This window comes from Amycolatopsis iheyensis, assembly GCF_024703995.1.
GTDB classification, from domain to species: Bacteria; Actinomycetota; Actinomycetes; order Mycobacteriales; family Pseudonocardiaceae; genus Amycolatopsis; species Amycolatopsis iheyensis.
On sequence record NZ_JAMXQV010000024.1, the window covers coordinates 114,157 to 169,591 of the forward strand.

Below are 55,435 nucleotides of genomic sequence, written 5' to 3' on the forward strand. Positions count from 1 at the left end.
GGCAGCGCCTCGGCCGCGGCTTGGGGTTCGACGCGGCTCACCGAAACATCCTGCGCGAGCTGCAGACGCAGCAGGCGGAACGTCGCAACCGGCCGGGGGGATACTGGATCGCCGAGGCAGAGCCTGCTGCAGCCCGGAACGCCGTCGTCCATCGCTTCCGAACCACGGAAATTCCGTGGGTCGGCTTGGCTACCGATGGCGCCTACAAGCCGATGCAGCACCTTCATCTGGACGACTGGCCACAGCTTGCATCCGTTGGACCCGGAGTTCTCGAACAGATCCTGCGCCGATGCGAGGACTGGGAAGCTCGGGACGACCCCGCGGGGGTGAATCTGCCGCGTGCCAAACGCCACGACGACAAGAGCATCGCGATCGCGATGCCTACGGCGCACCTTCAGATAGCCGACGCGATCACTCCGTGACCCTTCGGTCGTCCGATGTTGTCGCCGGCGGCAAGGCGCGCCACCAGGTTTCCCGCGAATTGTGAACTCGGGTGCGTCCGGGTCGCCGGAACCTGGAGATGATGGCGTGTGCGGTGCCCGTTCGCTCCGGTGACCCTCGTAGGCAAACAACGCTGACTGATCATTGAGGCGGCTCGGGTTGGTGCGCGGCTACCAGAACAGGTGAGTGCGCTCGCCGGCGTGGTAGCGGTGGGCGGCCAGGAACAGTCGGAGGTAGATCTGGTCGGTGCCCAGGAAGTTGCGGACCAGGTTGGCGGTGTCGAGGGTGCCTTCGGTGACCAGCAGGCCGTCCGCGGCACGGTGGCCCCACAGCGCCGGAACGCTGGTGTCGGAGCCGTCGGCGAGGCGGATCGCCTCGTCGATACCGACCTCGACGAGCCCGACGACTTCGTCATCTTCGATCCGGATGGCGGCCAGGTCGTCCTCGATCGGCAGCAGGTGCCAGTACTGGAACTCGCGCTCGATATAGGTGTCGCTGAGCGTGGCGACGGTCTGGCGGATCCCGATCGGGTGCAGGTCGGTGTAGGCGATCTTGCGCCCGAACTCTTCGTCGACCTCGCGCACGGAGGTGGTGGGCTCGCCGGCGCGGTAGTGGCCGCCGACGGTGAAGTCGGCGATCGGCTGGGCCGGTGGGCCGCCCGGGATCCGGTTAGGAGACTTGATCTGCAGCAGCACGCTGCGGCGGGGTAGGGCGAGAGCCAGGGCGGAGAACGTGCGATGCCACAGTCCCTGCCGATGCGCCTCCCGTTTGTCGGCGGTGGTGCCGGTGGGCTGGTTGAGGTCGGTGACGATGTCGATCTGTTCGCTCATCGGGTGGTTCCTGTCTGTGTGGTGAGAAGCGCCTGTGAGGTGAGGGGCGGTAGCGCGGTGAGGGCGGGGCTGGTGGTGTGCAGGTTCCAGAAGGCGGTGTTGGCGGCGTGGTAGCTGCGGGCGTCGCCGACGGTGACCCAGGTTGCGGTCAGCCGGTGCAGGCCGACCTCGCCGGTGTGGGCGAGCTGGCCGACAGCGATGCCGAGGTCGATCTCGCCGCGGGCGTGGGCGGTCGGGACGAGGCGGTCGAGGATGGTCGGGCGCAGCACGAGGCGGGACACTACGGCCAGCGGTTCGCCGACCGTGTCGGCCGGTGGGCGCTGCCGGATCTGCGCGACGAGGGATGCGTTGTCTGGGCGGGGGTCGATGATGCCGACGGCGGGGATGCGGTCGCGGGGCACGAGCTGGGCGGCGATCGCGGCGTCCGCGCCGGCGCGGACTTGGCGGGCCATGGCGGCGAGGTTGTGCCCGGGGCTGGGCTCGCCGAGCAGGACGTCGTCGCCGAAGGCGACCAGGAATGTCGTCGCCTCGGCGAGCCGCTCGCGCAGGGTCAGCAGTGGGACCGCGTTGCCGTAGCCGGGTTCGACGTCTTCGGGCACGGTGGTGACGGGCCAGCCGTGTTCGCGGTGCAGCCGCTGGGCCAGGGCGGGGATCGCGGTGTCGCCGGGGCGGGTCACCACAATGGCCTCGGTCGCTCCGGCGCCCAGGCATTCGGCGATCACCCAGGTGATTGCGGGGCGGCCTCCGACCGGCAGGACTTCTTTGGGCAGGATCTGGGTGAACTCGGCGAAGCGGGTTCCGGCGCCGCCGGCGGTGATGACGGCGGGCAGGGTGTGGGTCATCGGCAGGCCTCCACGTGCTCGCGCAGGAGCTGGATCATCCGGTGCCGGTCGGCGTGCACACCGCTGCGCAGCTGCAGCACTGGCACCGTGGCACTGAGCTCACGTACGAACGCGAGCGCGCCGCGGGCCAGCTCGACGCCGCGGCGGCGGCGAGGCAGGAACCACGGCTCGATCCAGAACTCGTCGCGCGGGGTGAAACAGTTGCGGGACAGGACTTGCTGCGCGTCCGATTCGGACAGACGCCGGATCTGCGGGGGAGTGTCGGTGTCGTCGAGCCCGGCCAGGACGACGACCTGCAGGCTGGACGCCGCGCGCATGGTGGTGTGCAGCGCGCGGGTGTACTCGTCGGGGCTAAACATGGCCTTGACCGGGGTGCCGAACTCCGCGGGCAGGTCCTCGGGGGCCGGGCGGGCGAGCAGCGGCACCGCGCGGGCCAGCAGCGGGGTGGCCTCCAGGGTGCCGCGGGCGATCGGGACCGGCAGCGGCACGGCGACCATCCGCGGCGCCCCGGCTGTGCTCGGGGTGAGGATCACGCGGTCGTTGGACAGGGCCGCGGCGCCGCACGAGCCGCACAGCAGGGTGAGCAGGCTGGTCTTGCCGGCGTTGCGGGGCCCGCACACCAGAACGCCGAGCCCGTTCAGGTCGGCGCCCGCGGCGTGGAACACGACCCCGGCGTGGTCTTCGTAGGTGCGCAGCATGGCCTCGCGGATCAGCCGCAGCGGCCGGCCGTAGCCCGGCTGCAGCGGGTCGCGCTCGAACACGGTGACCGTGCCGTTGACGGCGCGGACGGCGAACGCGGCCGGCCGGTGCTCGATGGTGTCGGCGGCGACGGTGTACCAGCGGGCGCCGCGGCGCGAGCGAGCCTCCAGCAGCACCACGCCGGGGATGTGCTCGATCGTGCGGTGTTCGCCCGCGGCGAGAACGGCGGTGGCCTCGGCCAGCCCAGCCTGTCCGGCCGCGCCGTGCTCCACGGTCAGCTCGAGACCGGGCAGGCGCTGGTCGCCGGCCCGCCCGGGCAGGTAGTGCGCGAGGTAGTCGCGCTGCTGGGCCAGGACGCCGGGCGCGGCGTGGACGGTGACCGCGACGTCGCCGGCCCAGTCGCTGATGGCTTGGTCGCTCAGGGCGGCGGGATTCATGCGGCGCAGGCCTCGACCGCGGCCTGCGTGTCGTGTACGCGCCGCCGCTGCTCGCCGGGGCGCAGCCGGCTCAGCGCGAGCACGGAGGTGCGTTCGAACAGCTGCAGCATCGCCTGCAGGGGAACCCGGTCCTCGGTGGCGGCCCGGGCGAGGGTGAGGCGGGCCCCGAACCACGCGGCGGGGAAGGCGGTCCCGGCGGTCGCCGGGGCCAGCCGCAGCACGTTGGCCGCGGCCGCGGTGTGCCCAGCCTGCAGCAGCGCGCGGGCGGCGTAGCCGAGCATCGCTGCCCGGGTGAGGGTGGTGTCGAAGCACAACGCGTCGAACAGCGTCTCGAACGGTGTCCGCGCGGCCGGGCGGGCGGACGGGATCAACGGCGGCAGCAGGTCGATCAGGACTGGGGCGCCGTCGTCGGGCAGGCAGAAGTTGGCCAGGTTGGTGTCGATCCGGGCGTCGGTGTTCTCCAGCGCGGTGAGCCACCCGAGCACGGTCCGGATCGCGGTGACCGCGCGGGCCGGGTCAGTGGTGATGATCTCGGGCAGCAGCCGCCCGTCGATCCAGCGGTGCCGCACGCCGAGCCGCGCGGGCCGCCCCTCGGCGGTGTTCGCGCCGTCGACGAGCTCGAGCCGGTCAGGCAGCCGCACCCCGGCCGCGCGCAGCGTCGCGAGGTAGCCGGTGATCGCCGGGAGGCCGTCGCGGCACAGCGCGTCGGTGAACGCCGCGAACACCGCGGCCGGGGCGAGCTGCTTGTGCACGGTGTCGCCGTCACGGGTGCAGCGGGTGAAGGTGCTCATCGGGGCACTCCCTGTAGGTCGAGGAATCGGCTTGCGTCGCAGACCATGGCCGCGAACGCCGCGCCCAGGTCCAGGCCGCGGTGGGCGGCGAAGGCATCACAGCCGGCCAGCACCGCGCCGGCGGCCGCGGCGATGCCGGGCAGGGTCCCGGTCGGGGTGTGCCGGGCCCCGGTGTGGCACAGGGCGGCCTCCGCCAGGTCCCCGCAGTCCAGCTGCAGCCGCAACAGCACGACTGCGGCGTTGCGCACGGGCTCGGCGCAGGCTGGGGGCTCGGGGGTGGTGTCGGCGAGCACCGCGACGCTGACGGCTGAGAGCACGATGTCCGCTAGTTCGTCGCCGATGTCGGCGATCACGCGCTGCGGGTCGTCGGCCGAGGCCGGCAGGGCGCCGTCCTCGCGCAGCAGGCACACCGCCAGGTGCCCGAGCTGGCGCAGCAGCTCGGCGGCCGCAGTGACCGGATCCCACGCCACCGGCGCGGTCGCGGCGAAGCGGCGCCGCAGTACCGTGGTCGCGGCCACGGCGGCGGGCAGCTGGTCGGTGATCCGGCTCATCCGATGATCACCGGCCCGGCTCCGGCGGTGCCGGAGTTCCAGTACCGGTCGCCGGCCTCGCGCACGACCTCGATCCGCACGCCGAGGTCCTGGGTCAGCGCGGCCACGGCCGCGGTCGGCACCGGCGCGTGGATCAGCAGCTCGCGGCCGCCGGGCTGGAGCGTGAACTCGACCTCGGCCAGGCCCCGGGCGGCCAGCGCGGTCGACACCGTCACCCTCGTCGGTACGACGCGGTCGCCGGCGGCAGCCGCGCAACAGGCGCGCTGCCCGGCGGGGCAGTGGCTGCGGCGGCACAGGCCGGTGCCGTGGACGCCGTGGGCGTCGGGGCGGCCCAGCGCGTAGGCCAGGGCGCAGCTGTTGCTGTGGAAGACCGGGTAGTCCGGATGCAGCTCGGCTGTGCGGTGGGTGAAGTCCCAGAAGGCGCGCGGGTAGACGCATTCGGCGTCGGCGACCCCGTCGGTGGTAGCCAGCTCCGGCCACAGCGCGGCGAGGTCGGCGAGCATCTGCTCGCCTTCGACTTTCAGCCCGGCCACCATCGACGCGGACGCGTAGGCGGCGGCATGGTCAAGGACGCCGCGCATCACGGGTTCGGTCGCCGACTCCGGCAGCGCCGGGCGCCAGTAGTGCACGATCGGGATCCCGGCGGCGTGCAGCCGCGGGAAGTTCGCGATCAGGTCCTGGTGCCGGACCCCGCGCTCGACGCGGCGGTCCAGGCCCGAGTAGCTCAGGTACACCAGCACCTGAAGGCCCGCGTCCCGCGCCTGGACCAACGCGGCGATCGTCTCGTCCGGGACGCCGCACTTGGTGATCAGCACGATCGGGTTGGTGACCTCACGGGCGATCAGCTCCCGCAGCGTGGCGTGCAGGTGCCGGCGGGCCACGACGGTGTCCATCACGTCGGTCCAGGTGTAGAGGGCCACCGGCCGCCGCGGCGCGTACAGCGGCGAGGCCAGCAGCTGCGTGACGGCGCTCGAGGCGTCGGCCACCACCACCGGCGGCACCCGGGTCTGGCCGCGCTGCGTGAGGAAGCAATAGGCGCAGCGTTTGAAGCAGCCCTGGACTGGATTGAGCGCGAGCCATGTGGCGTGCTGGTCGACCACCGACGCGAAGACTCGTGACTTGACCGCAGTACCCATCTTGTCCCTCCCATCTGGGATAACCATCGGCGCAACAATACTACTATTCCGGAATAGTGTTATAGCCCAATTGAGGGTTGCGGGATGCCGCGCCGTACTGCTCTACCGGTACTGTGCGAGCAGGACCGCGAAGGGAGAAAGCCGGTGAACGACCTGCCATGGGCCAGTAAGTCCATGTCCTATCTGGACGCCGACCCGGTCGCGCAGTGGGCGGCCGAGGCGGCCGAGCACGGCCGCGCCGGAAGCAGCCGCCTGCTCGAGGTCGCGGTTCCTGGGGCCGTGCCCGCCCCCGTGATCGCCGCCCTGCGCGTGCCCGCGGACGCCGCGGTCATCCGGCGCCGGCGGCTGGTGCTCGCCGACGACCGGCCGGTCGAGCTCATGGACTCCTACTACCCGGCCGCGCTCGCCGGTGGCACCCCGCTGGCGCTGGCCAAGCCAATCCGCGGCGGCGCGACCGCCCAGCTCGCCCTGCTCGGCTACCGCCCTGATCGGTGCCGTGAGTACGTCACTGCCGAGCAACCGACCGCCGACGAACGCCGGCTGCTGCAGCTCGGCGAGCACCAGTGGGTGCTCAAGCTCCTGCGCCAGCTCCTGCACGAGGGCCACCCCGTCGAGGTCGACGTGATCGCCCGCACCGCGCCCGGACGTGGCCTGGCCTACGACCTCGCCCTGCCCGCGCCGACCCCGCCCGCGAAGGACCACACGTGACCAGACCGAATCCGGACCCGCGTCCGCAGCACGAGCGCGTCGCCGCCGAGCTGCGCGCACGCATCCTCGACGGCTCCCTGGCCCCCAGAGCCCGGCTGCCTTCGGTCACCCAGCTCGTCGCCGAGTTCGAGACCGCCAACGCCACCGTCCAGCGCGCGCTGGACCTGCTCAAGGCCGAAGGTCTCGTGCGCAGCCGCCCGGGCGCCGGCGTCTTCGTCCACGACGAGCCCCCGTTCGTCGTCGACGCCGCGGCTTACCTTCCCGTCACCCCCGACGGCTTCGAGTACCGGTTGCTCGACGTCGCCGCGGCCACCCCGCCGCCCGACGTCGCCGAGCTCCTGCAGGCCGAGCAGGCGATCCTGCGACGCCGCCTGATGCTCCACAACGGACACCCGGTGGAGCTCTCGGCCAGCTACTACCCGCACGACATCGCCGCTGGCACGCCGCTGGCCCGCAAGCGACGCATCCCCGGCGGCGCCCCGCGGCTGCTCACCGAGCTCGGCCACCCGCAGGACGTCGCCTTCGTCGACCGCATCGCGGTCCGGCCGCCCACAACCGCCGAGGTCGAGAAACTGCAGCTGCCCCACGGCGCCAGCGTCATCCGCCAGCTGCGGCTGATCCGCGACACCGGCGGATCCCCGGTGGAAGTCACGGTGATGCTGAAGGGGTCACACCGCCACCAACTGCGCTACACCATTGCCGGCGGCAGCTAAGCGGCGCCAGGCTTCCATTCGCGGGAACCTGCAACTCGCCGGGTTACCTGCAGTCGCACCGACACAGTCCCGGCCTGACTGACGTCGCACTCGGAGCGACGCCAGCCGGATCGGGGTACCCACCCACCCATCCCGAGCTGGTCTCGGGCGCCGCGATCATGCCCTATCGATGATGAAGCCGCCGAGATCATCCACGAACGCGACTTCAAGACCGGCTCCTGGTCGCCCGTCCCGCCGTAAGGTTCAACCTTGCGCCGCCAAGAACGCTTCGCGTGCCCCTCCTGCGCGTCGAGCTGCCGCAAGCGGCCCTTGTCGCCGCGCGGCCGTGCCGACTCACCCGGCCGGCGGCCGCGCCCGGCCCGCGCTGCACGAGGGCCTGGCGGACGGAGCCTTTGCGGCAGCCGGTGAGCACCTGCACGTGTCCGGCCAGCTCGTCGACGACCTCGTCGACGTCGTAGACCGGGCGGCCCTTCTCCTCGCCGGCGAGCTGGGCGTGGGAGATGACCCGGCACAGCCGCCGGTAGCCCTCGATCTCGCGCGCAAGCACTAGCAGGTGCGTGCCCTCCGGGTCCGGGACGCCGGCCTGCGGCGCGGACAGCCCGAGACTCAGCTCCGCGCCGTAGCCTGCGCGCACGCCGAGCTCGCGCGCGGCGACGGCGAAGCGGACCGCGCCGTACATGCCGTCATGGTCGGTCAGCATGATCGCCTCGAGCCCGAGCCGGGCAGCCTCCTCGACCAAGGTCTCGGGCGAGGACACGCCGTCGAGGAAGCTGAAGTAGCTGTGCGCGTGCAGCTCGGCGTACGGGCGGCGGTGCTCGCCGGCGCCGTCGTCGCGGCTGCGTCGCACCGGCACGTCCGCTGGTGCGCGGTAGCCGTCGCGCTTACGTGACCAGGCCGCCGTCGCCCTGCACCGGGGGCCGGCCGGACGCGATCCTCTCCAGCTCGGACCACGGGGTCCCCGCACCGCCGTTGAACCTGGACACCACGAACTCCCACACGCCACGAGCACCGCGGGGAAGGCGGTAGCCACACCGTCACAACCTGTTCGAACACTTGTTCCATAGGTGGCGTCATCATGCGACCGACCAGCAGCTACAGTCAAATCGAGGTGACGCTGGTAACCGCAGGTGAAAGCGCCGCCGTGGGGTGTGGAGATGCGTGATAGAACGTGCTCTGGGTGGTTGACTACACAACGAGGTCATTAGGCCGAACGATGGATTGTGAGGACGCGTGGCGGAGGAGCCGGACCTGACCGGAGCGACGATCTACGAGGTCGCCGACCGGCCGTCAATTGGCGGCGGGCGCTGCTACGCCTTGCCCGATGACACTACCTACTTCCAGCCAGCCGGTAGGCAGCTGCGCCAGTCGTTGATCACAGCGCACACGCTCCGTGACCGACCTACCTGGGTCGAGGTCGCTGATCATTGACGCACTCTCCGCCCGCGGCGTTGTACGGGCGGGGAGTGCGCCGTCAGTGGTTCCGGCATGCGATCGGGGGACCACCGCCTTGCTTGCTTGGCGACCATGCGCTGCCTGACCTGGGCCTCATCGTGGGTGGGTGCACGATGGGTGTCATGGGGCGCGAGACCAGTGACGAAGCCTACGTCCTCGACTTGTGCGATGAGATTCTGGGCGAAGCCGGGCAGCGACAGGCGCGCTTCGGCTGGCTGGTCGGCGATCCGGGCCGCAACGGCCGCGGCCGCCGACTGCCTGTAGACAGCTACTGGAAACACCTGAAACTCGTGGTGGAGTACCGGGAGATCCAGCATGACCGCCCAGTCCGCCACTTCGACAAGCCCGACCGGCTCACCATCAGCGGCGTCCACCGCGGCCGGCAACGCGCGCTCTACGACCAGCGCCGCGACGACCAGATTCCCGCCCATGGACTGCGGCTCGTGATCATCAAACCAGCACACCTGGCTGCCGATGGACGAGGCCGACTGCGCAGAGACCGACCAGCTGATCTGCGATCGCTACGAAGCGTGCTTGAGAACCCTTCTGGTGACCGGTAGCCGGTCCCTGCCGCGCGGGACCACCTGGAGATCAAGCAACTGTCACAGGCTCGATTCGGCGCGGAGTGATCGGTCACTGGGCCGCCGGCGGCGACACGGTGGCCGCTTCGGCCGACGGCTCGGTGAGGCCCAGCACGTCCAGCCGGCCGGCGATGCCGTTCTCGTTGCGACCAAACTCAACCACCAGCTCCGCCAGGGTCGCGCCGTCGCGATGGCGATCGGCCAGCCGCTGTTCCTCCGCCGGCGTCCAGCGCTTGTGCGAGTTGGGATGAACCCGCCGCAGGTCTTCGACGGTGTAGGCCGGCGCTGGCCTGGGCGCGGCGCGCTCGCCGACGAGGTCGACCGGGAACGGGGCCAGCCCCAGCTTGAACAGCCGCCACCGGATCGCGGTCTCCGTCCGGCCGGTGCGTGCCTGGATCTGATCCGGGTCAGGCGTGCGTAGTCCATCCTCGTCAGCTCATCGTCATCCGCGGTGCTCCAGGTGCCGGCCTTCGGCTCCGGCGGGAGTGGCTCGGGGTTGGTGGCCATCTCGTGCAGCCTGGCCAGCATCGTGATGCAGTCGCCGAGCGCGCGGTGCTCACCGTCGAGCCGGTGACGCCGGTAGCCCGAGCCGTCCGGTGCGGGCTCGCCGACCCACTCCGCGTGCCGCGCCATCGCGTCGTCCCATCGGGCCGGCACCCAGTCGGTCTCCGCGGCCCTGCTCCAGCTCGGCAGCAGCCGGTTTGCCTCGGCGGTGAGCAGCTCCCGGTCGAACGCGGTCTTCCAGCACACGACCCGCTTTCCCGAGAGCAACTCCACCAGTTCGTCGTGCACGTCGGCGAACATCGGCACCCCCGGCGCGGACACCATCTCGGCGGTGATGCCGTGCTTGGCGGCCGCCTCCGCAACGATCGGCTCGCCTTCGGGGTTCACCAGGGACTCCAGCAACACTTCCCCGGTCGGGGATACCACCGCGATCTCGAGTACGCGGCCGTCGAAGTCGGTGGACTCGGTGTCCAGCAGCACAGTGTTCGGGTCGTCGAGGACCTCCTGCGCCCACAACGCAGCCCGCTGCCGGTCGACCGCGCGCCGGTCGAACTTCTCTACGAACTCATCGTCGCGGAACCGGGCATCGAACAGTTCAACCAGCACGTAGCCGTCCGGCCGGCGGGGATCCCCCGCTCGGCGCCCGGCGACGCGCAGCTGCTGGTTCGTCATCAGGTACTCGGGTACCTCGTCGCGGCGGAACACCGGGACATCGGCCATCAACGCGCCTCCTCCGCATCAGAATCTTGACTCTTCGTATACACGACCGCACCGACAGTTTCTGCGGCGGCGTAAGACCGAGGACGTGCCGGCGTGAGCGTGAGCGCGAGGGCGTTGCGCCTGCCCTTCCCGGAGCTCGCGCGATTCGAGGCGGTGCGGTACACGGAGAAACCTGTTGAGGTCCGGACTGTCGAGTCGAGGACCTGGCCTTCGGAGTCCTCGGCCTCCAGCGAACAGGGCGATCGGCGCCAAGCCGAGCCGAGTCAGGGCGTGGTGGTCGAGCCGCGGGTGTCGCCAGTGCCGGCGGCAACGCCCGCCGCTACGCCAACTCCGTCCAAGCGGTACTCGCGTGGCCGCATCGCGGGAGAACCGGCCCGCACGGTGGCGTTCGGCGAACGCCTCCAGAAGCCGCCGCTCGAACCGGACCGGCAACCCCAGCCGGGCCCAGCCCAAGCCGATCATACAAAGGGTGACATAACGACGACGGAAAGCGACCGCGTGCGCTGGACGCCTGAGAAAGCCGCGAAAAGGTCGCCCGAAGGCCATCGCGTAGGGCCGGAACATCTAATTGGCGGTGCCTCGGGCCCAGCACCATGATCCGCGTACCATGGCCTGCCACCTGGTCTACCAGGCGACATGCCACTGGTCTCCCAGACTGGCACCCGGCAGGCCACCAATGCGGAACGCGGACGTTTGGTGACGCTGGCAGCCAGGCCTACTGTTGCCGCATGGCTACGACATCGTTCCTCGACCCATTCGAGGGCATTGAAGATGCGCCGGAACCCACTCCGGCCGAGACGCGCACCGCCCTCCTGCAGCAGGCGCGGCGCGGCTACGTTCCCCTCCGCAAGGAGTTCGTCCAGAAGCGTCGAGGGGAGCACGACGAACCCCGAGGGTCGGTCCTGGGGAGCATCGTCCACAGCCGGCAGCAACGAGGGCTGGATGCGTTCCTGCTGATGCACGCGCTCCACCCGGTCACCCGCGACGACCCTCTGGACGTCAAGACCTGGGCGCGGATCCTGTCCGTCGGGAACCGCTGTACCCCGAACGCCGCCAGCAAGACCTTCTCGGTCCTCGAGGAGATGAACCTGCTGACCCGGGAGCAGGACGGGCGCCGAACCCTGATCAGCCCGCTCAACGAGACCGGTGATGGAACCCCCTGGGCGCGCGCCGGTGAAGACTCCGAGGAGGACGGGCCTGGCTTCTTCGTCGTCCCCCACGAGTACTGGACTAGCGGCTTGAGCGAGAAACTCACCTTGCCCGGCAAGGCGATGTTCCTGGTCCTTCTCCACGACACCCAGACTCCCACCACCCCCACCTTCAGCGTCGCCCTCGAACGGATGGCCAAGTGGTACGGGATCAGCGAGCGCACCGCCGAGCGCGGATACCGCGAGCTCGACCAGGCGGGAGTACTCATTCAACGCCCTGTGAAGGTCCTCGACCACCGGCACCCTGCCGGACGGCGCACCGTTCACCACCGGGCACTCATGTCGCCGTTCGGTACCCGGGACCGCCAACGCCTGCAGCTCAAGACACGCAAAGCAGTGAAGAAGAAGGCCGAGAGAATGTCGACGGTCGGAGGCGGCCGGTGACCGGCATGCCAGGCGACGCCTCGAGCGACGACCAACCTCAGTCCAATGACCCGACGAACCAGACCACAGCCGGCGTCTTCACCGGCGCCGCCCTGGCCACGATCGTGCTGGCGGTGCTGCAGTTCTTCCAGCCCACGATCTCCAGCAGCTCCTGGACCCCGTGGATCCGCGCCGCGCTGGCGGTCGCGGTGCTGACCCTCGCGATCGTCGCCGTCGTCCTGGTCGCGAAGCTGGCGTGACCGCGCCATCGGCTCGGTTCCTCGCCGCGCGAGAGTTGGTAGGCCGGATCGCCGCGTTCACGAGGCGGTCCGGAAAACCGCCATGCCAGGCGCTGAACGCCGGCAGCCGAGCGGAAGATCCGCTCAGGGCCGGACGCCGCCATGTCGTGGTGGCGCACTGCAACCCGTCGTAACACGCTGTGCGAGGCGGGCCTCGGGATGGTCGTACAGCGTCGCGGTGCAGCCGAGGGCGGAGGCGGCCTGTCGCGGCAGCGCGGGTGGTTGGCCTGATGCGAACCAGCACTCGAAATCGTGCCGTCGTCCGGAAAGCTAGTGGTAGCCACCCTCTAGTGTCCATTGTAGATCGAGAGCGACGTTAGCCCTGAGCAGCAGCGCGACGTCACTGTTGGCTCCCTCCAGTACCACCTGGATGCGCACGAGCGGTGGAGCGCCCCGGTCAGGCGGAACGGCGCGAACGAGCCACGGGCCCGCCGCGCTGAGAACTCGGCATGGCGGGCCGCCGTTCACGGCGACCGTGGCGGGCGGATAGCTGAGTTCGCCGCGCTCGGTGCAGTGGACGACGTCGCCGACCGCGTCGAGCACAACCGCCGAAGGCGGGCAACGAGGCACGGATGTGGGTGATGGCGCAGGTAGTCGGCCGGGCCACGGCTGATCCTCGGTCACCGGGCAGCGGGGCTCGCCCCACGGGACCAGGCGGACGCGTTCGCCAGGGCCACGGCCGCCGTCGAGCAACGGAGTGACCACCGACTCGGGCCCGAGCAGCCCCTGGATCCGCACCAGCGCGCGGCCGGCGCGCTCAGCCGCGTCGGCATCCCGGCCCATCGATCCGAGCTGAAGCTGCAGCGCCTGCCCTCCGACGACCTCTTCCGGGTCGAGGGTCAGTCTCACGATCCCGGCGCTGGGCCGGTCGCCGTCGCGGACGGTGAGCCACCCCTCGCACTGCCACCGCACCCGATCCGCTGCCGCGCGGGCGGTCAGCGGCTCGGCGCACCGCCACACCCGCACCCGCTCCTCCCCGGCCTCGGTGACCGCGGTGATCGCCAGCCGGGTGCACGCCAGCCCGTGCCGGGCGAGCCCGCCGAAGAAGCGCTCGCCGAGGGTCTTCGCGACGAACGCGGCCTCGTCGACACGCTCCAGCGGATGCTCGAAGGTCTCGGTGATCGCCAGGTCTGGTGGGAGTGCGCGGCGCACCGGCGGCCGGTGGGAAAGGCCTCGGGCGAGCCGGTGCGCGGTGATCGCGTCGCGGGGGAAGCGCCCGGCGACCTCGCGCTCAGTGAGCGCGGCGAACGCACCCAGTGTCCGCAGCCCCAAGCGCTGCAGGAGCCCGACGAGCTCGCCGCGGTTCTCGCCAGGCTGGTCCAGCTCGGCGACTGACAACGGCGCCAGGAACCCGGGTGTGCCTCCGGGCGAGACGAAGGTCGCGCGGCGGGCGGCGAGGGTCGCGGCGAACAGACCATCGGCGATACCGACTTGGCACTCGACGCCGGCGCGGGCTTCGACCTCGGTGATCAGCAGCTCGGCGAGAGCTTCTTCGCCGCCGAAGTACCCGGCCGCGCCGGCGACCGGGACGGCCACGATCCCGGGCCGCACGACCTCGACCCCGACCGCATGCGCCTCGACCGCGGCGGCGACGGGTTCGAACAGCCGGGCATCGCGGTCCGGGTCGTGCTGGTGCACCACCAGCTCCGGGCACCGAGACTGGGCGTCACGGCGGCGCATCCCGCGCCCGACCCCGCTGCGGCGCGCGGCCGCGGAGCAGGTGACGATGCGGTTGGCCGAGAACACCGCGGCCGGAGCCAGAGGCGGGGTCCCGGCAGCGGCGCCGGCCGCGACGACCGGCCAATCCGGGCACCACAGCACCAGCAACCGGACCGCGTCGCCGCTCACCCGGCCACCTCAGCCAGCCGCCGAGCGGTGCGGGGCTCGCCGGGGGCGACGGCGCCACCCGGTCCCGGAAGCAGCAGAGAAGCGGTTCGTGGACGCGCCGCAGCGCCGCGGCCGCGGCTGGTCGCCACGAGCTCGCAGGATTGCAGGTAACCGAATCCATCGGCGGTGATGCCGCGCCAGCGGCGCGCGGATACCGACAGTTCGAGGTCGGCGCCGGGCCAGGGCGCGGTGCTCAACAGGACGGCGCCTCGATTGCGGACGCGCCCGGTCAGCCGGCGCGCGAGCTGCGGCTGTACACCCTGGGGTGCGACGGGGCCGAGCACGACCAGGTCGAAGCCGTCGATCAGCGCGGCGAGGACGGCGGCGAGTTCGGCGCCGGGGTCGGGGATGAGGGCGAGCCGGTCGAGGTCGACGCCGAGTTCCGCCGCGGCCGCGACGCCGAGGTCGGGCATGCCGGTGATCGCAGCCCACGATCCGGCTTGGGTCGCCTCCGCGAGCAGCGCGAGAACCAGCGCCGCCGACCCGGTGACCGCCACGGTGGTCCCGCGGCGTAGCCCGCCTGCCGGCAGCAGCCCGGCCAGCGCCGACGCGACCGCGAGCGTCCCGCCAGGGCTTTCGGGAGTCTCCGAGCTGGGGGTGGTTAGCTGTGCGGCCGTCCGGACGCCGGGGATCGCGGTAAGCCCGGCTACCGCCTCAGCCAGCGCCACGCCGCACCTCCAGCACCATGAACACGCACCGGAGACACCCGCGTGGGGAGCCACGGGCGACCCAGAACCTCGAATAGAACTTGTGTTCGAATGATGAAAGGCGGTGACGGCCTTGTCAAGCCGAAGCTGAGCGGAGTTGTGCGAGAGCCACCCCAGCGTGACGACCGCCCGGGTGGGGTCGTCCCTCTGCCCAGGCGGCGAGGATCAGCCCGCAACCACGCCCCCTCTGAGGACTCGCCGTGGGGCAAGCCAGTCTCGATCGGGCATCGTCCCTACTCTTGCCGAATGACCTTCACCGCTCTTCATCGGGCAGTCGGGGCTGACCCCGAGCCGCTGAGTGACACTCTCCTCAACCGAGCTGTGGCCTTAGGTGTCCCGGAGTCGAGTGACCTCGACTGGAAGTCCGAACTGCCGCCGGCAAAGGGGATGGCGCAAACCGATTTCCCCAAGGATGTTGCGGCGATGGCCAACAGTGGCGGCGGAGTGATCGTGTTCGGCGTGCGCGAGTCGCAGAAGGCGGCAGTCGACCGGGTCGACGTGGGTGACTTCGACGAGACCTACGAGCGTTCGCTGCGTAGCGTGGCGATCACCGCGATCTCTCCGCCGGTCTTCGGTCTAAACGTGCACCGCCTTGGCGCTGAGGGTGAACGGGCTGTGATCGTCGAGGTCCCCGCGAGCGTCGACGGGCCGCATCTGATCTACAGGAACGAGTACTTCGGCGCGCCGGTACGCAACGACGCCGACACCGTGTGGATGAAAGAGCGTCAGATCGAGGCCATGTACCGAGCTCGGTTCGACGAGCGCCGGCACGCGAATGAGGCTCTTGACACTCTGTTCGCCGATGCTGCTGGCGGTCGTGACAGCGAGCGGCGTGCATGGTTGGTTGCGGTGGCGCACCCACGTGTCCCGGCTCTCCGGATGCGTATCACTCGCGACGAGGCTCGACAGGTTCTGTCGAAAACCGAGGGGTTGGCCTTGGTGTATGCGGGGCGTGGCGGGATTCATCCGCTGGAGAGTGTGGACCGGCTCAACCCCCGTCCCGGGTTGCGCCGCTGGGTCGCCGTGAACACGGCGACTGAAGACAGTTCTGTGTGGAAGGAGTCGTGGATCAGCATCCACCACGATGGCTCGGTGACTCTCGCAGCTGCCGTCGGTGGGCATCGGGCGCGTAACGGCGAATGGCTCGAAGGTCGACAGGTCAGATCGGTTGCTGTCGAGTGCGCGATCGCAGACCTGATGGCTCTCCTGCGCACGACCGCGGAAGCGACGGGCAATGACGAGTACGACGTTCGGGTCGGGATCGAGTGGAGAGGCGACCTGCCGCTCACGATCCTGTCCACGGATAACCTGGGCTACGACTACGACGGCGTGTCGACCCCTCTCCACCGGTACACGCCCGTCGAGACGACGGTGAACGCTTCGGAGTCATCGGTGGACTTCTACTGGCACGTGCACGATCTCGCCGAGGACTGTTTGAATCAGGGTGGCGTCTCGAACGTGCAGATGATTCACCCGCCGACGCGCGACGACCAGACGTCCAGTCAAGCGTAGGCTCCACCGGCTCGACAGCGCGACGTCACGACTGGAGCAGGCCAGGCGGCGACACGATCGGACCGCGCGTCGATGTCGGTGGCGACCAGGTCCTCGTCGGACGAGGCGGCGCGCGCGCACGACGCGTCCGCTGCCGCGGTGTGTTGATGCCGGAACTGGTGATTGTGAGACTGCGATCAGCATCGCCGGAGGGGACCCTGCGCTTGCGGGAACGATGCAGCCGGCAACGGCCGCCGCCCTCGCTTCGCGAGCTCGGCTGCGCGCGGCGTCGGCAGGCCTGCTCGGCGGCGTACAACCAAGGCGAAACATCTCAGCCATGCCGTCGTAGTCGATCTCGATCCACTCGAACGTGGGCATGTCTTGGTCCTCTCCGTCGGCGGTGCAACTATCATCAGCACGTTCGACGACCGCATTGGAAAGTGGATCACTGGCATGGACGCGAAGACTTGGCAGCAGCTGGTCATCGTCATTTGCGCTGTGCTGCCTGGTTATGTGTTTCAGGTGGCCGATGGCTGGTGGCGTGGCGCTACCGATTCGGACCGGCCAGTATCGTCTCGAATTTTTGCGCTCATAAGTCTGACGATCATCTTCGACGTGCTCTATGCGTGGCTTTTTAGTGATCCGATTCGATATATACTATCTCAACTTTCAGACCCGATTCGGTTCGCCAAGCTTGCTAGCCTGATGATTTTAGCGTGCGTATTCATCGTGCCGAGTTTGTGTGCGGTCGCATGGCATTGGTGGCGAGTCTTTAGGCGTGTGGGAAGCTTTAAGCTTCCGGTTGGGGAGTTCTTTCGAGGCTCGCGGTATCAGACCTCCTGGGACTACGCCGCTGTTCAAGGATTCGGGCAAGGATGGGTTCGAATCCGATTCAAGGATGGACTCCAGTTGGGCGGCTTCGTAAACCGCGAAGACGGACACATGTCGCAGTCGCCGGGTCGTCGAGACCTATACTTGACCAACTTGTGGACCTTGGACGGGCAAGGAAATTTCGTAGGCGAGGAGGAGTCGATAAAGGTTCACCCCCATGGTGGGTCCGGAGTGTGGGTGAATTGCGAGGACGCTATCGCTGTGGAGTTCATGAAAATCCCGCCGGCATCAACCGGCGACGATGAGGCAGGAGAGGAAGAATGGCCGAGAACGTCGACCGTGCTCACTTGGTGGCACGTGCGACCACGATGGATGCTCAGGGCACCGAGGAGCGGAGCCAGAAGCCTACGGTAAGCCCGAGGACGACCGCGGGTCCGGCAGGGCCGATGCCCCAGACCCCTGCGAAGCCCGCGAGCCCACCTCCGGCCAAGTCCAAATAGGTCAAAAAGGAGCAGTGATGCAGCACGGGAAACCCGGGGCCAATGACCGCGCCAACGTGACCGGTCGGACTGCCAAAAGAACCCAAGGTAGCCAAAAGCCCACAGCGAACCCCAGGACAACGGAAGGCCCGGCAGGAGCCGTGCCACAAACCGTCGCGAAGCCCAAAAAGACACCACCAGCGAAGTAGTGCAACGGCAGCCGGACACGTAGGTCAGGGGCAGTCGAAATCAACGCAGGCGAACCGGGGAGTCCAGTGCGACGAATTACCGGCCACGTCGACGTTCGACCAGTTCGGTATACATGCCTGTCGAGCGACCGCTGATCGGGCTAGCGACAGCGCGTGCTCAGCTCGGCGCGGCGGCGAAGGCTGCGCAGCCCGGAACCGGTTCGATCGTGAGGCCGGTGGTGTCGACGACGTACTCGAACTCGTCGCGTTCGTGATTGCGGGCCAGCAACCGCTCCGGGGAAACGGTCGCGGTCCAGATCGCGCCGGGCAGTCGGCCACCGAAGCCGCCGGCAGCGTAGGCCCGGGCGACGTCTCGGCAGTCGGTCCACGACCAGTCCGCTCGCCGGTCGGCGACTGATCCGCGGTACAGCTGCTGAGGCCCCGTGGGTCGCGGAACCTGGTGGCCGTCTTCGGTGTAGCCCGCGGCAGCGAAGAGGACCCGCCACCGGGTCCTAGTGAGGACGCGGTCCGGGTACTCGGCGCTCGACCACACGAGCCCGACGACCCGGCTCACGGCGAGATCGGTGACCAGGCGGTGCCGGTGCAGAGCATCGAGCAGGACCGGGCCCTCGTCGCCCGGCACCCGGAACAGCGCAACCGTGAGTTCCTCCGCGCTCAGGACGGCGCCTCGGTCGATCAGCGCCGTGGCTAACCCGACAACATCGAGGATCACCGGAATACCGGCCTCGGCGTGGCCGCCGGACAGCGGTGCCGTGCTGGGGCCCAAATCCGTAGCTGACATGACGCCTTCGCTCTTCGAGAATCGACGATCTCTCGTCTGCCTGGCTAGGATCTCAGATCCAGGCACACTGGGGCGATCTCAGGGGACAGCCATGGTGGGGCCCGGTGCATCCACGTGGGCTTCCGGCCTACCAGAAGTCAAGTATGACCTCGGCTTGTTTAGCCTGCGGCCGGCTGCCCGGATCACGTTGAGCTGCTGCGGAAGTGCGCCACCGGTCCAAGGGCCCCCGAGCCGCAGTACACGTGCGCGCTCGGCCCGCGCGTGGCGGCGACGTACTGCGCGTACTCGCGAACGTCGGCGGGATCGGCACGCGACGTTTGCCCGCCTGCGCGACCATGAAGCCGGGATCGGCGTCCACGTGGATGAGGTTCAGGCATCGAGACACTTTCGGCTACGGACCTGGGTAGGTTGTGCCCGGGCCCGGTTGTTCCCTCCCCCTCAACGACCGGGCCCGCCTCCAAACCCGGTGGTGCCCGCCAGGGTGCTCTCGGATGCCGACGCAGAGCCCGCGCAAGGCGTTCCCGCCGGACTCGCGGCGACGGCCTGAGCGGCGAGAACGATCAAGCTAGTTACCGCGGCGGCCACGAACACGGCGATAGACGCACGGGGTGACGTCGAGGGCAGCCGCCAACGAGCCGCCGGATCCGCCCGTACAACTTTGCCCACTCCACCCGGGCAAGAGCGCCGAGATCATCGCGCAACCAGGCACGATCGCCAGCCAGACAGCGGCTACAGGTCTCGGTCGGCGGTGTCATCAGCAGGCGGGTTGAACACCGCTTGGTCGTGCTGGCGACACAACAGGCGTACCCGATGCCGTCGGCCGGGAAGACGTTCGCCGGACACCGCGGGACGTCCGCACAGCCAGCAGAAACCACCAGTAGCGGGTACTCGCTGGACTCCCACTTCGCGAGGCGCGATCGCGCTCATGACCAGCATCGTCGCGCTATCCGGCGGACTCGCGCGAGGGCAGTCACTCGATCGAGCGTGTGCTCGCGTCAGGATTCCTGCGTCCTTCCTTGTAGCCGCTCGGTCGTCCGCGCGGGTCCCGACCTGCACGTCCTCACTGCGTCACACCGGTCAGGCATGGGACGCGTCCGACCCGTTCCCGGTCATGTACGCCACGATCCGGGCTACGGACGTGTCCGCCGACGAGGTGGCGGCGATGATCTGCTCGCCGGGCACGTCCAGACGCCCGCTCGCGCTGTACCAGTCGCTCATGTCCTTGGGGGTGAACTCGCTGGCCTGGGGGCGTGTGGCGTGGCGGCGCACGGTCTCTGCGAAGGGCACGTCGAAGTAGAAGAAGGTGGTGCGGCCGTGGTGGTCGGCGGCGAGTTGGCGCAGCATCGGCCCGTATCGGGCTGCTGTGAGGATGCCCTCGAGGATGACGTGGTATCCGGCGTCGAGGCTGAATCGGCAGACCGTCGCGATCAGCGCGATGTTCAGTCCGCCGGGGACATCGTGTTCGCGCAGAACGACTCGGCGCAGGACGTCCTGTTGGACCAGCGCGACGCCGCGGCCGAGCTGGGCGCGTGCGGCCGTGGCGACGGTGCTCTTGCCGGCGCCGGAGGGGCCCCGGAGCACGATCAGCTGGGTGTGCGGTGAGCCAGTCGGCCCGTTGGGCGGTTTCTGCGAACCCGCTGCTGCAGGTCTCGCAGCGGCGGCAGGGGCTGCCGCGTCTCTCCCGATGGACTCGGTGTCCGCGGTCTCGGCGTGGAGTTTGTTGCTGCCCGTGGCCACGACGACAACTACTACCGGACCCGCCATAGGACGCTGGATCGGGTCAGCCTTATCCGCACGTGGGCGGGTTCAGCGGTTCCAGGTTCAGTAGCGTCGCCTGGCGATCGAGAAACTCGCGTGCGTCGTAGGGATGCTCACGCGCAGGCTTGGCGCCATTTCAAGGCCGCTCGCCAGGTTGCGATCAAGGCCTCGCCGTCGGCGAAGCTGGGTGACGGGCCGAGCGGCAGCCAGGTCTGCTCCACAGGTTCCCCGGCTTCTCTGTTGCATTCGGCAGCTAGTTCGTCGCGAGCATCACTTCCGTAGACGGGCGTTCGGGGGCCACGTGCCTGGGGGTGGGGTCGGTCGCAGGAGCGGGGTGAGGAAGGCGTCCATGAGCGGCTGGACACCCGCAAAGGCGTGCAGCGTGGTGGTCAGCTCGCGCACGCGCGGGTCGGTGCTGCGCAGAGCGGGCAGGTCAGCGGCGAAGCTGCCGGCGAGGGCGGGGTCTAGTGCGGCTGCGGCGCTGAGGATGCAGGTCCGCAGACGTCGCACGGTCCGGTGGTTGTTGTCGCCGGTGAGCAGGACACTGGCGGTGGCGGCGGGGTCGAGGAACAGTTCGAGGGCGACCCGGGCCGGCATGTCGGGGGTGGCGCCGGCGGCGGTGGTGATCAGCCTCAGGAGTTCGCGGGCGAGCCGGACGCGCCGGTCGTGGGTGTCGTCGGCGGGGAGCAGGTGGTCGAGCGCGTCGTAGAGATCGTTGTACGGGTCGGCCTGCGGATCGCTGTCGTCGTCGCGGAGGGCTTCGATCGCGCGCAGTGCAGGCAGGACGCGGTTCGCGGTCGTTGTGAGGTCTGCGGTGTCAGCGGCTGCCTGGATGGCGTCGGCGCCCACGGTGAGCAGGGCGTCGTGGGCCACGTGGTGCAACGGCCCGGCAGTGACAGTGACATCGGATAACGCTGCTCCGGGGGCGCCGAGGGCCGGGGTCTCGAGCAGGTCAGGGCGCAGGAGGGCGGCGCGGATGAGGACGTGTGCGTCGGCGGCGGCGGTGAGCTCGTCGTCGTCTTCCTCGTCGGAGGCGGTGAGGTGTTCGTCGTCGATTTCGGCGAGGATTTCGACGGCGGGGTTCGCGTCGTCGCTGTCGAGCGCGTCGAGCCAGAGCCAGGGAGTGCGGGCGTGTTCGGTGACGTCGTGGGTCACGGTGGCCAGGACGCGTAGTCCCGCCCAAAGCAGTGCCCGCAGCTGCGCGCGGCTGCGCAGCTGGTAGGCGGCGTCGTCGAGGTCGTCGCTGCGGTGGTTCCATCGCAGGTCGTGGCATTGCATGAAGTCGTCGAGCAGGACGTGGCCGCGCATCCGGTCATCGTCGTAGTCGGTGGCCGGCTGGTCTATCTCGGCGCGTACCGCGCTCAGCAGATGCTGTGCCAGCGCGGTGTCGCCGTTGCCGTGCCCGGTCAGCGGCCGGCGCGTGCCAGCGGCGGTTTCGTGTTCGGCGGCGGCGATCAGGAGGGTGCCGAGCTCGCTGGCCAGCTCCCGGCCCCAGGGGTGCTGGGTGACGGCGCCGCCGATGAGGTCGGCCGCGTCGACGGCGTTCGGGGTGCGGCGGCTTTCGCCGGTGGGGTCGTGCAGGTCGCGGACGGCGGCTGCGAGCAGGAACTGGGCTTCCATTTCGAGCAGGTCGTCACGCAGGTGCTCCGCGACCGGGAACCGCGGACCATCCTCACGCAGGCGCGGCAGCCAATTCCCGTCCGCGTCAGGGGTGGTCACTGTGGTGACGCGCAGTGAATCGGTGGTCCAGCCCAGCAGCGCGGGTGCCGCGTCGGCGAGGTGTCGGCAGAGGCTGGCACCGATCGTCGTGGCGACCTCGAGGACGTCGGTGTCGACCGCGAGACCGATCATGGCGCCGTCCGCGTAGCCGACCACGCTGAGATCGACAAGCCCGGGCTCGCCTGCAGCGTCGTCCTCGACGTCGTCGTCGAGTCGGGGGACTGCGGGTACGTCCCAGCCGGCTTTCAGCAGGTCGACGATCAGTCCCGGCAGCTGCGCCACGGCGGCCGCGTCGTCGATGGGTGCGGGTGCGGTCATCTCCAGCCACACGGCGTAGGGCACGCCTTGCCGGGTACCGGCGGTGAGGTTCACCCGACCGGCTGACATGGACGACTTTCGCGGGTTCTGACTTTCTCCTCCGGGCAGCGGGCGGCTCTGGCCAGCGCCAGTGTATTGGCGAGGGCAGGCTGTCCTTTCGCTTAGTCGAGTTGTACGTAGGTGTCGATGAGTGCTGAGCCTTGCCACGTCGGCACGGCCTCGTACGCGATGCGCTCGACCAGCCGGCCGCAGAAAACGGGGACGCTGATCAGGACACGGTCTGAGCGCCGCGTGTCGACGGCGTACGCTCCGGAAGCGGGCGTGACGAACAGGTTGCGGTTGCCGACGGTCACGGGCTTGGGTATGCCGTAGGCGTGGTGCAGCGCGCACCGGAACTTGTAGATGAACGCGGCGTCGTCCGCGTCGATGCCGTGTTCGGTCAGCAGGCGCCGGAATCGGTTGCCGACCTTTTCGTCCCGGTTGGTGGTGGAGAGGATGTCGAGCACGATCATGCCCAGCGCAAGACCGATCCACGAGTTGTTGCCGTCACCGGCCCCGGTGGTCTCGTCGCGGCCATTGACGGTCCGCATGTCCCGCAGCGCCAGAAACCACGTGGTGTACGTGTGGGTCTCGTCGAGGTCGCACAAGAGCATCGGCCCAGCGTCGGGCCCCTTGTCCAGCACGGTCGTCATCACGTCACAGTATGTCGAGCGCAGCGCGAACGGAATTTGTTAACCCTGCGGAGGCATGCGCGCGCGGATGGAGGTCACGAGCGCAGTGTCGATGACCTCGCCGACGCGGTACCGCGGCCAGCCGTGTTCGTCGGGCTCGCGCTTGAGGGCTTGCCGGGCGTGCCCAGATGCGCAGCGTGTTCGCCGACAGTTCGCGGCCGAGCAGTCTCGGCACCACGCGGGCGATCTCCGCCGCGGCCGTCTCGACATCCCGGGCAGCGCCGGGCTCGGGATGACGCGTTCACACACGCACATGGCGCCGGTGTCGGGAGGAAGTGTCTTCTAACCGATCAGCTCCGTCTCGCTGCGATCGCCGTCGGGCTGACGGCGGGGGCCATCCTGACCGGCATTCCGGCGTAGCGGAGTCTCGTGATCGAGCAATGCCGGGCTGGCTGCGGTGGCAACGACATGCGGTCATGCTGGACCGCGATCGGTCACACGCCGACGCCCCCGGAGCTGCGCGGATGCATTTCTCGGCACGTACAGGGCTCGGTAGTTTTCGCAAAACGCGGCCAAGTTACCTGATCGATCACGGCCCGAGCTACATCTTCGAAACCGAGGAGCTGACTGCTTCGCCGGTCATCGGTGAGTAGCGACGCCGACAGGCGCCCGCTCGATCACCCGCTCGTTGACGTCCACGGTCGAGCCGTCGATGAAGGAAGCAAACGGCGTGTCTTCGCCGAAGCTGCTACCCGCCGGGCCTAGGCTGCACCCGGGTCGGCTACTGCGCGCTAATTTTCTCGTACTGCAGTCGAGGAAGCGGCGCTGCCTCGGCTCCGTCCTGTCGCATGGCAGGCGGAACCTCGCTGAGGAAGGTGGTTAGCGGAGATGCCCCTACAGAGGCATATCCCCGACCCGCAGGAGAGAAAGGCTCACCATCAGCATCACCGGCTCGGTGACACTGACGGTGCGGCAACTGGTGACTTTCGCGGTACTGGTGCTCATTGGCCTGGGAACCTGGTACCCGCGCTAGTCCGGCCGTGCCGGTCTGCTCCTCGACGGGGTCGCCTACGGGCGGCCCCGTTTTCTGTGTCGAGCACAGCTCCACAACTCCCACTGTACGACAGGGGAGCATTGATCGGGAAGGTTTTCGCTACGGAAAGTCAGAGCAAGGTCCGTGAGCAGGGCAAATGCCGCCGAAGGAACGTCCGTTCAGGTGAATTTTGTAACGCAGTTCGCTCTGGATGTGCCGTACACGTGCATGAGGTCAACATTGAAGAAGCCGAAGACGCTGCGGGCCGGCTGCCCGGCATCACCGCCGAGACCGGCAGCGCCCAGATCAGCGCGGCGACGGTGGCGATCTGCTGCATCGGCGTACGTACCGCCCTCGGCGTCTCGGCCACGACCCTGGCCTACTTCGGCTACGTGGATCCCGGCCGACCGCCGACGCCCGAACGCCGAGCACTCGCCTAGGTCGACAGCGTCCGAGCGTGCATGACCACGGCGACTCGACCAGGCGAGCAGCGCGTTGGTCAGGGCATTCGCGTGCTGAAGTAACTTCAACGGCCGTCAGCCCGGGCCTGCAGCTGCTCCAGCTCGGCTTCGCTGAAGCCGATGCCCACGTCCCCGACCCCGATGTAGAGCAGCTGTCCGGATCGTGGGCGGCCACCATCACCTGGGACGAAGTTCGCGCCTGCCGGAACGCCGCGCGGCTGGTGTTCACCGCCGAGGTCGTCCTCGACCGCGTCGATGACCACGGCGACCTGCGTCGGCCTGCACGACACCGGCGAAACGGTGGCCCCCTTCGCGACCAGGCGAAGGCCACCGCAATGTGCCGCGGAGCAGCTCTACGCGCGGACGGGCATCGCGTGGGTGCGGTCGGCCGCGAACTCGGCGAGGATCCGTTCGCGCAGCACGCGGCCGACCTCCCGACGGACCCGGTCCTCGACGCTGTCGCCGAGCAGCATCTCCTGCGCCGCGAGCACCTCGAGCACGCTGACAGCCGAGTGCGCGTCACCCGCGAGATCACCCGGTCGCGACATGGTGTCACCGGTGAACGACAGGCACTGTTGAGCGAGTGGAATCACGCGAGATTCGGGTTCTGTTGCCGATCGACGTGCCCCAAGGTCGGTACGCGGCGATCGTGCACGCGGTCGCCGGAGTCCTCGACGCTGCCGGCGTCGTCGCCGCATCCTCGATCGTTGTGGATCACGTTGCCTGCGATGCGGAGCTAAACGCGGCGTTCGACCAGTTCAGTGCCGCGTACCCGTGGAGCGACCGCTGATCGGGGTTGGGTTGGGTGAGAGCATCGCGTTTGCAGCTCAGTGCGTCGGCGCGGTCCACGTCGGGTCCCAGAGGACGTCGTCGTCCTCGGTGGCGTCGGGACGCGGTGGCTTTAGCGGGCGGCCGTCGGCGAGCAGGTCGAGGCGGGTCACCTCGGCGTAGGTGTAGCGGGTTGCCGAGCGCGCCAGGTGCGTGCACACCGCGTCGGCGACCGCGAGGCAGCGCGGGCCGCTCAGGTGCTGTTGCCCAGCGGCCAGCTGTGGTCGCTGTCAGGGGCGTCGAGCCAGACGAACTGCTTGCCCGGCAGCAGAGTCGCGGTTCAGGTGTGGTCGAGGTCGTCGAGTTGGTGTTGGACGCGCCCGGCGTCGGCGTCGCGGCCCTGTTCCCGGTACAGCTCCAGCGCCTCCCACCACACCGTGCGGGCCTGCTCATGCCGACCGAGCGCGGCGTGGGGGTGGCCCATGTTGTCGAGGGTGTCCGCGGCCTCGTAGGTGTTGCCGAGGCCGCGGAATAAGGCGAGAGCGGGATGGTAGTGGTGGAGGGCCTGGTGGTGGTCGCCGGTGTGGTGGGCGATGTAGCCCAGGCTGTCCAGGGTGGCCGCCTCGCCGGCGGGGTACTGATGGTGGCGGTACAGGGTGAGGGCGGCCTGGCAGTGCTCGCGGGCGGTGTCGAACCGGCCCAGGCGCGCGGCATACCAGCCGACCGCGTTGAGCGCGCCGGCTTCCCACACCGGCCGGTCGAGCGCGCGGTAGAGGGCGACGGCGCGGTGGGCGTGCTCCAGCGCCTGCCGGTCATCCCCACGTTGTTCCCAGGCTGACGCGAGCACCCGGTGGGTGAGGGCCTGTTCGGTGGGGTCGTGGTGGCGCAGGGCCAGGTCCAGGGCCTGCTCCAGGTGGTTGGTGGCCTGTTCGTGCAGGCCAAGCAGGGAGCAGGCATGGCCGAGGAACCGGTGGGTGCGGCCGCGGGTGGCGGGGTTGGGGAGGTGGTTGGCGGCGTCCAGTGCGGCCTGCCATGTGGTGATCTCGTCGTGTCGGTGTCCCCGTCGGAAGTGGAAGTTGTTCAGGTTCCAGGCCAGGTGCCAGACGGTGTGGTGGTGGCCGAGGGTGGCGGCGGTGCGCTGGGTGGCCAGCAGGGTGGCGTGCTCGGCGTCCAGCCAGGTCAGTGCCGCGGCGGTGTCGGGCAGCGGGTGCGGGTGCACGCCGGGCGCGGGCGGCTCGGGCGACAGGAGCGCGCGGTGGGGGTTCAGGAGGCGGTCGGCGGCGTGAGCGGTGTGCAGGTGGAAGTCCCCCATCCGGGTCAGGGCCGCTTCCCGCACCTGCTCGGGCAGGGTGGTGTGGGCGGTGTCCGCGGCGTAGCGGCGGACCAGGTCGTGCATCGCGTAGCGGCGGCCCGGCCGCCGTTCCAGCAGGGAGGCGTTCTCTAGCACCGCCAGAGTTCTGAGGGCGGATCGGTCGGGCAGGCTGGTGAGGGCGGCGGTGGCGGGCGGGGTGGTGTCGGGACCGGGGGCGATGCCCAGCAGCGCGAACACGGTGCGCTGGGTGTCGGTGAGGTAGCGCAGGGACCAGGACAGCACGGTGGGCAGGCTGGCGGCCGGGTCGGTGTCGTGGTCCAGGGCCTCCAGGCCGAGGTCGCGCAGTTCGGCGGCGGCCTCGGCCAGTGCGATGTCGGGGTGGGTGCCGGCGGTGCGCGCGGTGATCGACAACGCCAGCGGGTGGCCCCCGCACAGCCTGATCAGTTCGTCCACCGCTTCGGGTTCGGCGGCGACGCGGTCGGCGCCGAGGCGGGCGGTCAGCAGGCCGCGGGCCTCCTCGGGGGTCAGGACGTCCAGGGGCAGGTGGCGGGCGCCGTGCCGGTCGATCAGCGAGTCCAGCCGGTGCCGGCCGGTGACCAGCACGGTGCAGGACGGCGAGCCGGGTAGCAGGGGTGCGATCTGGTCGCTGGTGGCGGCGTTGTCCAGCACGATGAGCATCCGCCGCCCGGCCACCAGGCTGCGGTAGAGCGCGGTTTGGGCGTCGAGGTCGGTGGGGATGCGGTTCGCGTCGACGCCCAGGGCGTCGAGGAACCCGCGCACCGCCGTCGCCGGCTGCACCGGTTCGTCGGTGGGGCTGAAGCCGTGCAGGTCGACGAACAGCTGCCCGTCGGGGAACCGTTCCAGGTGCCGGTGTGCCCAGGCTAGGGCGAGCCAGGTCTTGCCGATGCCCCCGGCGCCGCCGATTGCCGAGACCAGCACCGTCGCCCCCACAGCCGCCGGGCCGGTGGTGGGGGCTGCGGCGGTCGGTTCCGGCGTGTCGGTGCCTGGTCCCTGCGGTGCGGCGGCGTCGGACAGGGCGCGGTCCAGGCGGGCCAGTTCCGTGGTCCGGCCGGTGAACAGTCCCGGTGCGGCGGGCAGCTGCCGCGGGATGGGCGGCGCGGGTCGCGGGGGTGGCGGGTGCAGGTTCAGGTTGCCGTGCACCACACCGACGGCGGCACCGCGATCGGTGGCGACGAGGTCACCGTGGATGCTCGTGGTCACCGCGGTGCCGGCGTCCGGGGTGGTGCCGGGGTGGAGCGGGTCGGCCGCCGACGTGGTGTGCCCGTGGTCCGCGTCGGCTAGCGAGGGTGGTGCGGCTGCTGCGCAGAGGGAGGTGGTGTGCCGATGGTGACGTGGTCGCCGGTGGCCGCACCAATCGTGATTCCTGCTCCAGTGCCGTGCACGCCGCCGGTGACGTTCACGCCGCGCGGCCCGGGAGCGTCGGTGATCGTCGTGTCCTGGGTGCTCGGCGCGCTTGCGGCCGCCAGGGCGAGTGTGGGCTCGACGTCACACAGCTGGTGGATCAAGGCGCTGACGTCGAGGCGGGTATGACGCCGGCGTACGGTCACAGCCTGGCAGCGCGCGAGTGCCTGCAGGTCGGCGGGCAGCTGCTTCTCGGTGGGCGGGTCCGTGTCGTCGACCAGAACTGGTACGACTCGGACTCCGGCGGTGAATGCCTCGACGATCTCGCGGTGGATCCAGTCAGCGGGGTCGTCGATTCGTCGACCGCCGGCCGGTGTGGTGATGGTGAGCCAGTCGCGGTCGATCACGACCAGTAGAACTCTGCAGCTCCGGACTTGTGTCATCAGTTCTTGGGCGAAGTCGGCACCTGGCCGGATGGAGTAGCAGTCCAGGAACACCTGCTCCCGGCCGAACGTCGCGGCGAGATCGCGGTCGAGCAGCTCGCCCATGGCGCGGCTGTCGTCGCCGCGGTAGTTGATGAACACCCCGCCCACGGCGGCTCCCATCCGTACCTGTCCTGTGTTGGCCAGCTGCCGATGATCAGGATGCCCTACCGCACATGCATACGCCGCTTTGCAACCTCAGCGGGTAGGAACTGTCCACTATTTGACTCCTATTCGATGGCGAAGATTTCCACGGCGAGGCGCGGCATCGTGGGCAAGCGTCCTCCCTCGTGCCAGCGGTGCATCATCACGTCGATGGCCACGCGCTCGGCGTAGGGCGCGAGATCTATCTGGGCGCTCCACCGCGTCGACAACTCCGCCTGGGCTGGCCCAGCATTTCGACCGGTCACCGGCCCGACCGCCGATACTGCGAGAGGCAGCCTGATGGTCGCGCTGGTGGGCGCGGGATACTGGGGCTCTCCGTGTCTTCCGTTGGCGAAAAGGGGCACCGTGACCTTCAGCGACCACCTTGTTTCGACCGGCCCCGGCCTCGATGCAGGGCAGTTGCGGCCGCGGAAGCTCTACCGGATCTGGCACGACGGATTCGTTGCCCTCGCCGACGAGGGTTCTCTGCGGTCCCTTCGCCGGGAGCTGGTCTCGGGACAGGCCGTGGCCGACGCGCGCGGGCCGTACACGGTGCTCGCCGATCGGCTGGACGAACGCGGCGCCCAGCACGAACTCGACGTCGAAGTCACCTGGACCGAACCTGGTTTGCGGGTCGAGGTCGCGGCGATCTTGTCGCTGCGCCACACACCGGGCGACCCGCGGGCGGCGTGGCTGCTGGCCGCGGCGGCGAGCCGCCCATGGCGTCCGGAGTTCGAACCACCGGCCGAGCGGCTCGGCTTCGCCGCCCGCGCCGACGCCTGCGACAGCGGCGGCCTGGCCGTCGACGCCCGCCGGCTCAACATCATCAACGAGGACACGCAACGCGACGAAGTCGCCGCGCTGCTGTCGCAGAGCATCACCTCGCCGGTCCGGGCGACGGCGCTGCTGGTCATCAACCGGGCAGCGGTCGTCGCCGACGTGCGGGGATGGTCGGGGATGGTGCAGGTCGTGGTCATCGACGAGGGCCTGCGCCAGGCGATCAACGCCCGGGTCCCGCTCGCTCAGCAGCTCCCGTCCGGGTACCGGCTCTACGCCGCGCCGTGTGACCAGCAGCCCGACACCATCGTGGCCGCCAGCATGACCGAAACGCAGCTGATGGATCTGCCGCGTGAGGAGTTGCTGCAGCCGCTGCTGCACTGGCGTCGCCGCGCCAAGATCCCGGTGCCCTGGCAGCAAGACGCCGCACTGACCGGCTGGCTCGATCGGGACGACCCGTTCCACCCGGCACCGCCCGAGACCCCGGCGGCCGAGTCAGAGGCGCGGCAGCTGCGCCGGGAGCTGGAGCAGACCCGCCGCAGCCTCGACATCTCCCAGCGCGCCCACGCCGAGCTGCAACGCCGGCACGCCACTGACGCCGCCGAGCTGGACCGGCTGCGTGCCCGCACCGTCGACCTGGCCCACGCCGCCACGCTGGCGGAGGAGAACGCGCAGCTGCACGAAACGGTGGCCCGTTACGCTACGGCGCTGGAAGACACCGAAGACGACCTCGCCCAGGCTCTGCGGCGCATCACCCACCTGCTCACCACCGCCGGGCAACCGATCTCGGCGGACGTGCCGGCGGCGCCACCGCGCGAGTACGCGTCGTTCCCCGCACTGCTGGCCGCCGCCCGCGCCACGTTCGGAAACCTGACGATCACCGCGGCCGAGGAGTCGGCGCGGGCGCTGGACGAGGACGGGAAGGCGGCGGTGTGGCGGGCCAGGGCCTGGGCGGCGTTGAGCACCCTGGACTCCTACGCCGCCGCACGCACGAGCGGCTCGGCGGCCGGTGGTGGGGTGGTGACGCTGCGGGAGTTCATCCGCACCGGCCAGCCGGGCGCATTGATCAGCATGCAAGCGCTGAAGCTGAGCGAGTCGGACACGGTGACCAGCAACGATCGCCTCCGCGCCGCCCGGGTGTTTCCCGTGCCGGTCGAGGTCGACTCGAGCGGGTACGGGTTCTTCGGCGCGCACATCGCGCTGGAGAAGTTCAAGCCGCCGGCACCCCGGCTGCATTTCCTCGACGACACCGGCCGCAGCGGCCTGCTGTGCGTGGGCTACCTCGGCTCGCATCTGCCCAACACCAGAACCAACTAGCCCTAGTCGGCAACCGATCCGAGATCGCGTGCGCCGAACACGGCTCGGTGGTCAATCGCCGCCATGTCGGCGCCGGATGGGCTGAAAACAACTGACGCAGGCGGCATCGCTCGCACACGATGCCCAGCAAGTCGAAGTCACCCTCGACTGTCCACTGAGGATCCGCGCCGACGGTGCCGGCGATCAGCAACGCCAGTTCGTCGTCATCGCGTTCCAGGACTACTTGCAGCCGCACCAGGTCCCGCTGCCGCTGACCCGGCAGCGCCGAGCGGACCAGCCACGGGCCGGCCACTGTGAGGACTCGGCGCGGCGGCCCGTCGCCGCCCGCGACCGTCGCTGGCGGGTGGCTGAGCTCTCCGCGCTCGCTGCAGCGCACGACGTTGCCTACGGCGTCGAGGACGATCACTGAAACCGGGCGAGACGGGACGAGCGTCGGTGATGGGACGGGCAGGCGTCCTGGCCACGGGCGGTCTTCGAGCACGGGGCGTCGAGGTTCGCCCCACGGGACGAGCCGGACGCGCTCGGCCGGTCCGCGGCCGCCGTCCAGCAACGGTGTGTAGATCGCGTCTGGGCCGAGGAGGCCTTGGATCCGTACTAGCGCCCGGCCGGCCCGCTCGGCGGCGTCGGCGTCCTGGCCCATCGACCCGAGCTGCAGCTGCAGCGCTTGCCCGCCGACGACCTCCTCCGGCTCGAGGGTCAGCTGGATGATCCCGGCGTTGGGGCGTTCGCTGTCGCGGACGGTGAGCCAGCCTTGGCACTGCCACCGCACCCGGTCCGCGGTCGCGTTACCGACTGGACCAGGACCGCGCCGAGGATCATGCCGATTCCGCCTGCCTAGATCGGGAGCGGGAGCAAGGTGCGTACCGAGCACAGCATCTTCATTCGTTCGCCTCCCCGATAGAGGTGCACCCTGCTCCTGGCTTCGGCCTGTTCGGCAGTGCCGTCAGCGCAGGTCAGTCGCCGACGCTGCGGTGGCCGAGGTCGCGGACCGTGGCTGGGCGGAGTCCAGGCTGGGTGCTGGTCGGGTCGAGGGTGTCGAGGATCAGGTCGTCCCAGTTGGTGCTGGCGAACCAGCCCTTGCCCATCAGGTGCGCGGTCCAGTGCAGGTAGGCCGGCCAGGTCCGGATCCGCTCGACCGCGATCAGGTAGCCCGTGGCGGGCTCGCAGCGCTCGTGGGTGACCCGCCAGTGAACTCGCTCGTCCGGAGCGGCGAGCATCTCCTCGAGCGTGAACGACGACCACGTCTCCTGATCGCCGCGGTCACCTCGTTCGGCGGTTGCGGCCTCCGGGCGGCACCACACGGCGCCGTCGCCGTCGGCGATCAGCTGCAGGCATATCTGGCACACCGCCAGCAGGTCCTGCCCGGCCGCCGGGGGCGTCTCGCCGGTCACTGCCGGGCCTGCAGTAGGTGGTCGACGTTGTGCGCCTCGTCGACGGCCTGGGTGTGGGCGAGCGCGGCGGCGAACATTCCGGCGAATCCGTCGTCGGCGGCCGGGGCGGGCAAGGCGGCGGTGACCTCGTCCATCTGCGAGAGCGTGTGGGCTTCGCGGTGGGCGTGCTGCTCGTTGGTGAGGCGTTCGATGGCGCGGCGGCCGGTGCGGTCCTCGCCGCGGTCGACGATCAGCCAGCTGCAGTCGGTGCCTGGCTCGACCGCGTACCGCGGTGTCGTCTGCGTCATCCCGTCGCTCCTGCCCTGGCCTGCGCGCCGCGTTGGCGCCGCTGGTGTCGTTCTACACCGGCGCACCCCGCCTCCCGCGGTTCGGACACGCCGCGCCCACGCCGGTGCGCCCGGTTGTGTCGGTGGCGGGGATTAGGGTCGCGACGGCGGAGCCGCGCAGGCAGGAAGCGCGCGGGGAGTGTGAAGAGGAGGCGGGTGTGGCGGACGAGGCTGGAGCCACCGAGCAGCGGACATGTTTCAAGTGCGGGGAGGTTCCGGTGCCCGAGGCGATCATCTTGTGCAATCGGTGCCGGGACATGCTCGAGTTCCAAACCGCGCGTCACATCTACGCCGCGCTCCCTCACTAGCGCGAGAGCAGACCATGTCCCACGACGTCGACGACGACGCGAGCAAGCCTGCGGTCCGGACACCGGAGCAGGAAGCCGGGCGGATCGCGGAGGCGTTCGACTTCTACGACCGCGGCAAGCACTGGGAGATCGCCGGCGAGCGCCGCGCCGAGGACTCCCCGTACGGCACCGCGCACGTGTGCAGGGTCGTGCCGGCCCGGGTGCTGCACGTGATCGGCGCCAGCGAGATGGCCGAGCAGCTGCGCCACCTCTATGGCTCCGGCGCGGTGACCGGGTGGACGCTGCAGCCGATGCCCGAGACCCGCACCTCGCTGCACACCGTCAAGCAGGCGATCTTGCGGGCCGCCGACGGCCTCGGTCGCGGCTACACCCAGCTCAGCCGCGGCGGATTCACCTGCACCGAGGAAGTCCAGGCCTGCCCGGACACGGCGATACTCGGCGTCCCCAACATCGGCCCCAGCACCCTCGACATCATCCGCTCTGTCCTGCCCTATCTCGGACCTGATCCGGCCGAGCTCACCGCCGAGCTAGCCGACGCGGACGGCGGAACGGATGCGTCGCCGCAGACGGCGCGGGTGGGCGGGCTGTTCACTCTCGCGACGCGGGCGCGCTACCCACGGCTGGTCGAGCAGCTGGCCGCCTCCCGGATGCCCCACGCCGCGCTGGCCAAGATCGCTGACGCACTCAACAGCGAGCCTCTCCCGCTGGCTGATCCGATGGTGGATCTGCTGCTGGACACCGCCGGGCTGCGCCGGATCCTGGAGATCTACCGCACGACCCACGTCGAGCATTAGCCCGGCTGGGTTGACGGCCTTGGCTGCCTGGCGGGCGCGGACGCGGCGCTGCTGACGCCATCCGCTCATTCTCAGCGCAATCAGTCCCGTGCACGGGCGCGAATACAGCCTCACCGGCCGACAGGGGGCCGGCTCAGGTGCTGATGCCCAGCGGCCAGCTGTAGTCGCTGTCCGGGTCGTCGAGCCAGACGAACTGCTTGCCCGGCAGATTGAGCGCGGTCACGCCGAGCCGGACAGCGTCCGGCTTGCCGAGGGCGTTGAACGCGGTGGCGGCGTGTTCGATGGTGTCCCACAGCCGGTAGGGCCCGGACTGCCGGACCGCCCAGGTTCCCTCGGTCAGCGGGGTCAGGTCGACCTCAGCGCGCGCTGGTCCGCGCTCGGCGACAACAACGCCATGTGCGACGCTGCCGGCGAGCCGCAGGCCCGGAGCGTGCAGCCACAGGAACAGCGCCAGCTCGGGCCGGTTCAGGAGCGTGGCGGGGTCCACGGCTGTCGTGCCGTAATGCGGAATCCCGGTCGCGGCCGCTGGTGGCTCGTGGTCGGCAGCGAACGGGCTGGTGACGTCGGCTCGCATCGGCATGAACAGCACGGGGAACGGGTCGATGCGGCCGCTGACTTCGTCGTCAGCGGTCTTGTCGAGCACGAGCAGCGGGCCGGCGGCGCCGGCATCGAGGGGGGCGACGATCCGCCCGCCGTCTGCGAGCTGGTCGATCCAGGCCGGTGGGATCGCGGTAACCGCGCAGGTGGCGATGATCCTGTCGAACCTCATCTCGCCAGGCCAGCCCTGGTAGCCATCGCCAGCGGCCAGGTGCGGGCTGTACCCGGCGGCGGTCAGGTGCTCATGGGCCATGTCGACCAGCTCGGGATCCAGGTCGAGGGTGTAGACGTTGTCCGCGCCGAGGCGATGCGACAGCAGGGCCGCGTTGTAGCCGGTGCCGGTGCCGATCTCCAGCACCCGGTGCCCCGGCTCGACACCGAGCCGTTCCAGCATCACGGCCATGACGGTGGGCTTGCTCGAGGACGAGCTGGCGATCTCCCGCCCGGCCGCAGTGTCGCCGGCGGGCCGGGTCTGGGTGGCCAGGGCCTCGTCGGAGTAGACCGCGTCCAGCCAGCCTGGATCGCCCGCGCCGAGTGAGGCGGCGCCGTCGAGGATGCGCGGGACGAACAGGTGCCGGGGCGTCGCGGCGAACGCGGCGTGCCAGGCGCGGTCAGCGAGGACACCGGTAAACACGAGCTCGTCGGCGAGGGCGGCGGCCCGGGCTTCCCAGGTGCCGGTGTCCAGGGCATCCACGGCTTCTACTCCTTGGTCAGTGCGTCGGCGATCGCCGCGGCGATCGGCAAGTCGCATTCTTCGGCCAGCCAGCCCCAGGCGGCAACCGCGTTCGCCTCCAGGCAGATCCATTTGTCGTCCGGCCGGACGACGAAGTCGAACGCGCTGAACGCCAGCCCGGCCGCGTCCAGGTAGCGGGCGATTCCCGCCCGGACGTGATCGGGGACGTCGATCACCGCGTAGGTCAGGGCGTCGTAGTCCGAGCGCCAATCTACCTGCGCCTTCTCACTGCCGGCGTGGATCGCCACCGGGAACAGCCGGTCGCCGACCGCGGTGACGCGGGCCTCAAACTGCTTCGGCTGCCACTGTTGAATCAGGTGTGCCGTCACCTCGATGCCCTCGAGCGAGTCGAGTTCGTCGCGGCCGAGACGACGGGTGTAGACGAGGGCTTCGCCGCCGGACTCGTAGACCACCGGCTCGGCCAGCGGCTTGACGATCAATTCCCCGAAGGTCTTCGCGAACGCGCGGACGGCGTCGGCGTCGTTGGTGATCAGCGTCGGCGGGACGGCCAGCCCGGCCTGGCGCAGCACGGCCAGCTGCCGCGGCTTGTACGCGGCGTCGGCCAGCGCCGAGGGGTGCGAGACCCAGGTGACCGGCAGGCTCGCCAGGACCCCGCCGAGCCCGACCCGGGCCTGCGCCCGGCTGAACCGCAGCTCCGGGCCGGACATTCCGGCGGGCATGACGGGCTCGGTCGGTTTGCCGTAGTAGACCGCGGTGACCTCGTGCAGGAGGACGTCGTGCTCGGTGGTGCGCAGGGCACCGCGCCAGCCGGCCGTGTCCGGGGTCAGCTCGGCGCCGAGGGACATGGTGAGCGGGAAGTCGCCGACGTTGACCGCCTGCCAGCGGATGCCGCGGGCGTCGAGTTCAAGGCCGACCGCGGTGGCCGCCCAGTCCTCCCGGATGCCGACCATCAGGACCAGCGGATCGCGGTGCTCAGTCATCCGGGGTGGTGTAGGAGTCGTCGACCAGCCTGCCGTCCTCGTTGCAGTTGCGCGCGTGGAAGGTGTCGTGCGCGGTAGTGCGGTGCTTGGCCTCCGGCACCACCTGGATGCGCCGTGCTCGCACGGCGCGAAGGATGAACGGCCGTACGGTGCTGGGGTTCTCGTCGCTGAGCGGCCGGGCACCGACGTTGACCGGGAACCGCCCGGCCGTCGGCATCAGCGGGTCACCGGCATCGCCGGCCGCGGTATCGAGCAGGGGCATGCAGATCTCGACCTCCTAGTTGGAGTGTGTGGTGGCGCACCGGTCTCTTTCACTTTGCTGGGGCCTGGACAACCGGGCAAGATCCGACCGAGCGAATCTGCTGGTCACGTGGTGCGCGGACCTGGCTACGACTCGATCCCGGCGGCGATTTCGTTGTCCGCGTAGATCTCGTACGGGTTCTGCTTCAGCCTCAGCAGATATGAGCCGCACGTGTCGAAGATCCCCCCGAGGTAGCGAACCAGCACCGGGTTGATCATGTCGCTCGGGTGCCCGACGTGGTGGAGCTGTTCGTTTGCCGTGCCGGTGGTCCCTGAAGTTCCGGTGCTGTCAGCCCACGAGCGGCAGGCCGAGACCGAGGCCAGGGCCGCACGCCTGCGGGCCCGCGATCGGAGGCCGGGGCTTCCGCGGCCGGCTGCAGGTCACCGACGAGGAGATCACCTGCGGCCGCTGCCTCGAGGGCATGGCCCGTCGCGGGATCGGATCTCGGCCAGAGGTGAAACATCCGGTGCTCGTGTGGCGACTGGATGGAGGTCTGTGTCGGCACGGTTCGGGGAGGGTTCGTGGCTGTCGAGTTGGTGTTGTTCACCGTCGGCGGCGTTCAGCGCTTCCTCGCCGAGTCACGCAAGACCGTGGACATCGCGGGAGCCAGTCTCGTCGTCCGACACCTGGTGATCACGGCAGCCTCCGAGGTCCACGAAGCATTGAGCGCGCACCCCGCACCTGCGGGCCTGATCTTCCCGCCCGCTGCCGCGCTGTCCACGCGCGAGGGCGTGACGAACAAGATCGCCTTCCTCGGCCCGCGTGGGCTGGGCGCGGAGCTGGCTCGCCGGGCCCAGAAGATCGCCGAAGAGACGTGGAGCGACCACGTGCGCGATGCTTACGCGGGATCACCCGGCGACGTCCCGGACACCCCTGGCATGCCGGATGTTGCGTGGGTGTGTGTCCCGGGCGAGGACGGCGAGGACCACACGGTGTTGTGGGAACGTGCGCAAGCGGCGATGACCGCGCGGCGCCGCAGCCGGGTCTTCATCGCACACGCGTGGCAGCGGGTGCGGTTGTGCCAGCAGTCCGCCGTCGTCCCGGCCGCTGCGGCGCCGCGGACGTCCGCGCGCCATGAACGTCGTGAGTTGCTCTCGGCCGCGGGCTGGACCAAACGCGCGGCCGGCAACCTTCAATACCCGCCTGGCCGCCGCTTTCCCGCCACGACCGTGGTCGCGTCCGCCGCCTACCGCGCCCGTCTGCTGCGCGTGGCCGCCGAAGACGGCACGATCGCCGATCGGCTTCGCCCCCCGGTTCAGGTGCTCTCCGCGCTGATCGACGATCGCCACACACAGGTGTCCCAAGTAGGTGCACCACCCGGGCTGGAGCCACTGACCGACCGGCTGGGGACCGCTGTCTACTCGGATCTGTGGTCTGAAACGGACAGCCGGGACCTGCTGCCCGAGAACGCGGATCCTCAGACGGTGGCGCGCGGGGCCGCGGCGGCCCACGACATCGCCGCCATAGCTCAGCAGGCCGGTGTGGTCACGCTGAGCTCGTACTACGCGGTTGTGGTCCAGGATCTGGATCGGCTGGGTCTGCAGGTGAGCCGGCTGGGACTGGCCGCCCAGCGGTCGGCCTCCGCGACGCTGACGGAGCTGGGACGGGCGCAGCGTCTGCTCAGCGAATCCCCGGACTATCTCGGGGTGCCGGTCTATGCCGGCGGTGACGACTTCTTTGCCTTCGCCCCGGCGGCGCACGCACTCGAGCTGGCCGGCGCGCTGCGCCAGGAGGTAGACCGGCATCTCGCCGGGACGCCGCTGGCGGGGGCGACGGCCTCGACGGCGGTCGTGTTCGCCCATTTCAGCGCTCCGTTGCAGCAGGTGGTGTCCACGGCCCAGGAGGCGCTCGCCGCGGCCAAGGACGCGCCGGGTGCGGATGGGCGGGACCGGGACGCGGTGACGGTGGTGGCGCTGCGCCGCGGCGGTGAGCGGGCTCGCACCGTGCTGCCCTGGACCGTGGCCGGCCGCAGTGCCGTGGAGTTGCTGCGGGCGGTGGCGCCGGACGCCGCTGCCGGTGCGTTGTCGGCGGCGTTGGCTTCGAGCGTGGAACGTGACGCGGCCGAGCTGGACGCGTTGAGCCTGCAGGGTTTCCGGGACGTGGCCGAAGACGAGATACGGCGCCGGGTCGCCCGGCAAGGCGGCGGGCCGGCGGTGGCGGCCGCGTTCGCCGCTCTGGGCGCGGCTGAACGGGCCGAGGGCCCGGAGCACGCGTTCCGCCCGGCGCGGACGATGCTGGTGGCGCGTTTCCTCGCCCAGGAGTGCCGATGACCGCGGCCGGGCGAGTGACCCGGACCTGGCTGTCGGTGGCGCCGCTGGACAGCCTGATGGTGCGGGACGGACGGCGGTTCGCCGGGGGTGACTCCTCGATGGCGGCCGGGGTGGCGCCGGCGCCGAGCACGTTCGGTGGCGTGGTCACACGCGTCTACGGCGGCGAGGTGGACCGGATCGTCGGTCCGGTCGCGCACCTGGACGACACGCCGATGTTCCCGATGCCGGTCGACGTGGTCGAGACCGGCGACCTCGCGCGCGGCCGCCGGCTGTCCCGGTTGCCGGTGCGGCCGCGCCCGGAGCACGAGATCAGCGACCTCGACCCGGACCCTGATGAGCTGGGCGCGCTGCCGCGGCTGAGCCACGCCCTGGCCGGAGAGGGAGATCCGGTCGGTGGCTGGTTGTCGGCCGAGGGGATGGCCGCGTGGCTGAGCTCGGACGCGCTGCCACCGGGGGAGATCGAGCCCGATACCTGGGCCCAGTGGACCGAGACCGCGTTGTGGCACCCGGAACCGCACGTCGGGATCGCGCGCGACACCGCGTCGGGCACGGTGCTGGACGGGATGTTCTACCGGGCCGGGCATCTGCGCCCGGTCGAGGGGCTGCGGTTCGTGGTCGGCTGCGACCACCACACCCCGCCCCCTGACGTCGCGGCGACGGTGGTTCCGCTGGGTGGCCGGTCCCGGATGGCATCGGCGACACCGGCGCAGGCGGCGGATCCGTTTCCCCCGGCGCCGGAGGACTTTCCGGGTGGCCGGCTGGTGGTGTACCTGGCGACGCCGGCGCTGGTGCGTGAGGTGCGCTGGGTCCCGCCCGGCACGTCCGCGCGGCTGTGCGGGCTGGCGGTGGCGGGGCCGCAGGCGGTGGCCACCGCCTCGTCGGAGGACCCGGGCGCGACCAGCCGGCTGATGTGGGCGGTGCCCGCAGGCAGCCTGTACTACCTGCGCTTCGACTCCACGGGAGAAGCGCACGAGTGGGCGGCGCGGTTCCACGGCGGGTTGCTGCCGGGGCTGCCGCGCGCGGAGAACCCCGTGGTGACCGCTGGATTCGGGACGTGCCTGACAGGGAGATGGTGATGGCACAACGCATACTGGTCCTGCTCGCGGAAACCCCGGTGCACGCCGGCGGCGGCGAGGCGACAGGAATCGTGGATCTGCCGATCCAACGTGAGGCCGCCACCCGGCTGCCGATCATCTGGGGCCAGAGCCTCAAAGGCGCGCTGCGCGACACCCTGCGCCCTCAGCTGGACTCCGGCGAGGACACCAGGATCTTCGGCTCACCCGTAACCGCCGGCCAGGATTCGACCGGCGACCGGGCCACCACGCGGGGCGGAGTGGCGTTCGGGGATGCCCGGCTGCTGCTGTTGCCGGTTCCTACGCTGGTGCGGACCTTCGCGTGGGTCACCTCGCCGCTGCTGCTGTCCCGGCTGGGACGCAGCGCGACCGTCCTGTCCGGCACCAGCACCGGATGGACCCTCACCACGCCACCGGGTTCCACGGCCATCGCGGGCGAGACGTGGAGCGGGCGGCAGGCGCTCGGCCCGCTAGTGCAGACCGTCCGCCCGGATCGCGCGCTGCCGGGGATCGCCGCCGATCTCGCCGAGCTGGTGTTCCCCGCCGGCGCCGCGTTCGATCACTCCCGCGCCAAGCTGCGGGAGGACTTGCTGGTGGTGGACGACGGCGTGCTGGCCGAGCTGAGCGACACCGGCACCGACATCGTCGCCCGGGTGCAGCTCAACGCCGATAAGACCGTCGCGAACGGGCCGTTCTACTCCGAGCACCTGCCGTGTGACACCGCGCTGGTCGCGCTGCTCTCGGGCGAGAACGAGCTGCTGGTCCGGCTCAGCGGCCTGCTCGACGGCACCACCGTGCGAATTGGCGGGGACCAGACCATCGGCAAAGGCCTGCTGTGGTGCCGGGTGCATGACGCCGCATCACTGCCCCGACACTCCGCCGCCGCGGCACCGGCGCCGGCCACGCCTGCACCCGTGGTGGAGACTGCTCCCGCCGCGACGACCGGGGCGGCGCCGCGTCGGCCCGGGGGAGCCGGGCCGAGCCCGGCCTCGATTCCGCCGCGGGTAACGCGGTGACCGGCATGCGGCTGGACCGCGACCTCGCGGTCGCCGCCGCCCGCGCCCTGCCTGAGGCCGTCGATAAGGATTACCTCACGGTGATCCGGACGGTCCCGGTGATGCTGCACAGCAGCGGCCTGGCCGCGGCTGCGGCCTATCTGCTCTCCCGCGTCCGCCCCGCCGGCGACGGCGGCCCGGACCGGTACGCGCGCGTGGCCCAGGCTCTGCTGGAGGACGCGGCCCGTTTCGTCGGAATCCCGGTGACGGGCCCGCCGCTGCCCCTCCTGGATGCCCTGTGCGCCGACGAAGCCGGGTATCGCCTGGCCGAACGCCGCGCCCGCGGCTTCGCGGTGTGGCTGGCCCGCCTGGCCGCCGCCCGCCACCACGCCGCCGGAGCGCGGACATGACCCCGCGGCCGCTCACCTACGGGTCGCTGCGCGATCTCGTGACCACGGGGGAGACGATCCAGCAGCTGGAGACGCAGCCGAACGGGTACCTGCTGTGGTCACGGCTGTGGTGCGGGCTGGGCGACAACGGCACGGTCGCCGACGACACCGAGAGGCAGCTGCAGCACCTGGAGGCGGTCGCGGCAGCGGCTCGTGCGGTGCCGGCGGGACTGCTCGAGTCGATAGCGGCGCGGCGCCGAGCGGCCGCGGCCGCGCTGGCCGCGCGTGATCCGGAGCTGGTCAGCGTCGAGGTGCAGCTCGTGCCGCAGTGGCGAGTGGTGGTGGGGCACGGGGAGAACACCGTCCACGAGACCGGCTTGAGCTGGTCGCCGACCTACGGAGTGCCGATGTGGCCGGGATCCGGGCTGAAAGGCGCGGCCGCGGCGCAGGTGCCGCGGCGCTGGCCGGACCGACCCGACCTGGTGCAGCAGCTCTTCGGCAGCCCACGCCCCGGCACGCCCGGGAATGCCGGTCAAGGCGCGGTGACGATTCTGGACGCGCTCCCGGCCGGGTCGCCGCACGTGGTGCTCGACGTGCTCACCCCACACGGCGGCGGCTACTACCGCGAGGTGAACTCCGGCGCCGAGGTGGTCACGCCACCGGCGGAGTACCACAACCCGGTGCCGGTGCACTTCCTCGCCGTCGAGGCCACCCCCTTCCACACCCAGCTGATCGGCCGCGCCACCGCCGTGCAGGCGATGGTGGCACTGCTGACGGACGCGGCAGGGGACTGGGGGATCGGGGCGAAAACCGCCGCCGGGTACGGCTACTGCACCGTGACCGTCGTCGAGCCGTCATGACCGGGTTCGTGCACGTGGTGCCCGTCGGCACGTCCCTGCTCAAGCACCTCGCCGCCGACCGGCGCGTCTCGATCCCCGTCCGCAACGCCCTCGCCGGCGGGGCGCCGCTGCGCGGGTTGCTGCGCCAAGCTGACCGCGGCGACGGCCGGCTGCTGCTCGAGCCACTGCTGCACGCGGATCCCGGCCAGGCCGCCGCAGTGACCGCGCAGCTGCAGCAGCTCACGCCGAAGCACAGCGCCGAGCTGACCGCCCTGGACGCCCACGACCGGACCCGAACCGAGCCCCCGAACCGGGGCGGGGACTCGATCGTGCTGGTCACCACCGACACCGACGACGGGCTGCGCGCCGCGGCGCTGCTGGCCCACCTGCTCGCCTCCCGGGCGGGCAGCCTGCCCCGCTACGTCGATGACCCGGTCGCGTCCCCGGCCGGGATCACCATGGCGGCCGGGCAGGTGCTGCTGGTCCGGATCCCGGGCCTCGACCTCGACATCGGCGGCGCCCCGGATAGCCGGACCTGGCTGGCGATCGGCGAGATCGGCCGCGCCGTCGCCCACGACCTCTGCGACACCGGGGCCGACCGCCGCGTCGTCTTCCATCTCACCGGCGGCTACAAAGCGCTGCTGCCGTACCTGTTGCTGACCGCCGACGCCGTGGCCACCGTCGTCCGGTGCCGCCTTGGCGCGGGTTCCCGCGTCAGCGCCCAGGTCCTGCACGAAACGAGTGAACAGCCGGTCTCGCTGCCGGTGCGCTGGCTCACCGGCACCCTGCTCGAACGAGCGCAGGACCTGTCCCGATCAGCTGGCACCCGCGATCACCTGCTCGTCGACGACCTGCACGACTTCCGCGGCACCTACCTGCGCGATGAGCCGTTCACCGGCCGCCGGGCGCTGACCGAAGCCGGGCTGATCCTCGCCCGCACCCTGTGGGCGCTGGAAGTACCGCGATGACCGACCTGGTCGCCCGCTACTGGGACATGGTGCTGCCGACCGGCATGTCACCGCTGCCGCGGCTGCCGCTGCCGGCGGTCACCGACCGGGTCGACCCGGTCGTGCTGGCCGGGCTCCTCGCCGACCCGCGCTGCCTGGACGGATTCGGCGCCGCGAGCGGGCGGCGCCGCACCGACCTGCTGGCCGCGCTGGCGGTGTGGCTGGAGCACCTGCCCGCGCACCTGGTGCCCGAGCCGATGCGGTCCCGCGCCGCGCGGCTGCGGTTCGTGGTCTGGAGCCTGCCGTTCCGGCTGCGCGCCCTCGGCGAGGACGCCGATGTCCTGCCCGAGCGCGTCGACCCGCCGGCCACCCGCCCCGGCGACCAGCCGCCGCCACCTCAGATGCTGCAGGTGGATCAAGCGGTGCTCCTGCTGGCCCGGACGGCGCGCGAGGAGTGGCTGAGCCACCTGCGGGCCTGGCAGGACGACCCGTGGCTCTCGGCGGTCCACCACACCGACCCCGCCCGGTTCGAATGGGAATTGCGCTGGGTCACCCACGCCTGGCCCGACGACACCGCCGCGGCCGACGTGCGGGGGCGGCGGCTGGCGCTCGTTGCCCGCCGGGCCGGGGACATCGAACGCGGCGATGACCAGGACCGGGTCGCCGGTGAGGTCGCCGAGCACCACTGGCTTCCCCGGGCGGCGCTGCCGGTCGGAAGCCGCGCGTCCGGTCCCGGCGGCCGGCGTCGAGCAGCAGCGTTCGGGTCGCTGGCGCTGGCGCCGCTGCTGCTCTACGCGGCCCAGGCAGGTCAGCTCGCCCGCTGGGTCGCGCTGGCGCAACTCGCGGTCGGGATGGTCGCCGTCATCGCGGCCAGGCCACGCCGGGACGCGCTGCTGCTGCTGCGTCTGCCCGCGGCCTCGGCCGCCGGGGCGCTGGTGCTGTTGAGCTTCACCCCGCGCTGGTGGCTGGATCCCGACGCCTGGCGCGTCGGCCTCGGCCTGCTCGCCGTCTCCATGCTCTACCTGATCATCGAGACCCGCCTGCACGGCGTCCCCGTGTGGGCGGCCGTGCGCCGCGGCACGGTGATCGGCCTGATCGGGGCCGGCTACGCGATGACCTTGAGCATTCTCATCCTCGGGTTCGCCGCACCGAGCGTCGCCGAGGACGGGCAGTGCCTGCTCGGCTGGTGGCAGCACCCGCCCTACACCGCCCACCCCTACCTACCCGCCCAGGCGGCGGCCTGCGCCGACGCGCTGCACGCCGGTGCCGCGGCCGCGCCGGCCGGGTTCGTGCTGCTGCTCACCGGCTGGTCTTTGGCCGTCGGGTTGGCCGCGCAGGTGCTGTGGGACGACCGGCCCGTCACCGCGCCCCTGGGCCGGCTCAAACGCACCCGAGGAGGCCCCTCATGACCGTGTGGACCACGTTCACCCTCCGCGTCGACACCCCGCTGTTCAGCGGCGGCACCACCGGAGCCGACGCCGGGACGATCATCCGGCCGCCGTCGATCCGCGGCGTGCTGCGCTACTGGTATCGCGCCGTCGCAGCCGGCCACACGATGCGCAGCGTGGACGACCTGCCGCAGCTGGCGGACTCCGAAACCGCCGTGTTCGGCAGCACCGCCACCCCGTCACCGATCCGGCTGCGCGTCACCCCACCCGCCGCTCCCGCCGAGAATGCCGTCATCCTTCCCGCCTGGGCACGTCGCAGCGAAAACGGGTTCGCCGGCGCCCGGTACCTGCTCGGGCAAGGACTCTGCACCGGCGGGCGAAAACCCACTCTCAGCCGCCCCCACCTGCCCGTCGACACCACCTTCGACCTGAACGTCGCCCTACCTGAAAACCCAGGCATCACCCAGGGGTTCATGCTCGCGCTGTGGGCGTGGCTGACCTACGGCGGGCTCGGCGCCCGCACCCGCCGCGGATTCGGCCGCCTGTCCTGCATCGCGATCAACAACCCACCACCGGGCTGGAGCCCGGCGCTGCTGCACCCCACCGGCACCCCCGGCGCTCAGCTGGCCCGATGGCGCACCATCGTCCCAGCCGAGATCGCCTACGCCACCAAAGCAGCTTTTCCCGAGACGCCGGACCCGGACGACAATCGCCGGAAGTCCCGCGGCGGCCTCAGCCCGTTCCCGATACTGTCGAAAGAAACCTGGTCCGCCAACGCTCTCGACCTCCAGCCCCGGCCACTCTCGGACGCGCTGCACCGCACGGGCGCTGCCTGGCGCCTTTTCCGCAACGACGCCGCCACCGACGACTACACCGCGGCGACACCGGAATGGGGCACCACAATCCTCGGACCGGATAACAGTTACCCGGTCGCTGCCCTCGGGCTCCCGGTCAACTACTACCGCCCGCAAGACGGCCTCGAAGCATCCGTCAACCTGCACCTGGACAATCAGCCTGCGCGCCGCGCATCCCCGGTCTGGCTCACCCCCGTCCGGCTCGGCGCCACCGACAACTACACCGTGTTCACCCACATCTTCTACGCCGACCTCGCCCCTACCGAGCAGGAAGCGGTCCTCCGGCTCGACGGAGGACCGGCACCCCGCCCCCTGACCCTGCCCTCGGCCGCCACCGCCACCGCGATCTGGAACACCTGGCTCGGTGCTCCCACCGATGAGACACTCTGACCGGCTCGAGGTTGCTCTTGCAGCGGAGATGACCTACGTGACTAGACCGAACGGGCGATGGAGCGGCGAAGATCCACATGCCATCTCGCGTGCACGTCCCCCCCCCCCACCAGCCAACACAAGCCAGGCGAGCCCTGACGACGATCATCCGGAACGGAAAATCGGAACTGCCGTGCAGGACCCAAGTATTTGCGCTGATCAGAGCGACCCTCAACCAGGTAGGGTGCCGACCACAGTCACGCCGAAGGGCGTATAGAAACTCTGGCCGATCGAGGCCAGGTAGTTGAGCGCCGTCGTGCCGACCACAGTCACGCCGAAGGGCGTATAGAAACCAATAACCTGTTGGAGCATGTCGGTCTGCCTGGACAGTGTCGACCACAGTCACGCCGAAGGGCGTATAGAAACTTGTAGGACAGCACGTGGATGTCGTACGGGTAGCTGAAGTCCGGTGCCGACCACAGTAACGCCGAAGGGCGTATAGAAATCCTGGCGGATGGAGCCCAGGGCGTACTTGACGGTGGTGCTAACCAAAGTCACGCCGAAGGGCGTATAGAAACGTTTGTTTTGATGCGGTCGATCGGCTCGTCGCTGCCGTGCCGACCACAGTCACGCCGAAATCTGGTGAGGCTGCGAACCGCTTTCTTGGCCTGCTTGTGCCGCCCACAGTCACGCCGAGGGGCGTATAGAAACTGAAGCCGCTCCGTCCCACCTGCAGCTCCTCGCGCCGAGTGGAGTCACGCTGAAGGGCGTATAGAAAAATCTGGGGCTTGCGGTGCGAACCGTTCGGGTCGTCCAGTGCCGACCACAGTCACGCCGAAGGCCGTATTGAAACGTGGTGTTCGGACGTGGCAGGCGGATTTTGCGGAGGTTGTCGGGCGGGGAGTGTCGGGTAACGATTCGACGGCGGGTTCGGTGGCGGTGAAACCTGGGGCGGGTCGCCGCCGACTCCAGCGGTGTTCGCGTGATGCGTCCTGGTGCGTTCGGTGGTCGGGAGTGGAGGTGGTCATGCCGAGTTTGTGGGAGATGCCGGTTCCCGGGGGCGTGGTTGATCGGCGCCGGTTGCACGGGTTGCTGGCTTCGTGGCTGGACTCTGATCATCGGGCTGACCGGAAGGCGTGGTCGTGGAAGGCGACGAATAAGGGGATCGAGATCGGTGTGCTCGACGATGGTGCGGTGGGGCGGTTGCTGGCGGGAGCCGGCCGGGGGCTGCGGCAGGTCGCTGCGGTGGCGTGGTCGGAGGTGGCGGGTGGCTCTAGGGGTGCGTGGGCCGTGGAGTTCGTGAGCCCGGTGACGTTCCGCCGGGGCAACCGGTTGCTGCCTTGGCCGTCCCCGTCGGCAGTGCTGGGCAGCCTGCGCGCTGATTGGCGGCGGTTCGCCGCGCCGCACGCCGGCGACCTGGAGGTGGATCTGGCCCTGGATCCGGTGGTGGTTACTGACGTGAGGGGTGCGAGCGAGGTGGAGCGGTTCGTGCTGCACGAGCGTCCGGACGCGGCTGGGGAGCGGGTGCCGGTCCGGGTGACGGTGGGTGGCTTTCGCGGGCGAGTGACGTACGCGGTCGAGGATCCCGGGCTTCGGGACGCGGTGGGGAAGTTGCTGGCGATCGCGCCCTACGCTGGCGTGGGCGCGCACACGACGAGAGGTTTCGGCGGCGTCCGGCTCCATCCGGGGCGGTGACCCCGGGCGCGTCGATGGTGCGGGTCGCCGCGCCCTCGGCGCTGGCGGCGGCCTGGGCGGATGTCCTGCTCGCCGACGCGCGGGACGAGGTGCTCTCGGCGGGTGTGCGGCGGTTCCGGGATGGCGTCGAGAACCGGCTGGCCGAGCTGTCGGCCCAGCTGCTAGGCGGTGGCTACGAGCCGGGCGTGCTGACCGAGGTCGCGATCACCGACACCGACGGCGGTGAGCGGGTGTTGCGTGTTCCCGCGGTTCGGGACCGGGTCGTGGAACGGTCGATCCTCGGTGTGCTGGGCCCGGCGATCGACGCGCTGCTCGGACCGGGCAGCTTCGCCTACCGGCCGGGGCTGGGCGTCAGTGACGCGGTCCGGGAGGTTGCGCGGCTGCGTGAGGAGGGGTTCGCGTGGGTGCTGCGGACTGATGTGCACGACTGCTTCCCCTCGATACCGCTGGAGAGGCTGTCGCGGAGCCTGTCGGCGCTGATCGGGGATGCCGAGTTGGTGGCCGTTGTCCGGTTGTTGCTCGCGCGACAAGCGCGGCGTCCCGGGCAGCGCGATCTGCTCGCGCCGAAGGGCTTGCCGCAGGGGTCGCCGCTGTCGCTGGTGCTGGCGAACTGGGTGCTGGAGCCGATCGACGAGCGGGTTCGCCGAGCCGGGTTTCCGGTCGTGCGCTACGGCGACGATTTCTGTGTGGTGGCGCGGTCCCGGGATGAGGCGTGGGAGGCAGCGCGGGTGGTCTGCGCGGCGGTGGAGGAGGCCGGAATGACCCTGGGGGCGGACAAGACCGCGGTGATGTCCTTCGCCGACGGCTTCACGTTTCTGGGCGAGGACTTCGGTTCCCGGTATCCGCCGGTCCTCGAGCGTGGCGCTGCGGTTCCGCAGCACCGGACGGTGTTTCTGGGGGTGCAGGGCAGCGGGGCGCGGGTCGAGGACGGGCGGCTCGTCGTCGCCAAGGACGAGGAGCGTCTGCTTGACGTGCCGATCGGCCTGGTGGCGAGGATCGTGTGTTTCGGCGCGGTCGGGGTGAGCGCGGGCCTGCGAAATTGGGCCTTGTCGGCCGGGATCGAGTTGGTGTTCTGTTCCCACCGGGGTCGTTATCTCGGGCAGACGATCGGCGGGCCCGCGGTGCGTGCGTCCCGGCTTCGGCGGCAGCTGACGACGGCGCAGGACCCGGCCCGGTCGCTGCCCGCGGCGCGGGTCATGGTGGCGGCGAAGCTGCGGAAGCAGGCCGTGCTGCTGCGCCGGACCATGCGCGGGGAATCGGCCGAGGAGCTGGGGGTGGCGGTCAGCGCCATCGACAGCTACCTGGCGCTGCTGCCGGAGGCGACCAGCAGAGACGAGCTGATGGGGCTGGAAGGCGCGGCCGCGCGAGCCTACTTCCAGTCCTGGCGCGCCTTCCTGCCCGGCGACCTCGGCTTCACCGGCCGCAACCGGCGCCCGCCGCGGGATGTCGTCAACGCGGCACTGTCGTTCGGTGACGCGGTGCTGGTTTCGGAGAGACCTCGGCGCTGGTGGCCGCCGGGCTGGAGCCGTCCGTCGGCCTCCTGCACGCCGAGGACGGTGACCGCCCCAGTCTCGCGTTGGACCTGGCGGAGGAGTTCCGGCCGCTGGTCGTCGACCAGCTCGTGCTCGAGGCCTTCCGCCGGCGCCGCCTGACCGCCGAACACGGCCGCCGTGACACCGAACGTGACGGTGTGCTGCTGACCAGGGCAGGCCGCCAGGCCGTGCTCGACGGCTACGAACGCCGGATGCTGCAAACCACCACAGGAGCACTGCCGGATTTCGCCGGAAGCCTGCGCCGGCACCTGTACCGTCAGGCACAGAACATCGCCGGCTACGTCGAGGGCACCGTGACCGAGCTGAGCGGACTGTCATGGCGCTGACGACGCTGGTCTGCTACGACATCTCCCGCGACGCCGCCCGTGCCCGGGTCGCGGGATACCTTCAGCACTGGGGCGACCGCATCCAGCGCAGCGTGTTCGTCTGCTTGATCGACACCGCCGACCTTCCCGAATTCCGCGAGCGGCTCGCCGGAATGATCAACCCCGGCACCGACGCGGTGCACCGAGTGCCGCTGTGTGCCACGTGCTGGTCGAAAACCGTCGTACCCGGCCAAGCCGACCTCGAACCCGACCGCCCGTACTGGATCGCGCTGTGACCCGGCTAGCCCGAACGGGGGAAGGCCAGCTGAAGATCGACATCATGTCTCGCGTGCACGCCCCCCGACCAGCGCAAACGGTACCAACGCAGCCCGATGCCGATCTTCTCGAGCCCGCGCACAACGGTGCCGTGCACAGCACCGCCGTTCGCGCTGGTCAGAGAACATGCTCAGCCGGGTAGGGTGCCAGCCGTAGTCACGCCGAAGGGCGTATAGAAACAGCGAGCTGAGCGCCGTTGCGTTCGGGAACACCAGTGCCAGCCGTAGTCACGCCGAAGGGCGTATAGAAACATGGTCGCGGCGCGCCGACAACAGCACTCCGATCTGCGAGTGCCAGCCGTAGTCACGCCGAAGGGCGTATAGAAACCTGCGTCAGATCGCCGACAGCTGCTGCCGCTCGGGTGCCAGCCGTAGTCACGCCGAAGGGCGTATAGAAACGGGGTCACACGGGTGCCGGCGATGTCGTTCGTCCAGTCGGGTGCCAGGAAGCAGTCGGTCGGCGGCCGCAGCCGCGTGCGGCGTAGGCGCCGGCGACGCCGCAGCGCGGGCCCAATGAGCACGGCTGGACGGACGGAGACCTAACGGAGCCCACATGGGCGAGTTGCGAAGGCAAATGTCACAGGGTTGACGTATAAATGCAGGTAGGAGCGTTGTGGTTGGCAAAGCTGACGGCGGTCATGTGGAGGCCCTGCGGGCTTTTAATCCGTAGGTTCTGGGTTCGAGCCCCAGGCGGCCCACTCAAACTCCCTGGTCAGCGGCCTGCCGGTCGCCACCGGTCAAGATCGGCTCCCCGGGTTGAGGGGGGCCGACGGTTTAACCATCAGACCTCCGAGTAACCGTGTCCAAACCGTTGGTCGCCGTGTTCGATGCGTCGGCAAGTCTCGCCACGGTCGTTCGTGCGGTCTCCGGCTGAACGCTCGCGGAAGCGGCCCAGTGCCCCCTGCGTCAAGACTGCCTCAACATCGCCGCAGGGGACGCTTCCGATGTGCCGGGCGGGGCCGCGCGGACTGTGCGCGAGAGGCCTGACTCCATCTCGGAGGCTATCGCCAGTGCCGAGCGACTGCTCTTGGGAGCACGCTCGACAGATGGTGCCCTCTTGCACGTGCCTTGGCGATGCTGGGTCGACAAAGATGGCGAAGTAGGCCAACTGGCACCCGGATGCGAGAACACGAGAACAGGTCCACGGCTCGGCAGTTGCGCGTGGAGCTCTGTCGACGGGTATACCGAGTTATCGCGGCGACGAACCGATGACTTGTGCGTCGGCCGACGAAGCCCAACCTCGCACCAGACGTCAGTAGCTTCGAACTTCAATGTCTCAGATGGAAGAAGTCGCGTGAATTGAAGTCAGGTCGAGGCCTGAAGATCTCGGGCGGGAGTCAGACGTAAGAGGTGCAGCAGGTGTAGGCGTTGCTTTGCGTGCACCAGTAGTCGTAATTGTAGTAAATTCACCCCGTAGCCTGCGGCCTTGTGCTTATGATTGAAGGCGGTAGTTTCGGCAGATTTCACTTTAATTGGGGTTAATCTGAAGAATGACTACCCCTCTAAGTGAAAAATTTTCCTTGCGACGTCTTCCCTGTGCTCCTCAAAGCTTTGCTGGATAATTTACTTTCTTGGCTGACTCTGAGGAGACGGGCTCAAGTCCAACGACTTTCACGCGCTCTGGTGTCCAGTCCGGCGGGCAGGAGGCCAGGCCCGCACGTACGTACGTGCGTGAGGCCGAGGCCGCGAATGTCGAGATGCAGGTCGAGCATAAGACGACCAAGACGACGGCGCCGGCCAACATTGCCGAGCGGCTGGGCATCAACGAGGGCGACCCGGTGACCTGCACTCGGTACATCATTCGGATGGGGAACCCGTGGCAGCCGGTTACGAGTAGTCTCGCGTGGGAGCCGTTGGCCGTCACGGGCGGAACGGATATTGAGTTACCCCACGAGGGTTCGCGCGCCGACAAGGGCATCGTCGGCCGGTTCTCGACCATTGGGCACGAGGTCAATCAGTACGAAGAGCGCCTCGATATCGCACGCCGACTGCAGAGGAGGCGAAGCTCCTGGACATCCCGGCGAATCGCCCAGTTATACAGATCACGCAGACGTTCCGTGGCGCTGATCGCTTTGGTGTGGAAGACGATTCTGCCCTTGAGACTGCGGATACCTTTTTCCCGGCAGGCCCGCTACGAATTGCGTTTCGTCATGGAGATCAGCTAGACCGACTCGCCTTCAACTGCCTCAGGAATGGTGTCAGTACTGCGCGCGCAAGAGGAGGGGGGACGGCGTTTCCAATGGTTGTCGACAGCACTGTACGGCGAGAAATTTCATCAAAAGAGAAGTAATCCGGAAATCCTTGAATGCGAGCCGCCTCGTGCGGAGTTAGGGCGCGAGGAAGATCAGGGTGCATGTAGCGGCCTTGCCCGATGCTCCCGAATCCGCTGGTGATTGTCTGTGCAGGTTCGGACCACTTGAGGCGTCCATACATTGACTTGTAACTATGTTCTTGCTGGTGACACTTTGGTCGCATAAAGTTTGGAAGGTCGTACTCGTTCTTTTGAATGAGCCATTCCATCCGTTCCAAATTTTCAGGGCTGACGCGCGACGGCTTATCCCATCCAACTTGGTCCTTAATCGACGCAAGATCTCCGATTGCCCACGAGAGAGACTTTCTGGCACCTTGCCTGGTTGCGATCTCCCCAAGTATTAGTGACGGCGACGGCATCTTTCCTTTCGCTGCAACTAAAATGTGACGCCTGCGCCGCTGGGCGACATCAAGTTGATCAAGTTTGATAACTGCATCAGCGACTTTGTAGCCGAGGATCTTGAGTGCATTAACTGCTCGTTGAACGACATTCGTTTTATCGTGAAGAACTGCAGGTACGTTCTCGATCATTAAGACTTTTGGCTTGAAAACCTCTGCTGCCCGAACCATGCGAAGATAGAGTTCGTTCTTTGGGTCATTCCGTCGGGTGTGATTGTTTAAGTCGCTGTGTCCTTGACAGGGGGGGCCACCCACTAGAATATCAATTGGACCTACGCCTTTTTTGAGAGACTTTTCACTTTTTGTGAGAGGCGTGGAAACCTCTCCGTCTATTAATTCGGCAATGTCCGACGTCTTGGCGCGCGCCTTTGGGAAGTTCCGCTGAAATATTTCGACCATCGGCATCTCGATGTCTACCGATAGCGCGACGTCGAGCGCCATGTCGAGGCTGCGAGCCGCCTGTGCAACCCCGAGGGTCAGGCCGCCGCAGCCGCTGAACAAGTCAACGAGCCGGACGGCCGGGTCGCCGAGCTCGAAGTCTGGTCTCTCACTGCAGCGAAGAGGGTGTTGCTCCCCTGACTGGCTACCTGACTGCACGTTGCGATCTTACGACCACTCCTAGGTTGAGATTGGAGGAGGGATCGCGACACGCCGACGCGGGCTGGCCGTTTGGATGTCCTGGCCAGCCCGCGTCGGCTATCGAGTTATCAGTTGAGTGTGGGACTCAGTACTTGCTGTGAACCAGGCAACTCCTGCTGCGGTGTCGGAAGACCTCGCACTTGCGCCGCTGTAGTGCGATTTGTCCCCTCCAGTGCATCCGAGACGGCGTAGCCAACTTCCTTCGGGCCAGCCACAGTGGTCGCTCCCTTCGGGGTCTTCCGGGTTCCGATGCCCTCCCAGAAGCCACCTTCTTTGTCCCACCTGACCTCAGAGAGGCTCGCCAGCAGCTGGTCTAACGTCAGCGGGCCTTGCTCGGACGAACGCGGCATGCTGGTCACAGCCTGGTGTGCGGCGACACCGATACCCGCCATGATCGATGGCGCTCCGATCAGATACCGCTCCTTGTCGGCGAACTTGTCGGCGAAGGTCTGTAAGATCGCGTGAACGATGTGTGCAAGCTCAGTGCTGACGGCCTCTTCGTCGACGTTCACCAGCGGCGGTACCGGCTTGGCCCCGTACTGCAGTCCTGAACGGCCGAACATCGTCGTGACGACCAATGTTCGGAGTGCGCTCAGCGTGATCCATTCAGGGGCTTTCTTGCCCACCTGGCGACTTTGCTGCATGACTACACTGCTGATCGGCACCCTCTGGCCGTTCGGCTGCGTGATCGCCATCGCCATGATCGTTCGGACGATCCTGGTCGCCGGATCGCGCTGATCCTTTGAGATTGCTTCATTGACGTTGACCTTCGCGCCGAGGACATTGCGTTCGTAGAAGAGCGCCTGCAGCGCCTCGACGGACAAGCCATGGTGGATCTCGACCGGGATCCTGACGTTCTCAAGGATCTCCTCCTCCGCCAAGCCGGCCTGAACCATCTCGTACACGCGGTGCGAAACGAGTGTCCAGGCGGCTCGCTGCGTCTCTCCGTCGACCGCCAAGAAGTAGCGTCCAAACGGGATAGCCACCTTGGCGGTGCCTTCCGGGCCCTCCACGACGGTGAGCTTGGACGACGTCCCGAGGCAGATCGGGGGAGTGCCGCGGTGCGTTCGAGCCTCGACCCGTTCGAAGATGAAGCTGGCGTACTTCGGAAGGTTCGACTTCTTCGCACCCGTGAAGTACCGCTGAACCTCCTGGCGCTTCTCGGCCAGGTCCGACAGTGCTGGATTGGTGAACAGCGCATGCTGAGCACGCTTGTCCTCGAACTGTGTGGGGTCCGGCACGAGCTGGAGCAAGTGGCTGAGAGCCAGGGTGGCCAGCACGGTCTGATCGTCAACGACCAGGCACGGGATGCCGGCCGCCTTACTGGGGTCGATACCCTTCAGAGCCGTATTCGGCTGTGTCATGCACATCTCCTAGTGATTGGCTACTGACTTCGGAGTAGCTACACTGAAGACGCCAATCAGCAGTGTTGCGACTCTCGGTCGTAAGCTCGAGCGAAGGTCCCGGACGTCTTGTCCGGGACCTTCGTCATTTAAGCGTGCTCGAGGCGACAAGTCAAGTCGGAGTTGCTACTCGAGTAGGTGATTACGAAGCCCGTGTCGCGGGCGAGTCGCTAGCGACGCCGCCTGCTTCATGTCGTACTGGCAAGTCGCGTTCTGAGGGCGCTTGATGCCGGCCTCGAGTGTGGACCTCAGGGTTGACTCGACGACGTCTGCCGCTGCCGTCGCCACCTCGTGTTCCCAGAAGCGCAACACTGTCCAGCCTGCGTTGCGAAGTTGCTGGTCAGTGTCGGCATCTCGCGCCTGATTGGTTTCGATCTTGGTGCGCCAGTAGTCGGAGTTAGCGGCCGGTCGCGTCTGGTGTGCTGGGCAGCCGTGCCAAAAGCAGCCGTCCACGAACACGGCGATCTTTGCTTTCGTAAAAACTATGTCTGCTCGCCTCCGTCGATTACTCGAGAGGGCCGCGTAGTCCACTCGAAACCTCATGCCTCGACGATGAAGCTCGCTGCGTAGTGCTAGCTCCGGTCCGGTGTCGCGCCGTCGGTTAGCCATCATCCGCTTTCGTGCAGCTGCAGATGACGCGCGCGGGGTGGCCCCCTGTGCTCGTGCCATGGTTCAGGACCTCAGAAAGACTCGACTGCTGCTTCGAGGTGCGTATCTTTCCATTGTCGCCGTCTCGTCTTGCCGAACTTGGCTCTATGAGGATCAAGGGCGAGCTGCCGGGCGGCGCGCCGGTCGCCTGGCGTAGCTGCTCCTGTTGGCGACCACGCTCACGCCCGGCACGGTCGGCTCCGCTCTGCCTGTCGGCCGAGCGGCGTGGCGTGGCCGCTTTCGTTGCAGCAGTGCAGCGCCGCCCGCCGACGACGCGTCCAAGCCATTCAGCCAACGTCGAGCCCTCCCTCGCTGATTAGTCGTACAACCCGGGGCGCCTTCAGATGCCACCGCGTTACGCCCAGTCGGCGGTAAGCATCATCCCGAACCTTGATCGTGGCAACGGCCGGGTGCTGGCTTCGCATCGGGATGGTGGGGGAACCGTGGGCGGTACAGTAGGTACGCGCCAGCTGGTAGCAAGAACCGCGAAGAGTGCTGGATCATCTCCCCGGTTTCCCTGGGAAACGACGCAGAACGACGAGAACCAGCGACCGACCATGATCGTCTCGCGCGGACGTCCCTGCAGGTGAAGACTGGTATCGACAGATGACGAGAACTAGCCGCTGACCTGGGCTTATTCTCCGTAGGTTCTGGGTTCGAGCCCCAGGCGGCCCACCATTCCCCAGCGCGGGTTCACTGGGGCGACAGGCGGTGAACATGGACACTGATGGCGCTCTCCGAGATGGGCCAGCCATGCTCTCCGAAATGGGCCAGCTGAGGAGTGCAGCGTAACCGGTGTCAGCGGCGGAGCGGGATCACTCCGTCGGGTGCCGCGACGGGCATCTGCGGCC

At 69.4% G+C, this 55,435-nt stretch carries 53 protein-coding genes and 1 pseudogene (1 of these 54 cut by a window edge); 25 read left to right on the forward strand and 29 right to left on the reverse strand.

Features of this window, described 5'->3' with window-relative positions; genetic code table 11:
* A protein-coding gene (locus tag M8542_RS36565; RefSeq protein ID WP_257924908.1) for a hypothetical protein crosses the window boundary here: on the forward strand, nt 1-422 show its 3' portion. 403 nt of this gene lie to the left of the window's left edge; 422 of the gene's 825 nt are visible here — the last part of the coding sequence; the start codon falls outside the window, past its left edge; it ends in the stop codon at nt 420-422.
* A 189-nt stretch (nt 423-611) separates the two neighbouring features.
* On the opposite strand, the gene M8542_RS36570 is transcribed toward M8542_RS36565, so the two are convergent.
* Genes M8542_RS36570 through M8542_RS36595 form a run of 6 tightly spaced genes read right to left on the reverse strand, consistent with a single transcriptional unit; the run spans nt 612 to nt 5,727 of the window.
* Nucleotides 612-1,271, reverse strand: a complete 660-nt coding sequence (locus M8542_RS36570; RefSeq protein ID WP_257924909.1) for an NUDIX hydrolase — start codon at nt 1,269-1,271, stop codon at nt 612-614.
* Nucleotides 1,268-2,113, reverse strand: coding sequence for a sugar phosphate nucleotidyltransferase (locus tag M8542_RS36575; protein ID WP_257924910.1), 846 nt, complete (start codon nt 2,111-2,113; stop codon nt 1,268-1,270). The genes M8542_RS36570 and M8542_RS36575 overlap by 4 nt, the downstream gene beginning before the upstream one ends.
* On the reverse strand, nt 2,110-3,249 hold the full coding sequence (locus M8542_RS36580; protein ID WP_257924911.1) for a hypothetical protein: 1,140 nt from the start codon (nt 3,247-3,249) through the stop codon (nt 2,110-2,112). The genes M8542_RS36575 and M8542_RS36580 overlap by 4 nt, the downstream gene beginning before the upstream one ends.
* Nucleotides 3,246-4,040: a hypothetical protein gene (locus M8542_RS36585; RefSeq protein ID WP_257924912.1), complete on the reverse strand. Its 795-nt coding sequence runs from the start codon at nt 4,038-4,040 to the stop codon at nt 3,246-3,248. The genes M8542_RS36580 and M8542_RS36585 overlap by 4 nt, the downstream gene beginning before the upstream one ends.
* Entirely contained in the window at nt 4,037-4,591 is a 555-nt protein-coding gene (locus tag M8542_RS36590; protein WP_257924913.1) for a nucleoside triphosphate pyrophosphohydrolase family protein, read from the reverse strand. The genes M8542_RS36585 and M8542_RS36590 overlap by 4 nt, the downstream gene beginning before the upstream one ends.
* Nucleotides 4,588-5,727 carry a radical SAM family protein gene (locus tag M8542_RS36595; RefSeq protein WP_257924914.1) on the reverse strand — a complete coding sequence of 380 codons (1,140 nt, stop codon included), beginning with the start codon at nt 5,725-5,727 and terminating at the stop codon, nt 4,588-4,590. Before M8542_RS36595 ends, M8542_RS36590 begins: the two co-directional genes overlap by 4 nt.
* Nucleotides 5,728-5,871: 144 nt before the next feature.
* On the opposite strand from M8542_RS36595, the gene M8542_RS36600 reads away from it, so the two are divergent.
* Together M8542_RS36600 and M8542_RS50470 are read left to right on the forward strand one after the other, a co-directional pair.
* Nucleotides 5,872-6,435 (forward strand): UTRA domain-containing protein, encoded by a 564-nt coding sequence (locus M8542_RS36600; RefSeq protein WP_257924915.1) that lies wholly within the window; start codon nt 5,872-5,874, stop codon nt 6,433-6,435.
* Nucleotides 6,432-7,148 carry a GntR family transcriptional regulator gene (locus tag M8542_RS50470; protein ID WP_257924916.1) on the forward strand — a complete coding sequence of 239 codons (717 nt, stop codon included), beginning with the start codon at nt 6,432-6,434 and terminating at the stop codon, nt 7,146-7,148. The genes M8542_RS36600 and M8542_RS50470 overlap by 4 nt, the downstream gene beginning before the upstream one ends.
* 328 nt (nt 7,149-7,476) lie before the next feature.
* Here the strand turns inward: M8542_RS50470 and M8542_RS36610 are convergent.
* A pseudogene (locus M8542_RS36610) lies at nt 7,477-8,131 on the reverse strand (PHP domain-containing protein); the annotation flags it as partial.
* 591 nt (nt 8,132-8,722) lie between these two features.
* Between M8542_RS36610 and M8542_RS36615 the strand changes: the two are divergent.
* Nucleotides 8,723-9,160 (forward strand): hypothetical protein, encoded by a 438-nt coding sequence (locus M8542_RS36615; RefSeq protein ID WP_257924917.1) that lies wholly within the window; start codon nt 8,723-8,725, stop codon nt 9,158-9,160.
* A gap of 42 nt (nt 9,161-9,202) precedes the next feature.
* On the opposite strand, the gene M8542_RS36620 is transcribed toward M8542_RS36615, so the two are convergent.
* Nucleotides 9,203-10,405: a 3'-5' exonuclease gene (locus M8542_RS36620; protein WP_257924918.1), complete on the reverse strand. Its 1,203-nt coding sequence runs from the start codon at nt 10,403-10,405 to the stop codon at nt 9,203-9,205.
* 728 nt (nt 10,406-11,133) lie between these two features.
* Between M8542_RS36620 and M8542_RS36625 the strand changes: the two genes are divergently transcribed.
* A complete protein-coding gene (locus M8542_RS36625) occupies nt 11,134-11,997 on the forward strand; it encodes a hypothetical protein (protein WP_257924919.1) in 864 nt (287 codons plus the stop codon).
* Nucleotides 11,994-12,236 carry a hypothetical protein gene (locus M8542_RS36630; protein WP_257924920.1) on the forward strand — a complete coding sequence of 81 codons (243 nt, stop codon included), beginning with the start codon at nt 11,994-11,996 and terminating at the stop codon, nt 12,234-12,236. The genes M8542_RS36625 and M8542_RS36630 overlap by 4 nt, the downstream gene beginning before the upstream one ends.
* Before the next feature lie 309 nt (nt 12,237-12,545).
* Here M8542_RS36630 and M8542_RS36635 read toward each other — a convergent pair whose 3' ends face one another.
* Together M8542_RS36635 and imuA' are read right to left on the reverse strand one after the other, a co-directional pair.
* Nucleotides 12,546-14,123, reverse strand: a complete 1,578-nt coding sequence (locus tag M8542_RS36635) for a DNA polymerase Y family protein (RefSeq protein WP_257924921.1) — start codon at nt 14,121-14,123, stop codon at nt 12,546-12,548.
* The gene (imuA', locus tag M8542_RS36640) at nt 14,120-14,830 is read right to left on the reverse strand and encodes a DnaE2-dependent mutagenesis accessory factor ImuA' (RefSeq protein ID WP_257924922.1); all 711 of its coding nucleotides are present in this window, start codon (nt 14,828-14,830) and stop codon (nt 14,120-14,122) included. The genes M8542_RS36635 and imuA' overlap by 4 nt, the downstream gene beginning before the upstream one ends.
* Nucleotides 14,831-15,115: 285 nt before the next feature.
* Between imuA' and M8542_RS36645 the strand changes: the two genes are divergently transcribed.
* Both M8542_RS36645 and M8542_RS50700 read left to right on the forward strand, forming a co-directional pair.
* The gene (locus tag M8542_RS36645; RefSeq protein WP_257924923.1) at nt 15,116-16,381 is read left to right on the forward strand and encodes an AlbA family DNA-binding domain-containing protein; all 1,266 of its coding nucleotides are present in this window, start codon (nt 15,116-15,118) and stop codon (nt 16,379-16,381) included.
* Between the two features lie 432 nt (nt 16,382-16,813).
* The gene (locus M8542_RS50700; RefSeq protein ID WP_372508699.1) at nt 16,814-17,605 is read left to right on the forward strand and encodes a DUF6338 family protein; all 792 of its coding nucleotides are present in this window, start codon (nt 16,814-16,816) and stop codon (nt 17,603-17,605) included.
* Between the two features lie 431 nt (nt 17,606-18,036).
* Here the strand turns inward: M8542_RS50700 and M8542_RS36650 are convergent, their stop codons facing one another.
* From M8542_RS36650 to M8542_RS36665, 4 genes are all read right to left on the reverse strand, one after another.
* On the reverse strand, nt 18,037-18,660 hold the full coding sequence (locus M8542_RS36650) for a hypothetical protein (protein ID WP_257924924.1): 624 nt from the start codon (nt 18,658-18,660) through the stop codon (nt 18,037-18,039).
* A gap of 1,077 nt (nt 18,661-19,737) precedes the next feature.
* Nucleotides 19,738-20,397, reverse strand: coding sequence for a kinase (locus M8542_RS36655; protein WP_257924925.1), 660 nt, complete (start codon nt 20,395-20,397; stop codon nt 19,738-19,740).
* A 291-nt stretch (nt 20,398-20,688) separates the two neighbouring features.
* A complete protein-coding gene (locus M8542_RS36660; RefSeq protein ID WP_257924926.1) occupies nt 20,689-22,479 on the reverse strand; it encodes a hypothetical protein in 1,791 nt (596 codons plus the stop codon).
* Between the two features lie 137 nt (nt 22,480-22,616).
* A complete protein-coding gene (locus M8542_RS36665) occupies nt 22,617-23,147 on the reverse strand; it encodes a hypothetical protein (protein WP_257924927.1) in 531 nt (176 codons plus the stop codon).
* Between the two features lie 1,236 nt (nt 23,148-24,383).
* Between M8542_RS36665 and M8542_RS36670 the strand changes: the two genes are divergently transcribed.
* On the forward strand, nt 24,384-24,599 hold the full coding sequence (locus M8542_RS36670) for a hypothetical protein (protein WP_257924928.1): 216 nt from the start codon (nt 24,384-24,386) through the stop codon (nt 24,597-24,599).
* 86 nt (nt 24,600-24,685) lie between these two features.
* Here the strand turns inward: M8542_RS36670 and M8542_RS36675 are convergent, their stop codons facing one another.
* Together M8542_RS36675 and M8542_RS36680 are read right to left on the reverse strand one after the other, a co-directional pair.
* Nucleotides 24,686-24,910, reverse strand: coding sequence for a hypothetical protein (locus tag M8542_RS36675; protein WP_257924929.1), 225 nt, complete (start codon nt 24,908-24,910; stop codon nt 24,686-24,688).
* A 63-nt stretch (nt 24,911-24,973) separates the two neighbouring features.
* Nucleotides 24,974-25,168: a hypothetical protein gene (locus M8542_RS36680; RefSeq protein ID WP_257924930.1), complete on the reverse strand. Its 195-nt coding sequence runs from the start codon at nt 25,166-25,168 to the stop codon at nt 24,974-24,976.
* 35 nt (nt 25,169-25,203) lie between these two features.
* On the opposite strand from M8542_RS36680, the gene M8542_RS36685 reads away from it, so the two are divergent.
* Complete coding sequence (locus tag M8542_RS36685) at nt 25,204-25,410, forward strand: hypothetical protein (RefSeq protein ID WP_257924931.1); 207 nt, start codon at nt 25,204-25,206, stop codon at nt 25,408-25,410.
* A 37-nt stretch (nt 25,411-25,447) separates the two neighbouring features.
* Here the strand turns inward: M8542_RS36685 and M8542_RS36690 are convergent, their stop codons facing one another.
* The 3 genes from M8542_RS36690 to M8542_RS36700 form a co-directional block, all read right to left on the reverse strand.
* Nucleotides 25,448-25,609: a hypothetical protein gene (locus M8542_RS36690; RefSeq protein WP_257924932.1), complete on the reverse strand. Its 162-nt coding sequence runs from the start codon at nt 25,607-25,609 to the stop codon at nt 25,448-25,450.
* Nucleotides 25,610-25,728: 119 nt separating this feature from the next.
* Nucleotides 25,729-27,921: an ATP-binding protein gene (locus M8542_RS36695; RefSeq protein ID WP_257924933.1), complete on the reverse strand. Its 2,193-nt coding sequence runs from the start codon at nt 27,919-27,921 to the stop codon at nt 25,729-25,731.
* 77 nt (nt 27,922-27,998) lie between these two features.
* Nucleotides 27,999-28,655, reverse strand: coding sequence for a toll/interleukin-1 receptor domain-containing protein (locus M8542_RS36700; protein WP_257924934.1), 657 nt, complete (start codon nt 28,653-28,655; stop codon nt 27,999-28,001).
* A 399-nt stretch (nt 28,656-29,054) separates the two neighbouring features.
* Between M8542_RS36700 and M8542_RS36705 the strand changes: the two genes are divergently transcribed.
* Nucleotides 29,055-30,782 carry a hypothetical protein gene (locus M8542_RS36705; protein ID WP_257924935.1) on the forward strand — a complete coding sequence of 576 codons (1,728 nt, stop codon included), beginning with the start codon at nt 29,055-29,057 and terminating at the stop codon, nt 30,780-30,782.
* A gap of 953 nt (nt 30,783-31,735) precedes the next feature.
* Here the strand turns inward: M8542_RS36705 and M8542_RS36710 are convergent.
* Both M8542_RS36710 and M8542_RS36715 read right to left on the reverse strand, forming a co-directional pair.
* Entirely contained in the window at nt 31,736-32,173 is a 438-nt protein-coding gene (locus tag M8542_RS36710; RefSeq protein WP_257924936.1) for a hypothetical protein, read from the reverse strand.
* A complete protein-coding gene (locus M8542_RS36715; RefSeq protein WP_257924937.1) occupies nt 32,170-32,460 on the reverse strand; it encodes a hypothetical protein in 291 nt (96 codons plus the stop codon). Before M8542_RS36715 ends, M8542_RS36710 begins: the two co-directional genes overlap by 4 nt.
* Before the next feature lie 361 nt (nt 32,461-32,821).
* Here M8542_RS36715 and M8542_RS36720 point away from each other — a divergent pair, with 361 nt between their 5' ends.
* Nucleotides 32,822-33,601, forward strand: a complete 780-nt coding sequence (locus M8542_RS36720; RefSeq protein WP_257924938.1) for a hypothetical protein — start codon at nt 32,822-32,824, stop codon at nt 33,599-33,601.
* Nucleotides 33,602-33,734: 133 nt separating this feature from the next.
* Here the strand turns inward: M8542_RS36720 and M8542_RS36725 are convergent, their stop codons facing one another.
* The 4 genes from M8542_RS36725 to M8542_RS36740 form a co-directional block, all read right to left on the reverse strand.
* Nucleotides 33,735-34,892 (reverse strand): methyltransferase domain-containing protein, encoded by a 1,158-nt coding sequence (locus M8542_RS36725; RefSeq protein ID WP_257924939.1) that lies wholly within the window; start codon nt 34,890-34,892, stop codon nt 33,735-33,737.
* Between the two features lie 5 nt (nt 34,893-34,897).
* Nucleotides 34,898-35,872 carry an MvdC/MvdD family ATP grasp protein gene (locus M8542_RS36730; RefSeq protein WP_257924940.1) on the reverse strand — a complete coding sequence of 325 codons (975 nt, stop codon included), beginning with the start codon at nt 35,870-35,872 and terminating at the stop codon, nt 34,898-34,900.
* Nucleotides 35,865-36,134, reverse strand: coding sequence for a hypothetical protein (locus M8542_RS36735; RefSeq protein WP_257924941.1), 270 nt, complete (start codon nt 36,132-36,134; stop codon nt 35,865-35,867). Before M8542_RS36735 ends, M8542_RS36730 begins: the two co-directional genes overlap by 8 nt.
* Before the next feature lie 125 nt (nt 36,135-36,259).
* Nucleotides 36,260-36,391, reverse strand: a complete 132-nt coding sequence (locus M8542_RS36740; RefSeq protein ID WP_257924942.1) for a hypothetical protein — start codon at nt 36,389-36,391, stop codon at nt 36,260-36,262.
* 303 nt (nt 36,392-36,694) lie between these two features.
* On the opposite strand from M8542_RS36740, the gene M8542_RS36745 reads away from it, so the two are divergent.
* From M8542_RS36745 to cmr1, 8 genes are read left to right on the forward strand one after another with little or no spacing between them, the layout of a single operon-like run.
* Complete coding sequence (locus M8542_RS36745; RefSeq protein ID WP_257924943.1) at nt 36,695-38,443, forward strand: Cas10/Cmr2 second palm domain-containing protein; 1,749 nt, start codon at nt 36,695-36,697, stop codon at nt 38,441-38,443.
* A complete protein-coding gene (locus M8542_RS36750; protein ID WP_257924944.1) occupies nt 38,440-39,519 on the forward strand; it encodes a type III-B CRISPR module-associated Cmr3 family protein in 1,080 nt (359 codons plus the stop codon). Before M8542_RS36745 ends, M8542_RS36750 begins: the two co-directional genes overlap by 4 nt.
* On the forward strand, nt 39,498-40,532 hold the full coding sequence (gene cmr4, locus M8542_RS36755) for a type III-B CRISPR module RAMP protein Cmr4 (protein WP_257924945.1): 1,035 nt from the start codon (nt 39,498-39,500) through the stop codon (nt 40,530-40,532). The genes M8542_RS36750 and cmr4 overlap by 22 nt, the downstream gene beginning before the upstream one ends.
* 5 nt (nt 40,533-40,537) lie before the next feature.
* Entirely contained in the window at nt 40,538-40,921 is a 384-nt protein-coding gene (locus M8542_RS36760) for a type III-B CRISPR module-associated protein Cmr5 (RefSeq protein ID WP_257924946.1), read from the forward strand.
* Nucleotides 40,918-41,760, forward strand: coding sequence for a type III-B CRISPR module RAMP protein Cmr6 (gene cmr6 / locus M8542_RS36765; RefSeq protein ID WP_257924947.1), 843 nt, complete (start codon nt 40,918-40,920; stop codon nt 41,758-41,760). Before M8542_RS36760 ends, cmr6 begins: the two co-directional genes overlap by 4 nt.
* Nucleotides 41,757-42,707 carry a hypothetical protein gene (locus M8542_RS36770; protein WP_257924948.1) on the forward strand — a complete coding sequence of 317 codons (951 nt, stop codon included), beginning with the start codon at nt 41,757-41,759 and terminating at the stop codon, nt 42,705-42,707. The genes cmr6 and M8542_RS36770 overlap by 4 nt, the downstream gene beginning before the upstream one ends.
* Nucleotides 42,704-44,095, forward strand: a complete 1,392-nt coding sequence (locus M8542_RS36775) for a hypothetical protein (RefSeq protein ID WP_257924949.1) — start codon at nt 42,704-42,706, stop codon at nt 44,093-44,095. Before M8542_RS36770 ends, M8542_RS36775 begins: the two co-directional genes overlap by 4 nt.
* On the forward strand, nt 44,092-45,318 hold the full coding sequence (cmr1, locus tag M8542_RS36780) for a type III-B CRISPR module RAMP protein Cmr1 (RefSeq protein WP_257924950.1): 1,227 nt from the start codon (nt 44,092-44,094) through the stop codon (nt 45,316-45,318). The genes M8542_RS36775 and cmr1 overlap by 4 nt, the downstream gene beginning before the upstream one ends.
* Nucleotides 45,319-45,528: 210 nt before the next feature.
* Here cmr1 and M8542_RS36785 read toward each other — a convergent pair whose 3' ends face one another.
* A complete protein-coding gene (locus tag M8542_RS36785) occupies nt 45,529-45,669 on the reverse strand; it encodes a hypothetical protein (RefSeq protein ID WP_257924951.1) in 141 nt (46 codons plus the stop codon).
* A 654-nt stretch (nt 45,670-46,323) separates the two neighbouring features.
* Here M8542_RS36785 and cas6 point away from each other — a divergent pair.
* The 5 genes from cas6 to M8542_RS36810 all read left to right on the forward strand — a co-directional run bounded on the left by cas6 (nt 46,324) and on the right by M8542_RS36810 (nt 51,350).
* On the forward strand, nt 46,324-46,992 hold the full coding sequence (gene cas6 / locus M8542_RS36790) for a CRISPR system precrRNA processing endoribonuclease RAMP protein Cas6 (RefSeq protein ID WP_257924952.1): 669 nt from the start codon (nt 46,324-46,326) through the stop codon (nt 46,990-46,992).
* 104 nt (nt 46,993-47,096) lie between these two features.
* Nucleotides 47,097-48,644: a CRISPR-associated endonuclease Cas1 gene (gene cas1, locus M8542_RS36795; protein ID WP_257924953.1), complete on the forward strand. Its 1,548-nt coding sequence runs from the start codon at nt 47,097-47,099 to the stop codon at nt 48,642-48,644.
* A complete protein-coding gene (locus M8542_RS36800; RefSeq protein ID WP_257924965.1) occupies nt 48,533-48,871 on the forward strand; it encodes a CRISPR-associated endonuclease Cas1 in 339 nt (112 codons plus the stop codon). The genes cas1 and M8542_RS36800 overlap by 112 nt, the downstream gene beginning before the upstream one ends.
* Complete coding sequence (gene cas2 / locus M8542_RS36805; protein WP_257924954.1) at nt 48,862-49,146, forward strand: CRISPR-associated endonuclease Cas2; 285 nt, start codon at nt 48,862-48,864, stop codon at nt 49,144-49,146. Before M8542_RS36800 ends, cas2 begins: the two co-directional genes overlap by 10 nt.
* Nucleotides 49,147-50,852: 1,706 nt before the next feature.
* A complete protein-coding gene (locus M8542_RS36810; RefSeq protein ID WP_257924955.1) occupies nt 50,853-51,350 on the forward strand; it encodes a hypothetical protein in 498 nt (165 codons plus the stop codon).
* On the opposite strand, the gene M8542_RS36815 is transcribed toward M8542_RS36810, so the two are convergent.
* The 3 genes from M8542_RS36815 to M8542_RS36825 form a co-directional block, all read right to left on the reverse strand.
* Nucleotides 51,343-52,491 carry a DNA cytosine methyltransferase gene (locus M8542_RS36815; RefSeq protein ID WP_257924956.1) on the reverse strand — a complete coding sequence of 383 codons (1,149 nt, stop codon included), beginning with the start codon at nt 52,489-52,491 and terminating at the stop codon, nt 51,343-51,345. The genes M8542_RS36810 and M8542_RS36815 overlap by 8 nt on opposite strands.
* 110 nt (nt 52,492-52,601) lie before the next feature.
* A complete protein-coding gene (locus M8542_RS36820; protein WP_257924957.1) occupies nt 52,602-53,897 on the reverse strand; it encodes a DNA sulfur modification protein DndB in 1,296 nt (431 codons plus the stop codon).
* 165 nt (nt 53,898-54,062) lie between these two features.
* Nucleotides 54,063-54,605 carry a very short patch repair endonuclease gene (locus tag M8542_RS36825; protein ID WP_257924958.1) on the reverse strand — a complete coding sequence of 181 codons (543 nt, stop codon included), beginning with the start codon at nt 54,603-54,605 and terminating at the stop codon, nt 54,063-54,065.
* Nucleotides 54,606-55,435 lie beyond the last annotated feature (830 nt).

What these genes read in the sequence shown, in the direction of transcription:
- M8542_RS36735 (WP_257924941.1), bottom strand. Translation starts at nt 36,134, where the DNA reads ATGCCCCTGCTCGATACCGCGGCCGGCGATGCCGGTGACCCGCTGATG.
- M8542_RS36720 (WP_257924938.1), top strand. Translation starts at nt 32,822, where the DNA reads ATGTCCCACGACGTCGACGACGACGCGAGCAAGCCTGCGGTCCGGACA.
- M8542_RS36575 (WP_257924910.1), bottom strand. Translation starts at nt 2,113, where the DNA reads ATGACCCACACCCTGCCCGCCGTCATCACCGCCGGCGGCGCCGGAACC.
- M8542_RS36820 (WP_257924957.1), bottom strand. Translation starts at nt 53,897, where the DNA reads ATGACACAGCCGAATACGGCTCTGAAGGGTATCGACCCCAGTAAGGCG.
- M8542_RS36680 (WP_257924930.1), bottom strand. Translation starts at nt 25,168, where the DNA reads ATGTCGCGACCGGGTGATCTCGCGGGTGACGCGCACTCGGCTGTCAGC.
- M8542_RS36775 (WP_257924949.1), top strand. Translation starts at nt 42,704, where the DNA reads ATGACCGACCTGGTCGCCCGCTACTGGGACATGGTGCTGCCGACCGGC.
- M8542_RS36625 (WP_257924919.1), top strand. Translation starts at nt 11,134, where the DNA reads ATGGCTACGACATCGTTCCTCGACCCATTCGAGGGCATTGAAGATGCG.
- M8542_RS36740 (WP_257924942.1), bottom strand. Translation starts at nt 36,391, where the DNA reads ATGATCAACCCGGTGCTGGTTCGCTACCTCGGGGGGATCTTCGACACG.
- cas2 (WP_257924954.1), top strand. Translation starts at nt 48,862, where the DNA reads ATGGCGCTGACGACGCTGGTCTGCTACGACATCTCCCGCGACGCCGCC.
- M8542_RS36585 (WP_257924912.1), bottom strand. Translation starts at nt 4,040, where the DNA reads ATGAGCACCTTCACCCGCTGCACCCGTGACGGCGACACCGTGCACAAG.
- M8542_RS36570 (WP_257924909.1), bottom strand. Translation starts at nt 1,271, where the DNA reads ATGAGCGAACAGATCGACATCGTCACCGACCTCAACCAGCCCACCGGC.
- M8542_RS36665 (WP_257924927.1), bottom strand. Translation starts at nt 23,147, where the DNA reads ATGACGACCGTGCTGGACAAGGGGCCCGACGCTGGGCCGATGCTCTTG.
- M8542_RS36730 (WP_257924940.1), bottom strand. Translation starts at nt 35,872, where the DNA reads ATGACTGAGCACCGCGATCCGCTGGTCCTGATGGTCGGCATCCGGGAG.
- M8542_RS50700 (WP_372508699.1), top strand. Translation starts at nt 16,814, where the DNA reads ATGGACGCGAAGACTTGGCAGCAGCTGGTCATCGTCATTTGCGCTGTG.
- M8542_RS36785 (WP_257924951.1), bottom strand. Translation starts at nt 45,669, where the DNA reads ATGCTCCAACAGGTTATTGGTTTCTATACGCCCTTCGGCGTGACTGTG.
- M8542_RS36590 (WP_257924913.1), bottom strand. Translation starts at nt 4,591, where the DNA reads ATGAGCCGGATCACCGACCAGCTGCCCGCCGCCGTGGCCGCGACCACG.
- M8542_RS36750 (WP_257924944.1), top strand. Translation starts at nt 38,440, where the DNA reads ATGACCGCGGCCGGGCGAGTGACCCGGACCTGGCTGTCGGTGGCGCCG.
- cas6 (WP_257924952.1), top strand. Translation starts at nt 46,324, where the DNA reads ATGCCGAGTTTGTGGGAGATGCCGGTTCCCGGGGGCGTGGTTGATCGG.
- M8542_RS36825 (WP_257924958.1), bottom strand. Translation starts at nt 54,605, where the DNA reads ATGGCACGAGCACAGGGGGCCACCCCGCGCGCGTCATCTGCAGCTGCA.
- M8542_RS36760 (WP_257924946.1), top strand. Translation starts at nt 40,538, where the DNA reads ATGCGGCTGGACCGCGACCTCGCGGTCGCCGCCGCCCGCGCCCTGCCT.
- M8542_RS36615 (WP_257924917.1), top strand. Translation starts at nt 8,723, where the DNA reads ATGGGGCGCGAGACCAGTGACGAAGCCTACGTCCTCGACTTGTGCGAT.
- cmr1 (WP_257924950.1), top strand. Translation starts at nt 44,092, where the DNA reads ATGACCGTGTGGACCACGTTCACCCTCCGCGTCGACACCCCGCTGTTC.
- M8542_RS36715 (WP_257924937.1), bottom strand. Translation starts at nt 32,460, where the DNA reads ATGACGCAGACGACACCGCGGTACGCGGTCGAGCCAGGCACCGACTGC.
- M8542_RS36650 (WP_257924924.1), bottom strand. Translation starts at nt 18,660, where the DNA reads ATGTCAGCTACGGATTTGGGCCCCAGCACGGCACCGCTGTCCGGCGGC.
- M8542_RS36620 (WP_257924918.1), bottom strand. Translation starts at nt 10,405, where the DNA reads ATGGCCGATGTCCCGGTGTTCCGCCGCGACGAGGTACCCGAGTACCTG.
- cmr6 (WP_257924947.1), top strand. Translation starts at nt 40,918, where the DNA reads ATGACCCCGCGGCCGCTCACCTACGGGTCGCTGCGCGATCTCGTGACC.
- M8542_RS36645 (WP_257924923.1), top strand. Translation starts at nt 15,116, where the DNA reads ATGACCTTCACCGCTCTTCATCGGGCAGTCGGGGCTGACCCCGAGCCG.
- M8542_RS36595 (WP_257924914.1), bottom strand. Translation starts at nt 5,727, where the DNA reads ATGGGTACTGCGGTCAAGTCACGAGTCTTCGCGTCGGTGGTCGACCAG.
- M8542_RS36580 (WP_257924911.1), bottom strand. Translation starts at nt 3,249, where the DNA reads ATGAATCCCGCCGCCCTGAGCGACCAAGCCATCAGCGACTGGGCCGGC.
- M8542_RS36770 (WP_257924948.1), top strand. Translation starts at nt 41,757, where the DNA reads ATGACCGGGTTCGTGCACGTGGTGCCCGTCGGCACGTCCCTGCTCAAG.